This window comes from Phycisphaerae bacterium, from assembly GCA_024102815.1.
Lineage (GTDB): Bacteria > Planctomycetota > Phycisphaerae > UBA1845 > UBA1845 > JAGFJJ01.
On sequence record JAGFJJ010000006.1, the window covers coordinates 173,014 to 217,721 of the forward strand.

Annotated in this window: 26 protein-coding genes (1 of these 26 running past the window's edge); 13 read left to right on the forward strand and 13 right to left on the reverse strand. The window is 62.5% G+C overall.

What is annotated here, in order from left to right:
- On the forward strand, positions 1-268 hold the 3' end of the coding sequence (locus J5J06_02015; protein MCO6435845.1) for a 5-formyltetrahydrofolate cyclo-ligase. The gene continues 308 nt to the left of window position 1, outside the view; 268 of the gene's 576 nt are visible here — the last part of the coding sequence; its start codon lies beyond the left edge, outside the window; the stop codon is at positions 266-268.
- Between the two features lie 1,008 nt (positions 269-1,276).
- Positions 1,277-1,900, forward strand: coding sequence for a hypothetical protein (locus J5J06_02020; protein MCO6435846.1), 624 nt, complete (start codon positions 1,277-1,279; stop codon positions 1,898-1,900).
- A gap of 85 nt (positions 1,901-1,985) precedes the next feature.
- On the opposite strand, the gene J5J06_02025 is transcribed toward J5J06_02020, so the two are convergent.
- Complete coding sequence (locus J5J06_02025; protein MCO6435847.1) at positions 1,986-2,639, reverse strand: isoprenylcysteine carboxylmethyltransferase family protein; 654 nt, start codon at positions 2,637-2,639, stop codon at positions 1,986-1,988.
- A 131-nt stretch (positions 2,640-2,770) separates the two neighbouring features.
- Positions 2,771-3,235 (reverse strand): hypothetical protein, encoded by a 465-nt coding sequence (locus tag J5J06_02030; GenBank protein MCO6435848.1) that lies wholly within the window; start codon positions 3,233-3,235, stop codon positions 2,771-2,773.
- 283 nt (positions 3,236-3,518) lie between these two features.
- On the opposite strand from J5J06_02030, the gene J5J06_02035 reads away from it, so the two are divergent.
- From J5J06_02035 to J5J06_02060, 6 genes are all read left to right on the forward strand, one after another.
- Positions 3,519-4,355 carry a UDP-2,3-diacylglucosamine diphosphatase gene (locus tag J5J06_02035; GenBank protein MCO6435849.1) on the forward strand — a complete coding sequence of 279 codons (837 nt, stop codon included), beginning with the start codon at positions 3,519-3,521 and terminating at the stop codon, positions 4,353-4,355.
- A 152-nt stretch (positions 4,356-4,507) separates the two neighbouring features.
- Positions 4,508-5,116, forward strand: a complete 609-nt coding sequence (locus tag J5J06_02040; protein ID MCO6435850.1) for a class I SAM-dependent methyltransferase — start codon at positions 4,508-4,510, stop codon at positions 5,114-5,116.
- A 6-nt stretch (positions 5,117-5,122) separates the two neighbouring features.
- Positions 5,123-6,280: a BtaA family protein gene (locus tag J5J06_02045; GenBank protein MCO6435851.1), complete on the forward strand. Its 1,158-nt coding sequence runs from the start codon at positions 5,123-5,125 to the stop codon at positions 6,278-6,280.
- A 202-nt stretch (positions 6,281-6,482) separates the two neighbouring features.
- Positions 6,483-8,852, forward strand: a complete 2,370-nt coding sequence (locus J5J06_02050; GenBank protein MCO6435852.1) for a hypothetical protein — start codon at positions 6,483-6,485, stop codon at positions 8,850-8,852.
- A 119-nt stretch (positions 8,853-8,971) separates the two neighbouring features.
- Complete coding sequence (gene ccsA, locus J5J06_02055; GenBank protein MCO6435853.1) at positions 8,972-10,978, forward strand: cytochrome c biogenesis protein CcsA; 2,007 nt, start codon at positions 8,972-8,974, stop codon at positions 10,976-10,978.
- A gap of 85 nt (positions 10,979-11,063) precedes the next feature.
- Positions 11,064-12,392, forward strand: coding sequence for a CofH family radical SAM protein (locus J5J06_02060; protein MCO6435854.1), 1,329 nt, complete (start codon positions 11,064-11,066; stop codon positions 12,390-12,392).
- Positions 12,393-12,435: 43 nt separating this feature from the next.
- Here the strand turns inward: J5J06_02060 and J5J06_02065 are convergent, their stop codons facing one another.
- From J5J06_02065 to J5J06_02085, 5 genes are all read right to left on the reverse strand, one after another.
- Positions 12,436-14,577, reverse strand: coding sequence for an HlyD family efflux transporter periplasmic adaptor subunit (locus J5J06_02065; GenBank protein ID MCO6435855.1), 2,142 nt, complete (start codon positions 14,575-14,577; stop codon positions 12,436-12,438).
- A complete protein-coding gene (locus J5J06_02070) occupies positions 14,574-16,484 on the reverse strand; it encodes an HlyD family efflux transporter periplasmic adaptor subunit (GenBank protein ID MCO6435856.1) in 1,911 nt (636 codons plus the stop codon). The genes J5J06_02065 and J5J06_02070 overlap by 4 nt, the downstream gene beginning before the upstream one ends.
- Before the next feature lie 35 nt (positions 16,485-16,519).
- Entirely contained in the window at positions 16,520-16,960 is a 441-nt protein-coding gene (locus tag J5J06_02075; GenBank protein MCO6435857.1) for a PilZ domain-containing protein, read from the reverse strand.
- Positions 16,957-17,748: an efflux RND transporter periplasmic adaptor subunit gene (locus J5J06_02080; protein ID MCO6435858.1), complete on the reverse strand. Its 792-nt coding sequence runs from the start codon at positions 17,746-17,748 to the stop codon at positions 16,957-16,959. Before J5J06_02080 ends, J5J06_02075 begins: the two co-directional genes overlap by 4 nt.
- A 256-nt stretch (positions 17,749-18,004) precedes the next feature.
- The gene (locus tag J5J06_02085) at positions 18,005-23,593 is read right to left on the reverse strand and encodes an LEPR-XLL domain-containing protein (GenBank protein MCO6435859.1); all 5,589 of its coding nucleotides are present in this window, start codon (positions 23,591-23,593) and stop codon (positions 18,005-18,007) included.
- 133 nt (positions 23,594-23,726) lie between these two features.
- Between J5J06_02085 and J5J06_02090 the strand changes: the two genes are divergently transcribed.
- Positions 23,727-24,752, forward strand: coding sequence for a DMT family transporter (locus J5J06_02090; GenBank protein ID MCO6435860.1), 1,026 nt, complete (start codon positions 23,727-23,729; stop codon positions 24,750-24,752).
- A gap of 27 nt (positions 24,753-24,779) precedes the next feature.
- Here the strand turns inward: J5J06_02090 and J5J06_02095 are convergent, their stop codons facing one another.
- Both J5J06_02095 and J5J06_02100 read right to left on the reverse strand, forming a co-directional pair.
- Positions 24,780-27,278, reverse strand: coding sequence for an AAA family ATPase (locus J5J06_02095; GenBank protein ID MCO6435861.1), 2,499 nt, complete (start codon positions 27,276-27,278; stop codon positions 24,780-24,782).
- Between the two features lie 140 nt (positions 27,279-27,418).
- Positions 27,419-29,251, reverse strand: coding sequence for a hypothetical protein (locus J5J06_02100; GenBank protein ID MCO6435862.1), 1,833 nt, complete (start codon positions 29,249-29,251; stop codon positions 27,419-27,421).
- Positions 29,252-29,505: 254 nt separating this feature from the next.
- Between J5J06_02100 and J5J06_02105 the strand changes: the two genes are divergently transcribed.
- The 4 genes from J5J06_02105 to smc all read left to right on the forward strand — a co-directional run bounded on the left by J5J06_02105 (position 29,506) and on the right by smc (position 37,965).
- Positions 29,506-30,885, forward strand: a complete 1,380-nt coding sequence (locus tag J5J06_02105) for an O-antigen ligase family protein (GenBank protein ID MCO6435863.1) — start codon at positions 29,506-29,508, stop codon at positions 30,883-30,885.
- Positions 30,872-32,050 (forward strand): glycosyltransferase, encoded by a 1,179-nt coding sequence (locus J5J06_02110; protein ID MCO6435864.1) that lies wholly within the window; start codon positions 30,872-30,874, stop codon positions 32,048-32,050. The genes J5J06_02105 and J5J06_02110 overlap by 14 nt, the downstream gene beginning before the upstream one ends.
- A gap of 216 nt (positions 32,051-32,266) precedes the next feature.
- Positions 32,267-34,177, forward strand: a complete 1,911-nt coding sequence (locus J5J06_02115; protein ID MCO6435865.1) for a hypothetical protein — start codon at positions 32,267-32,269, stop codon at positions 34,175-34,177.
- 218 nt (positions 34,178-34,395) lie between these two features.
- Complete coding sequence (gene smc, locus J5J06_02120; GenBank protein MCO6435866.1) at positions 34,396-37,965, forward strand: chromosome segregation protein SMC; 3,570 nt, start codon at positions 34,396-34,398, stop codon at positions 37,963-37,965.
- 49 nt (positions 37,966-38,014) lie between these two features.
- Here the strand turns inward: smc and J5J06_02125 are convergent, their stop codons facing one another.
- The 4 genes from J5J06_02125 to J5J06_02140 form a co-directional block, all read right to left on the reverse strand.
- Entirely contained in the window at positions 38,015-38,551 is a 537-nt protein-coding gene (locus tag J5J06_02125; protein ID MCO6435867.1) for a type 1 glutamine amidotransferase, read from the reverse strand.
- Positions 38,552-38,565: 14 nt separating this feature from the next.
- Positions 38,566-39,618 (reverse strand): phosphoribosylformylglycinamidine cyclo-ligase, encoded by a 1,053-nt coding sequence (locus tag J5J06_02130; GenBank protein MCO6435868.1) that lies wholly within the window; start codon positions 39,616-39,618, stop codon positions 38,566-38,568.
- Between the two features lie 134 nt (positions 39,619-39,752).
- Positions 39,753-41,177 (reverse strand): amidophosphoribosyltransferase, encoded by a 1,425-nt coding sequence (locus tag J5J06_02135; protein MCO6435869.1) that lies wholly within the window; start codon positions 41,175-41,177, stop codon positions 39,753-39,755.
- Between the two features lie 236 nt (positions 41,178-41,413).
- Complete coding sequence (locus J5J06_02140; GenBank protein ID MCO6435870.1) at positions 41,414-44,269, reverse strand: hypothetical protein; 2,856 nt, start codon at positions 44,267-44,269, stop codon at positions 41,414-41,416.
- Between the last annotated feature and the right edge of the window lie 439 nt (positions 44,270-44,708).

Here is a 44,708-nt window from a genome sequence, read left to right on the forward strand (position 1 = left end):
TCGCGAGCCGGTGAGCGGCGTTCCCATTCCCATCGCGATCATCGACATGGTCATCGTCCCGGGCCTGGCCTTCGACGAGTACGGCAACCGCCTGGGGCGCGGCCGGGGATTCTACGACCGCTTCCTCGCCCATCCCGAATTCCAGGGCATCTCCTGCGCGTTGGCGTTCGAGGAGCAGATGGTTCCGAACGTGCCGGTCGGCCCGCTGGACAAGCCCGTGGGCATGATCGTGACGGATGAGAAGGTGAGGAGGTTTGGGAAGGAGTAGGGAGGGCGCGTCAAACGACTGGTCGTGGCAGACAGGGCAGCGCAGCAGCATTTGCCGGCTTTCGCCGGCACTGCAACACTCGCCGTTTTCTTGCATCGGCATGCGCGCTCATGTGCTTCGCGCTGCTGCTACCGGCGGTCGGGAGCTATTATCGCTACATCCTGTATTTCGACCAGAAAGTCAGCTTGATCGTTGGAAATGGCTCCTTTTGGGCATTAAGAAAGCAAGACCCGCAAATAGGAAAACCGGGTTGGCATCTGGGAGCACCACTGAGAAAATTCCGGTTTCGATTTGAATACACAATCACTAGGCAAGCCGTCTGCTTGCCACTATGGCCTTTCGTGATCGCACCGGGAGTCCTTGCAGTTCTGTTATGGCGGAACTCCCGTCCGTGGCGGCCAGGGCATTGCAGATGCGGCTATGACCTTACGGGGAATGAATCAGGCAAGTGCCCGGAGTGCGGGCGAGCTATCGAGATAGGACCTCTCAGAGTGGAGGTAATGACTGGGCCATGGGCACAGAGCGGCACGATCGGAAAAGCGGCAAACCAGCTTCATCCTAAATCGAACGCCTGTCCGTGGTGCGGGAGTACCAACGTCAGAAATATGTCCTGGTCCGAGCGACGGCAGTTTGATTTCACACTCGTTGTGCCGCGCGTTTGTGAGAATTGCATTTTCGCTTTTGTTCCACCCTGTGGCTGGGTGACTCGCATGGCCGGAATTATAGTTGGCATTCTCTCCATGGGCATGGGAGTAGTCGGATTTGTGATAGTGCCGGTTGTAGAGGCCCAGAACGGACACTGGCAAGTGTCCCTCCTATTCAGCATGGCCTTGTCAATGTGCGTTTTGTGGGGCTCGTATCGGATTCTGAAGACATCTTTTCGCTCTGGAAATCCGCAAGTCTTGGCCGAGGGAGTTGATAAAGTGGAGCGACCAACAGGCGACACCGTGAACAAGACCTGACGGCGGGCACAGCCCGCCCTACAAGATGGCAGAGGATGCGCGATTCATGATCGACCTTTCTGAACACACCGTTTCCAAAATCGGCGTCGCAGCCAGGCCGTTGGCCAACGGGCTCCGTGAGATCGTCAGTGCGGCGGAGCTGGCCGAGCAGTTCCAGCGCTTCGGGGCGATGGTGGAGCGCTGGCGGCGGGAGAAGGAAGTCACCTTTCTGCCGGTGATGCACGGCGCGGCCTACTGCTGGCAGCAGCTCATGCGGCACATCGACGAAGCCAGCACCCACCGCGAGCGCGTCATCGTCGCGCAGAGCTACGGCGACGGGCAGCGGCCGCTCGGGGCGAAGGTGTACCTCGACTGGATCGTGCCCGAGCGGGACGTTCGCGGGCGACACGTGCTGATCATCGAGGACATTCTGGACAGCGGGGCCACGGTGGCGGAGGTGATCCGCCGCATCGAGCCGCTGGGCCCGGCGTCGATCAAGACATTTTTCATGATCCGCAAGCAGCGGGAGCGGCCGCGCGATTTCCCGGTCGATTGGGTCATGTTCGACATCGACGACGTGTGGATCGTGGGCGCGGGACTGGACCACAATGGGCGGTATCGCCACGTACCGTACGTCGCCGAAGTGCCGCAGGGGCTCAAGGCCATCGGGACAAGCCACGGAGCCACGTAGCGACCAGGCCACGAAGGGGAGAAGGAAGGCAACAGGCAATAGGCAACAGGAAGAGGCGGGAAGGCCGCGTGTCACGCAGCGCGACTTACCACACGCCGGGCAGAAGGCGATAGCGAACGCGCGCGGCATAGTCGGCATAGCCCGGTAGATTGGCTTGAAGAAACGGGTCTTCGATGGATACGCGCCGCAAGAGCAGCGCTATCGGAATAACGTTGCACAGAATGGCCCACCACGATCCGAGCATGATTCCGCTGCACAGCAGGAGCAGGAAGGCGCAGGCATATCCCGGATGGCGGACAAATCCATAAGGTCCGCCGTCCACAACGCGGTGCCCCCGCTCCGACTGGATGCGTACCACCGGTGAGTAGAAGCGGTTAACGCGCATCGCCCAGACAGTGACCGCGTAGCCTGCCGCACAAACGGCCAGCCCCACACATTGCCAAACGAACGGTACCTGGGACCACCCGAATCTCGCATCGAGTCCGGCAACGGCGAGATGCAAACCAAAGAATGGCATGATCAGATAGGGTAACTTGCGGTCGCATCCGCCGGGCGGCGTGTGCATACGCTCGCGGATCAGGCCGCGATCGACCGTCGTGACCATCGCGACCGGCAGAAGCGCTGTAATCGCGATGAAAGCCCAGAAGAAGGGAAGGTCGAGTCGGCCCGCGCAGCCAAAGAGCAGCAGCGCGGTAACGGCGATGGACACCAGGATACGGACCCAGACGGCGATGGACATTGGCACATGCTACCGCGCCGGATCGCACTTCGGACAGTCCTTTGGGGCCGCGGAAGCACCGCCCAAGGAGCAAGGCACCGAAGACGTACGCCATGGGTCCAAGGGACGAATGTTCAAGAAAGCTCTTTGCATCAGACGAGCCGCACGAAGTTGAATACACACACTCCGCCGCCGCCGGGAACGCAGTTTATGTTTTGAAGCGTGAGGTTGTTGGCATCGACGACGGTGTAGCCGTAGCTCTCGCCCGCGGGATAGAGGATCGGGGTGCAGCCCAGCGGTCCGCAGGCCTCGGCCGGTTCCCCGCGCTGAATGTCGAGGCGGAGCAGGGCCTCATTGGTGAACACGCGGTAGGTTCCATAGATCGTGACCAGCGCCCCGGCCTGGTAGGCGGTCTGCTGCTGAAACGAGCCGTCGCTCATCAGGATGAGGTCAACCGTTCCCGAACCGAAGTTGGGGTCGACGAAATTGGCCCGCCAGACGCCCGTGAGGGCGGTCGGCGGTCCCCCGCCTCCACAGCCCGGTGTGAACGGAATACTCAAGGTCAAGGCTGCGAACATCGCCGCGGCTGTCCGCGGGAAGCGTCGTGTGGCTTGCATGTTTCCCTCCTGCCCTTGCCCATGCTAGGCGCGGTGCCGGCCGGTTTCACGAGGCGCCATTTGTGCAGTTCATGGCCCGATAATTACATGCGGGGCTCGTCGATTCCGGGCCACCGCCGCAGCGCGATGCTCATCAGAAATTAACGGGGGGCTGACGCGGGCTTCACACGGTCAAGGCAGACTATTTAGGGGGTTTAAGCGAACTCGGCATGCGCGGCTGGGTTGCGTTCCGCCTGCCCCGTCCCACGACGGAGCAGGATCAAGTAGGCGTCGAGAGCATGATATGAAGCAGTATTATCGAAGCGTGTGGATCTCGGACCTGCATCTGGGCAACCGAGACTCGCAGGTCGACGCCATCTACAGTTTTCTGGACAGTATTCACTGCGATTACCTGTACCTTGTCGGGGACATCGTTGATCTGTGGTCGTTGAAGCGACGCTGGTTTTGGCCCAAGCTCTACAACGAAGTGCTTCACAAGGTGCTGAAACGGTCGCGTCGCGGGGCGAAAGTCATTTTCATTCCCGGTAACCACGACGAGTTCTTCCGTGATTTCGTGGGTTACCGGTTCGGCGACGTCGAGATTCGTTCGCAGGCCATCCATGAGACGGTCGACGGAAAGCGTCTGCTCGTCGTCCACGGCGACGAGTTCGACGCCATCGTCGTTTATCACAAGTGGCTGTCGAAGCTCGGGGCGTGGGCATACGACTACCTGATCGCCCTCAATCGCTGGGTGAATGCCTTCCGGCGGGTGTTGGGGATGCCTTACTGGAGCCTGTCCGGCGCGGCAAAACGGCGGGTCAAGCAGGCCGTAAAATACGTCACGAACTTCGAGAAGGTTCTTTCCGAAAAAGCCCGCCGGGAGGGCGTAGACGGCGTGATCTGCGGCCACATTCACCAACCGGCCCTTCGCGATGCCGACGGTGTTCTCTACGGTAACTCGGGCGACTGGGTCGAAAATTGTACAGCCCTGGTGGAAAACGAGTTTGGCGAACTGGAGCTGATCTGGTGGCGTTCAAGGATGGATGTCCGTTGTGTAGACATGGCTGACGCCGTAGCCTTACCCACGATCATGGAGTGGAACGACGTGGACCTGCCGGAGCCGGTCGTCCAGTCAGCCTAGGGCGGGAATGATCTTGGCGCTTCTTACCTGTTTGTAATATAACCTCCTCGTTCGTCGGCGCGGTCTGAACGAGGTTCTCACGCGAACAGATCTGCCGGTTCGTTGAATCGGCTGTTACCGCGGCAGGCGCGCTGCCGCCGGAGCCCTGAAGGTTGGCTTCAACCTCCGTACAACGGTTCTATCGATATCACGCCCGGGTCTACGACAAGACCCGCTGGATGATCCTGCACAGTCGGCGTGAAGCGGTGGATCATCTGGAACTGACGTCGGACGCGGCCGTGATGGAAGTCGGCTGCGGGACCGGTCTGAATTTCCGTTACGTGCTTAGTCGCCTGGACTCGAAGCGGGGCACGCTGACCGGCGTGGATTTCTCGGCGGATATGCTGAAGCAGGCGCAGCGGCGTGTGGCTGATCGCAGTTGGAACAACGTCGATCTTGTCGAGGCCGATGCGTCGACACTTTCGCTGGACCGGAAGTTTGACGGCGTCCTGTTTGCCTACAGCCTGACCATGATCCCCGACTGGCAAGGAGCGCTGGCGCGGGCCCGGGACCACCTGCGTCCGGGCGGGCGCCTGGTCGTACTGGATTTCGGCATGTTCGGCGGGTGGGGACCACTCGCCCCACTGATGCGGGCATGGCTGGGCGCGTGTCATGTCAACACGCGGCGCCCCTATGTAGAGCACATGCGCTCACTGTTTCCGAGCTTGTACGTTCGTCATTGGCTCGGCGGGTACAACTTCATCGCCGCCGGCACGAGGTAATTGCAAATGATCACGGTGATCGATCTTCCCCAGGCCAAGCGTCGCCCCCTTCTTGAACGGCTCGTTTTCCGTGGCATCGTGTTCAACATGTCGTGGGAAGACCCGGAGATGGACAGGCGGGCTTTTCAACTCACGGGCGACGACACCGTCCTGTCCATCACGTCCGCAGGCTGCAATCCGCTGAATTTTCTATGCCAGAGCCCGCGCCGGCTAATCTGTGTGGACGGGAATCCCGCGCAGAATGCGATTCTCGAGTTGAAGCTCGCCGGACTGGCGACGCTGGACCACGCCACGTTCTTCGACATTTTCGCCGCTCGCTCTCCGGAGCGGGTCGAGTCGCTTTATCCCAACAAGCTTCGACCGCTCATTTCGCCACGCTCCCAGAAGTTCTGGGACAAGAATCTGAAGGTTGTCGCCCGGGGTCTGTATCGACACGGCCGGATGGGCGTTTTTTGCCGCATCCTCCGCCGCTATCTCAAACTGGTGAAAATCAACGACAGCATCATTGAGCGGCTCTTCGCGTGTGACTCGCTCGAGGAGCAGCAGAGCCTTTACGACGGCTGTATCGCGCCGCGGCTCTGGCGGCGGTCAAGCAAGATGTTCGTGTCCTTCAAACCGCTGATGTATCTGGCGGGGGTTCATCCGAAGCAATTCGAATTGGTGGACGGCCGCCACAACATGTATGACTACATCCGGGAGCGGATCGAGCACGCGTTGACGAAGGTTCCCGCCAAGGACAATTACTTCCTCAGTCAGGCCATTTCCGGACGTTTCCGGGGCAATCACGTGCCGCCTTACCTGCTGGAAGAGAACTTCGAGACGCTGCGTAACAACCTCGACCGGGTGGAGATCGTCAACGGCTGGCTGGAGCCATACTTGAACAGCCAGCCTGCCGGCTCGATCAACAAGTTCAATCTCCTGGACATATTCGACTGGATGCCGGCGACGGCGTTTGAGAGCACGTTACAAGCCGTACTGCGAGCGAGCGCCCCGGACGCCACCCTCATTTATCGCTCGGGAAGCTATCGGCTCGACCCCCCTGAATCGGTGCGGCCGTTCGTCCACCACCATCAGGAGCTGTCCCGGGAATTGCTGGCCATTGACCGCAGCGCCACCTACGGCAGCTTCTACGTGCTCTCGGTCAAGAATGGTGTCGCGGCCTAGCCAAGAACCCGGCGCCCGCAATGACGGCGCGTTTGCTGCGCCGGCGAATTGCTCGTCCGTGGAGTGATCGCGCCCCGCGGGTTTCCTCCCACATGAAGCCGCTTATAATCTCCGAGGAAGGGCGGCGTGTCGCGCTGGGCCGGCGTGTTGCGCCATTTCCCGTCACAAAGCGGAATTCAACAAGGCAGGAGTGCACATCCTGATGGACAAGGAACCGAACCGACCAGCTTCGGACATCGGTCGGAGGCGGCGTAGCCCGATGGGCATGTTGCTCGACCAGGTCGGAAGTATCTGGCTGGGCGTCACACTGGCTTCGCTTCTCTTCATCTATTGCTCGATCGGGAGTGCCGTTCCCCAGGTCCGCCAGCATCGCTGGCTGGAAATGACCGAATTCGAGTGGTTCCACTGGTGGCCGTTCAACGCCCTGATCATCGCCTTTTGTATCTCGCTGACGGTTGCCACGATCCGGCGGATACCGCTGCGACCCGTGAATCTTGGCGTCTGGACCATTCACAGCGGGCTGATCATGCTCGTGGTGGGCAGCTACTACTACTTCGGGACCAAGGTTGAGGGAGACACGGCCGTCCTCCGCCGTCAGGTTCGGATCGAAGCTCCGGGCGCCAACGCACCGGTCTCCATGCCTGCCCTTCCGGGCAATCGGGCGCGGGTTGCGACGCCAGAGGGCCTGTGGGAATTCCAGGTGCAGAGCACCAACTCCGATTGGCCCATCCTATCCGATGAGGACAAGGGGAAGACGGCGTATGCGGTGAATATCAGCGTCCAACCCCCGCAGGGCGACGCATTCGTGCGGCAATTGCTGGCGGGGTTTCCGCAATACAACGAGGACGTCATCCCCGGCAAGGGGCGGGCGATCAAGAACCTTGGCCGCAAGCTGGTAAACGAAGACCTGGACATGTCCCTGGAGTACCAGCCCCAGGAGTACTTCCACATCAAGGACACCTGGGCCCTGTACATTCGCCGCGCCGGTGAAAAGAACTGGGTGCAGCGCCCCATCGAAGGGCTGCCGCGCTATCAGGATCGCATATCGGATCGTAGCCTGGTGTTCAGCGATCCGAAACAGGAGCTGCCGACCCGCCCGATCGACGTGAGCGTCCCGCCAGCCGGGGCGGATGATCCGCTGGGTGACGCCCGGCTGCACATCACCGCTTACTTGCGCTATGCACGCATGCAATCGCAATGGGTGGAGGGTGGGGATCGCCTGAACCCGGTCGTCCGAATGTCACTGCTGGCGGACCACGCCCCGGGACAATCCTACGAGTTGGCGGCTTTCGACCGCCAGCGACGCATCTCCGAGGATGGGTTGGTGCAGTTCGTGTGGGTTGATGACGCCGGCGAAGCGGCGTCGTTCTCCGGAGACTCGCGCCCCATGCTGCACGTAGAAGTCCCGGCGGCGGGGTCGGACTTCGATGTCGTGCTTACGCAGGAGACAGTTGACCCTGACGGCCCGTTTGTCCCCATTGAAGGGACGGAATTCGCCTACCGCATTCGCGGTGTGCAGGACAACCTCGTTCTACCCAACCAGAACCGGGCGATCTCCGTCGCGATTGTCGAGATTCGCACGCCCGAGGGCACGTTCCGAAGGTGGGTTTCGGACGTGCCCGATTTCACGCGCGACATCCACGGCGACGGCATGGATCCGCACGACGTTCAGGCTCGCGGCGTGGATGAGCGGATCGTCATGCGCTACCAGCCGGCGTCGGCACCCGTCGTGCTCGCTGCGTATCCCGGCGGGTTGCACTTCCTGTTCAATGGTCGGGACGGGCAGCAAATCAACCGGCCGATCAACGTTGGCGAGCGTGTCGAGGTGATTCCCGGGTTGTGGGCACGCGTGGAAGGACTTTGGACCAGTGCCGTGGCGCAACAGAAGCCGTTCATCGTTCCGCCCTTCGCCCGGCAGCGTGACGCAGGCGAGGCGTTCTCGATGGTGCGATTGGAGGTCGATACCGGGCGGGGAACACAGACGGAGTGGGTGCATTTCCACCCATACGCGCTTCCCGGTCCCGAATATGCGTACGGCGGTCGCTTCACGTATGCGCCGACGCAGTTCCGCACGGCCGACGGAAGCACGGTGGAGGTCATCTTCTCGCGAAAGCGGCAGAAGCTACCGAATCCCGTGGCGCTCGATTCATTCAAACTGGACACGCACATCGGCGGATACACCGGACAATCGCTGACCATACGCAACTATGTGAGCGAGTTGCGCTTCTTCGAGCCGTCGGGCTGGACGAATCCGACGCGAATCGCGGTGAACGCGCCGACAGAAAACGCCGGGTATTGGTATTTCCAATCGACGTGGGACAAGCCATCCGACCAGAATCCTACGGGCGGGATGAACTACACCGGGTTGGGTGTGGGCAATCGTAACGGCGTGTATGTGCAGCTCATCGGGTGCTGCATGATGGTCGCGGGGATGATCTTCGCGTTCTACATCAAGCCTGTCATGGTCCGCCGGCGTTATGAACGCTCGCGGGCGCGTTTATCGTCCAGCGCCGAAGCACAGGCTGAACGCATAGAAGAAGTCATCGCGGAAAAGGAAGAGGTGGGCGTCTGACCGCCATTGGGTCACAGGCGAAGCCCTGCGAGCCTGCGTGATGTCACGACTTGGCGCGCATCATTGGACGGCAAGTAGTTAACTTCGATATTTCGTACTTCAGCCGGATGAAGGGAACGATGAGAATTCGACCCATTGACTGGATGGTGGTTCTGGGAATCGGCGGGCTGGTGGGCTGGAGTTACATTGACCGCCCCGCACCGCGCCCCGAGGATCGACCCTCGGCGTTCGCACAGGCGGTGGACCTTGCGCCGCTGTATCGCGCCGCAGTTCAAGCCGACGGACGCGTCCGATCGTTCGAATCACACGCGAAGACGTACATGGGCTACGTGAGCGGTCCGCGAGAGATCCACGGGCAGCCGGATGGCTATACCTACCTGGATATGCTGCTCCGCCCCGAGCGGTACGACAACACGGATACGATCTACGTCAAGAACAAGCTCGTGCGGGAGCAGATTGCCAACGTTCTGGATGAGGCCTCGCGCGACGAGGTGGCGATGGGCGCCGAACCCGTGGTATCCGAGGATTGGGTTGCTCGATTCATGAAGCGCGGGTTGATCTCGCCGGCACTCCTCCAGCGCCCCGACGTGGACGGATTGCTCCAGCATCTCGGCCAGGACCTGATCAAGACGTCCAAGGAGGTGGACGCCATTCACTCGGCGCTCACGGTTTCAGATGCCCGTTTCCTGGCCGATCGGCTGCGACTCATCCCGACACCGACGGGCGAGACCGACCGGCCTTGGATTCCTATCACGGATGTCGCTGGTCCGGCAGGAGCTCCGCGGGACGCCACGCACATGGGAATGGAGCGATCCCGGCCGATCGAAGGGCTCGATCCGAAGGTGCAGGAGTCTCTGGCCCAGTCGTGGGACGCGCTCGTCACCGCCTGGCGTGCGGAGGATGCTGGTGCGGTCAACACGCAGATCGCCAAGCTGGCGACCGTCCTGCCGAGCATCTCGCCGCATCTCTATCCTTCACCGGGACGCCTCTCCATGGAGAGCTGGTATTTCCGCAACAAGAGCATGACATGGGTCTGGCTCCTCTATTTGGCGAGTGTGGTGCCCCTGCTGATGGCCACGATCTATCAGTGGGATCGGGCGCGGACAGTGGGGATGGTGCTGTTCGTGATCGCGTTCGCGGCGCACACAGCCTCGGTGATTATTCGTTGGTACATCTCCGGGCGCTGGCCGAACGCGAACATGTTCGAGGCGGTCACGACGGCCGCGTGGTTCGGTGGCGTCGGAGCGCTGATTATTGAAGCACTCGTCCGTCGGACACCCTTCCGTAATCTTTTCGCGCTGGGATCAGCGGTGATGTCCATGGCCGCGCTGATGGCGGCGTACTTCATCCCGACGGGACTCGATTCCACGATCAACAACAAGATGCCGGCGCTCAACGATGTCTGGCTGTACATTCACACCAACGTCATCATCTGGAGCTATGCAATCATCGGACTGGCCTGCGTGCCGGCGTTGCTCTACCTGCGTAATCGCTGGTGTTCACTTTGGGATCAAGGCCTGGTTCCCAAGGGACGGCTGCTGCTGCTTCCGGTGGCCGTGGCGGCGCTGCACGCCACAGGGCTGCCGCTGCTCATGAATCTGCTCGGGGCACCGTCCTGGGAGATGAAGGCGCAGACGGCCATGTTCGTCGGAGCGGGATTCTGGGCATCGCTGATGTTCATCGTGCTGGAACTGGCCGGTGCTCGTGGCCGGCGACTCGCCGGGACCAAGGTGGAGCGGTCGGCGGTGGGTGGAGCGGCGGCGCTGATCCTGGGAACGGGCGAACGGCGTTCCGCGTTTCTTCACCGCGAGCGACCATCCACCGGCGAGGTCTACGATGGCGCGACGATGGTTCTGGTGGAGCTTTCGTTCGTCATGCTCTGGGCGGGGTTGGTGATGGGCGCCATCTGGGCGGACCATTCGTGGGGTCGGCCGTGGGGCTGGGATCCGAAGGAGGTCTTCGCCCTCAATACGTTCATCATATTCCTCATCCTCATCCACGTTCGCCTGAAGGTGCGCGACAAGGGCTTCTGGACGGCGGTGCTGGCCATCCTGGGATTCGAGGTGATGATGTTCAATTGGATTGCGGTCAACTTCGTCATCACGGGGCTGCACAGCTACGCATAGCCGGGCGCGCGTTATCATTCGAGGAAGTTGACCGTTGATTCTGCCGTCGCCGACAGGTCCGCAGCTCCCAGCATTGGAAGAATGAATGATTCAGTCAGCCGCGACGGACATGGCAGGCCACGACTTCATCGAGCTCCGCCGCAAGGTCGAGGCCGGCGATTGGCTTACGTTCGAAGAGGGTCTGGCGCTTTACGAATCGCCCGACATTCACGCACTGGGCGAACTGGCCAACCTTGTGCGCGAGCGGCTCCACGGCCGGCGGGCGTTCTACAACGTCAACCTTCACGTCAACTACACCAATTACTGCGTGCTGCGTTGCAAGTTCTGCTCGTTTTACCGGCCTTATCCGAAAGTGGGACATCCCGTCTCGCCCGAAGTGGCCGCTTCCCACGATGGACCACAACATTCCGGCCCATCGCTCTCGCTGCTTGAGGATGGTGGCGCACCATCAGGAGCCCCGTTCCGCCCGGACGGCTATGAACTGACCGTGGAGGAAGTCGTCGCGCGAGCGAAAGATGCTTACGCGCGAGGAGCGACGGAAGTACACATTGTCGGCGGACTTCATCCGAAACTTCCGTTCTCCTATTACACGGACCTTTGTGCGGCAATCCGCCAAGCATGCCCGCACATGCACATCAAGGCGTTTACTGCCATCGAGATCATACACTTCACGCGCATCGCCAAGCCGCGACTGGGCATCGCCGAAGTGCTCACGAAGCTGCGCGAGGCGGGTCTCGGCAGCCTTCCGGGTGGTGGCGCGGAGATCTTCGACGACCGGGTTCACGAAGAGGCCTTCAAGACCAAGGTGGGCGAGTCCGAGTGGTTTGACGTGCATCGTGCCGCTCATGAATTGGGGATATTCACCAATGCGACGATGCTCTATGGGCACGTGGAAACGCCCGCGGAGCGTGTGCGGCATTTGATCAAGCTCCGCGAACATCAGGCAGATAGTGTCCGCAAGCGAGCAGCCCGGTTCAACTGCGTGATTCCCCTTTCCTTCATCCCCGACGAAAGCGAACTCGCTCACCTGCCGGGTCCGAGCGGGCTTGAGGATCTCAGGACGCTGGCGCTCGCCCGGCTGATGTGCCCGAACATCGACCACATTAAGGCGTTCTGGATCATGCAGTCGCCTAAACTCGCTCAGGTTTCACTCGGCTGGGGCGTGGACGACATCGACGGGACCGTGGTGTATTACGATATTACCAAGCGCGAAGGCGACGGTGGAACGCACCAGGAGCTCACCGTAGACAAGCTCCGCCGGCTGATTGCCGAAGCCGGTTGCGAGGCGTTCGAACGCGACACGCTCTACCGTCGCGTCCTTCGAAACGACCGCTCGTGGACTGTTGAGGGTGAGGACTGGCAGGTGCCCTTTCAACGCGGCGGCCCGCAAGAGGTCACCGCCGACAGGGCGTGAGCCCACGCTCCGCGCCGAATCGGGTTCGCACATTCGACCGTAGCTATTCCTGCAGGAGTTTGTTGAGGAAGCGGTGCAGCCGGCGGAAGGCCTGAACGGCGAAGGGCTCCGGCGCACCGTGGAGAAGCACGCGGGCCCCCATCCCGTGGCGAAGCAAACCGGCCGGAGGATCATCGAGCCGAACGACCACTTCGAAATAGGGTCGATTGGTTACTCCCGTCGCGGGATCCACGTGGATGTCACCTCCGGCGAGTTGAGTCAGAGCCGCACTGGGAACGGCCCGGTGGGCCATCGGCGCGATACGCTCGATCTCGCCGTGAAGCAACGTATCGGGCCGCGCCGTGGTGCGGACGAGAACCCGCTTGCCGATTGCCGGCCCGGCCGCGGTGAATTCCTCCTCCGACAGGACCGCGCGGATCTGCCACGGTCCGTCGGCCACGGTGGCCAGTACTTCGCCACGCGGAAGAAACCGCCCGATGTCTTCCGGCTTGAGCGTCTGGATGACCACGCCCTCGTGCGGCGCAGCGACTTCGAGTTGCGTCAGTCGCTCCTTTGCGCGCTCCAGTTCGCGGCGAGCGGCGTCGGCACGCTGCGCTTCCTGTTCGGCGCGATGCGGCTCCGCCAGTCGAAATGCGTCGGCAAGAATCTCCGCCTCGCGTACGTCGGCTTGCGCGGCGGCAACGGCAAGTTCCAGATTCTCGTCGCGTAGCTTCAGCAGAGGCGCGCCTTCATGAACGGTTTCGTCATTTCGCGCAGCAATGGCCTCAACAAACACATCGGCCGGGGCGCGCAGCACGCTCTCCCGCTCCTGTCCAATAACTCCGGCCGCACGGACCCGGGCAGGAAGCGGAATCCAGAGGAATCCCGCCGGAAACCCCACGACGAGCAGTAGTCCCAAAGCCACGGCCCGAACCCTGACATGCGCCGTTTCCTCCGCCTGCCAGAGATACTGGATGATTTTGGCTACCGCCGTCGCCACGGTGCGGCCGACATAAAATACCGCCAGCGACACGCCGACGATGAAGAACTTCGTGGCGAGCACCGCCGATATTGCCAGCAACAGCGAGAGTCGATAGAGAAAACTGGCCACCCCGAATCCGAAGAGAATCCCCCGCAGGCGCCGGCCTTCGATCACACGCTCCGATTCGATGCCCAGGAACCACTTCTTCATGCAGGCGGCGATGTACTGTGCCGATCTTGCCCGCAGATTTGGCACTTCAACGAGGTCACTCATGATGTAGTAGCCGTCGAAGCGCATGAGTGGATTGATGTTGAAGAGCACCGTTACGGACCCAGCCAGGAACATGACGTTGTAGGCCGCGCTGTGCAACAACGAGGGGTCCGTCAACGCCCATACGAATACCGCCAGCGCCGCGATGGCCGTCTCGATGTACATGCCCGCCAGCGCGACAACGAGGCGATCTCGCCTCCGGGAGAATCCCCATGAGGACGTGGCATCAACGTAGGCGCACGGCGTCATCATGATGAGGGAGACGCCCATTTCCGGAACGTGGCCGCCGAAGTGCTTGCACGCGAATGCGTGGCCGAATTCGTGGAACACCTTCAACACCACGAGCGTGAGCCACATGAGTGCCAGGTTGCGCGTCGCGAGCATGCCCTCCAGGGGCTGAGCGAGCGACTGCCGATTGTGAATGGCGACGAAGATTGCCGTTCCCAGCAGCACGGCCCACAGGATGAACGCCGGCCAGGAAAACAGTGGGCGAGCGAAGCGGATGGTGCGGTTCAGGAAGGCATCCGGGTTAAGAACCGGAATTTGAGTGTACAGGAAACTCGTCCAGGCCCGGCGTCGCTTTGCCTGCTCCTTGGAAAGGTGTCGGCGATAAAGTGACTTGTGGTCCGATACCGGGAGGCGCAGAAACCCGAGTCGGTGCAAATCCATTACAAACTGGAAGAAACGGTCCTCATCGTCGCGCCGGGCCCTGCCCCGGACCACAAGGTCGTCGAACGTCTCCCCCAGGGTCCGCGAATGATCGATCGCCGTCAGGATGTGGTAGTCGCCCGGATCGAATTGCTGGCACTGGAACGTGACCGGATCGCGAACGATGTACGACGGCTTTCCGCGAAAGAGATGACGGCTGACGTCGAGATCCTCACGCAATCCGACTCGCACCTGGGCGAGCTGCGCGGCGAGTGAAGGCTGGGTGGCGGGGGCTGTCGGGTTCATGGCCAGACGTTCAGACGAATCCAGTCGATCGCGCGATGCAGTGCCACCCACCAGATTCGGCGCTTGCCCATGTCCACTCGAGCAACACCCTCCATGCCCGGTCGGAGCCAGCCCTCCTCGGCGTGAATATCTGCTTCGGCAACGAACACATTGCGGCCACCGCGAACCTGGGCCGAAGCGAGCACGCGGTCAATATGAAATGCCCGCAGATGGTCCGGTCGCGCGGCCGGCGCAAACGTGCCGCTCAATCCCGTCTCAAGATCCACGCTCACGTGATCGGGAAGGGCGAGCTCCAGACGCCAATGTCCGGGCGGGGCGATGTCGAACAGGGCCTGTCCGCGCGGGACAACGCCCCCCACGAAACGGCGCAAATCTCCGGAGACGACGGTTCCGTCGATCGGCGCCCGCACCGTCGCCTGCGTCAGATGCTCCTCGAGCACCCTCAACCTTGCTTCAATGAGTGCTTGCTTGGCCCGGGCCAGTTGCATTTCGACCGGCGTATCCGCCGCCCGGGCCTGATCGATCTGGAGATTGACCACGGCCAACTCTGCTTGAAGCTCGTCGCGACGGGTGATCAGTTCGCGCTGTTCGAATACGACAAGCGGATCGCCAGCCCGAACGTGATCGCCCTCGACGGCGTGAACGGAAGCGAGAACACCGTCGAACGGCGCGGCAACATGCCGCACGTCCGCGGGCGCAAGAACACCCTGCACGGTCGGACGATAGTTGATCGAGCCGAAACAGAAGAAGAGGAATCCGAAGACCGCGGCGGCTACCAGAGCACGCCGGCGCATACCGTCGGGACGAGTCAGGGAAACGGCGCCTTCCCGGAGGACATCCAGCGCATGTCGCACAAGGCCCCGGCCTGCCCGCTTCAAGACGAGCATGGATACGGCGAAGGGTTCCACGCGCGAACGAATTTCCTCAACGAGTTCCTGTCGCAACGGATGGTCGGCGCGGCGTCGCAGACTGAGCACAGCCACGACACGATCGCCGTCCTTGAGCGGGATCGATGCAACCGCATCGCCCTGCACGTGCGCTCTCCATTGGTGGTGAAGGCGATAGGATCCACTGGATTCGGACCCGTTCCAGCTCTGGCCCGACTGCTCCACGATCGTGGTGCCCGCGTCCAGGCACTCCTCCATTGCCCCGCGTATGGCAACGACGCCGGGGCTCTGCGAGCGCACGGTGTCGAGCCCGGAAATGGCGACCGGGTGAACGCGCGGTCCGTCGACCAATCCCAATGCAACTTGCTCGCATCCCATGCGATTGCAAAGATCGTTGACGATGGCAAAAGCCAGTTCCTCGTGGTCTTGGAACGAGGCGGCGCGCGACAGCGCCTTGGCACCGGCGGGATCGCGTGACGATGCGGCGCTGCGACCGGTTACATCCGATCGCGATTCGGCGTTGCCCAGATATTCCACGCTGAAAGACGTCAGTCGCGTCAGACATTCGAGCAGGGCCAGCCGGGCATCGACTTGATCGGGTTCCACCGGCGCAACCACCAGGGAAACCGCGCCGATCGCCGGTCCTGATGGGTCAAACACCGGCGCACTGAGAAAAGCGACCTTGGCTGAGCCGGTCCGAGCCTGGAGCAACCTGGCTCGGGAAAGCGGCTCGGAGAGGGATTCGGTCAGGAACTGTTGAAGTGACGGTTTCCAGAAGCCGGGATCGGTCGGGCCCGTGTGCCAATCGTCCTGGATCACCTCGGAAGCATAACGCACATGGAGCGCCGCATAGGGACTGGCGAAATGCTGGGCGATAAGCCGAAAGGCGGCCCTGAGAAACTGCGCCTGCGACGTGCCCGTGCGGGCGATGCGCACGATATCCGCGTAGACGTCGCCGCGGCTTGCAGCGCGGCCGGCAGTCTGCGCATTATCGCGTCGGGCAGTGTCAGGATGCGTCACGTAGCCTCCTTCGGGCACGGTGATTCGATTCCGGTCTACAGGTCCAGGACTTGCGCGCCGGCTCCGGTTTGCATCATGCGATCCGGCAGGCAGATGTTCTTGAAGAACGCGAATCCGGCCTCGAATGCATCCTCGCGTACGAGGCGACAACGTACGCAGCGGGCAAAGGTGAGTGGGAGATCGAGCTTCTCGCGGTCGAACTGGAGACGGTAAATATCACCGACGCGCGGTGGCACGGGGAACAGCCCGCTGAACCCACCCTCGGAAACGTCACCGGTCACGCCGCGGACTTTCATGGACAGCGACTCGCTGGCGTTTCCCGACTGGAGCACGACGCCCGCCTTCACGCTGATACGGAAATGGGCGCGCTGGCGACGGATTTCCTCCGTCGTATTCCGGCCCAGTTCCTGAAGCAGACCGAATGCCTCGTCCGCGTTGAGCGCGTTGCCCTGTGGTTCGACTTCGTCGAAGATCATGGTGCGTTCACCCGTTTGGATTCCGGAATATGGTGGTCCGCATGGATCTCGACCTTCATACCCGCGATCCACGCCCCTTCGGGGTTCTCCACGGCGATCTTGACGCGAAACGTCTGACTTCCCCCATCCGCCACGGGACTGACGAATCGCACCACGCCCGTGCGCTTGCCGTATTCGGGTGACAGGGGCTCAACGCGAACGGCATCGCCCACGGTAAACCCCGACCGCCGATCCAGCGGGCAATCCACAACGACGAGCAGCGGATCAAGCTGTGCCATGCGTACAACGCCCTCGTCCAGATCGACGGACTCGCCGACCTGCTTCAAACGTTCCAGGACGTACCCGCTGAAAGGCGCTCGGATTGTGAACTGCTCGAGCGTACGTTTCTCCCGCTCCAATTGAAGCCGGGCGACCTGCAGGTCGAACTTGGCAATCTCGAACTCCAGGCGGCGCATGCGCAGTGCGGCATCCGCATCAGTGAGTTCCTTGGAAGAAGCGGACGCGTCGCCGTAAAGCCGTGAGAGTCGATCGTACTCGCGCTGAGCGTGGTCGAATCGTGTCTGCGTCAGATCGACCTGAAGGGAGCTCTCGGCTTCGGCCTGGGCAATGCGGACTCGTGTTTGCTGCACAGCGTTATCCAGCTCGCTGATCGGGTCGTCTGCATGAACGAAGCCGCCCTCCTCCACGAAGAACTGCTGGATTCGACCCTGGAAGACCGTTCCCAGCACGGCCTCGCGGAATGGGCGCGTCATGCCGACCAGCGGCGTGGCGCCGGGGTCCTGCTCCATCGGTTCGTTCGCACGAACCGATACCGGGAGCCCACCAGCGGCCATGAGCAGAACGAGGACGAGCCGCGTATGCTGTCGCAAGTGAACGTCTGAAAACCTATGGATAGACTGACTCCACATAGGGGATATCTCTCTGTTACTTTTCGGCAGTCTGATGTTGCGCGATAAGCCAGAGCCTCCTGGTTATCGGATGCCGGAGTTCGCGGGGGCGAACAGGATCCCGGGCCCAGACAAAGGTCCGGTATTCGTGCCCTCCTTAGCGCCGCCGCCCCCGTCCTTCCCGCGTGGCGAGTTCTTCATCCTCGCGGCGTAACGAGCCACCGAACCCGCGAATCGCTCCCCACAAGCGGGCGAGAAATCCTCCTGACGCGGCCATAGCAGCCACACCGGATTCGACGGCCTGTCCTTCATGGGGATCGGCGACCTCGCCGACGCTGGAATCGCCAGGTGCGTTGGCGGGAAGAGGCTCGTCGTTGTCGTGACGAGATACGGCCGGACCACCCGGCTCGTCCCGGAAGCGCGCGGTCGAGACGGCGGCATCCTCGACGTCGCTGGATGTCAACTGGGCAGCAGTCGTCGGCGCACCGCTGTTGACTACCGGCGACGCAAACGTCACCTCGTGGAAGACGTCCGCAGCACTCTGGCCGCCGAGCTGGGCGATCTCCACATGATCGGACGGCGTCAGGGGGCTGGAATGATCCACGGCGAATTCGCGCGTCACCTGATAAGCGGTGTCGCCGGGATGCGACGCTGCGAAGTCCGGCTGATCATCTGTCTCCGGCACCGCAAGTTCGACATGTTCCGCAAAGTCTGTCGTCGGATCGAGCACCTCGAGGTGTTCGTTTCCGTCCCACATCGAAGAGGTGGCCGGGGCCCCGGAATCTGATTCGCTTGTCTCAGGACCATCAGCCTGGGGACCGTCGCCGGTCGGTCCATTATCGACGACCGAGGGTGTCGGAGCGACCCGGTCGTGCTTTGCGTCCTCCGTAGTCAAGTCGTGAGTTTCAACAGTGGTATCGGTACTACCGTCCGCATTGGATTGTTCACCATGGACGGGAGTAGTCGTGTCGCCCGGTGGTTCAGTGTCCGGAGCATCGTGAGCGACGTCGTTGCCATCGTTCGCGGAAACCGTGTTGATGCCACCTTGATCGGGGTAAGCATACGGCGTGGACAATGGAGGCGTTTCCTCCGCGACAACTCCCGCATCTTCGGGCGTTTCAGCAGGATGCTGCACGCTGACGATCATTGTATCCACGCTGGTGTTCGTGCCGTCGCTGACGTGCAGCTCGAAGGTCACGTCGCTTCCACCCGCGCCATCCGGAGCTGTAAAGGTCGGGTTGGACGCCGATGCGTCACTCAGGGTCACCGACGGTCCATCCGTCTGGATCCACTGATAGGTGATCGCTTGGCTCTCGGGATCGGTGCCACTTCCATTGAGCGTGACAAGGTCACCTTCACTCACGACCTGGTCCGCCCCGGCATCTGCCATCGGACTTTGATCGACCTCGGCCCCCGGCACATCCATTCCCGCGAGCTGGCTGATCTCCGCGGCGCTCAGCGTTCGATCGTAAACGCGGATTTCATCAAGAGAACCCTGGAAGTAGCTGGTTTCGGGTTGGGCATCGTTGTAATCAACGGTCCGGCCGATGTCGAATAGTGGCGACTGGAACGTACCGGCTGTACCCGCAAAGGTGCTGGAGAGTTCTCCGTCGACATAGACGGCCACCTCGCCCGTATCGGCGTTGCGCGTGAAAGCGACATGATGCCACTCGCCGTCATTGACCGCCTCGGCGCTGCGGGCACCGGTATCGTTACCCACGCCCATGCCGATGCGGCCCTGGTTATCGATGAAGCCCCAGCGAATGTCATTGGTGCCGCCCGACTGCTCATTGCCGATGATCGACGGCGAGTAGTACGACTGTGGCGCGCCCGTCTGCGTTGTGCGTATCCATGCGCTGACCGTCGCGGTTCCGCCAAGTGTGGGGCTCAGATCTTCGTTCAGGTGGATGTAGTCATCCACGCCGTCGAATTCGAGTCCGCCGTTCCACTCCGAGCCCGACATGTTCGTCAGCGTGCCGATCGTACCGCCGACGGAGTCGGCTGCCTCGAGCCCGGCACCCTCATTGAAGTTCCAGTGGCCGACCAGCCCGGCATCGACATTGGGAGTGTCAACGATGGGCGCCGCGTCGTAGCTCAATTCCATCGCACCGTCGGCGAAGATCACCTCCTCCATGTTCGAGTGGTGGATCGTAAAGGACTGGCCGTTGCCGAGATCGACAGTCATTTCACCGGCGCCCATCGTTACAGACGATGAGGCATAGGCGCTCAGGTCGATCGTGTCGTGGTCCTCGTTGCCGTCAAACGTGTAGACGTCGCCATCCTGTGGATTCTCGACCGTGAAGGTGTCGTCGCCGGCTCCGCCGCCGGCCACGTCATTGCCGCCGCCAGCGATGAGCAGGTCGTTACCGGCCCCGCCCTCCATGGCGTCCGTACCGACCCCGCCGTCGAGCACGTCGTTGCCGTCGCCGCCGGAGAGCACATCGTCACCATCTCGACCAATGATGTTGTTGACACCGGTTCCTCCGGTCAGCACATCATTGCCGCTTGTTCCATTCAGCGTCACGCCGCCCAGATTCGTGTTCAGGGCGCGAATCTGCTCGTGTGTGAGTGCGTCCTTCTGGTCGGCGCTGAATGTGTTGAACCAACTCGTATTGGGGATCGTGGCAATCTGAGCGGGCGTCAAATCCGCAATGTGCGATACCGGCACGTACCGGAACTGCCCGTAGGTCAGGTCCTGTACCTGATCCTCCGTCAGCCACTCACGCTGGTCCGGCGTGAGCAGAGAAATCCCCGTACTCGCGACATTCAGCGCCTGAACCTGCGTCTCGTCCAGCGAACCCCGAGCCTCGGCACTCATCGTCCCCAACCAGTCCTGGTTTGGGATCGTCGAAATCTGCTCGGGCGTCAGATATTCGACTTGTTCGGCGTTAACGTACCGGAACTGGCCGTAGGTCAGGTCCTGTACCTGATCCTCCGTCAGCCACTCACGCTGGTCCGGCGTGAGCAGAGAAATCCCCGTACTCCCGACATTCAGCGCCTGAACCTGCGCCTCGTCCAGCGAACCCCGAGCCTCGGCACTCATCGTCCCCAGCCAGTCCTGGTTTGGGATCGTCGCAATCTGGTCGGGCGTCAGGTGGTCGACTTGATCTCCATTCAGGTACTGAAACTGGCCGTAGGTCAGGTCCTGCACCTGATCCTCCGTGAGCCACTCGCGCTGCGCGGGCGTCAGCAGTGAAATCCCCGTGCTGCCGACGTCCAGCGCCTGAACCTGCGCCTCATCAAACGACCCGCGCGCCTCGGCGCTCATCGTCCCCAGCCAGTCCTGATTCGGGATTGTCGCAATCTGGTCGGGCGTCAGGTGGTCGACTTGATCTCCATTCAGGTACTGAAACTGGCCGTAGGTCAGGTCCTGCACCTGGTCTTGTGTCAGCCATCCTCGTTGATCCGCGGTGAGCAGCGAGATGCCTGTGCTGCCGACGTCCAGCGCCTGAACCTGCGCCTCATCAAACGACCCGCGCGCCTCGGCGCTCATCGTCCCCAGCCAGTCCTGATTCGGGATCGTCGCAATCTGGTCCGACGTCAGATAGTCCACCTGATCGGCACTAAGATTCTTGAATTGACTGTAGGTAAGCCCGTGAACGTATGCTTCCTCGGCCGGATCGTGAACGTCGATCTCAACGGTATCGGTATGCGCGGCGCCGCCGGGGTCGGTCACGGTGACTTCGAATGTCAGGTGCGAGATTCCCGTCGTGTCCGGCGCAGAGAAGGTCGGACTAGCCGCCGTCGCATCGCTCAGCGTCACTGTCGGCCCGCCCGTCTGGACCCATTCATAGGTCAACGATTGCCCTTCGGGATCACTGCTGTGCGAGGCGTCAAGCGTGACGGCATCACCTTCGTTGACCGTCTGATCGTCGCCGGCGTGTGCTGTGGGCGCGTCGTCATCGGCATTGACCGTCACGTTCACGGTATCCACGCTCGTGTTCGTTCCATCGCTCACGTGCAGCTCAAAGGTCATGTCGCTGTTGGACACGCCCTCCGGCGCAGTGAAGGTCGGATTCGCCGCATGGGCATCGCTCAGCGTCACTGTCGGGCCGCTCGTCTGGACCCATTCGTAGGTCAGCGATTGCCCCTCGGGATCACTGCTGTGCGAGGCGTCAAGTGTGACAACATCACCTTCGTTGACCGTCTGATCGTCGCCGGCGTGCGCTGTGGGCGCATCGTCAACATGTACCGGCTCAGCGACCGGCCCCATGGCCGCAAGCTGTGCGACCGTCTCAGCGGTCACGGCATGGTCGTAAACACGCAAATCATCGATCTGTCCGGAATAGAGATAATCCGAGCTTCCCGTCCGCTCGGCGCCAACCAAGAAATGGCCGTTGCCGCTGCCGGGATCAACACCGAAGGTCTCCGACTTGACGAGTTCGCCATCGAGGAAGCTCGACATCGTATCGCCTTCGCGCACGATGGACACGTGGTGCCAGTCGCCCTGCACCTCATCGAGATCGATTCCCGTGTCCCAGCGGTTGTTGCCGTTATGATAGACGACAAGATTGCGATCGGCCGAGTTGTCGAATTGCAGGTTGTAGTGATTGGTCAATCCGTCTTCGCTGGTTCGGGTGTAGATCCCCGCCCAGTCGTTTTGCGTGGCCTCGGGATTGATCCACACCGACGACGAATAGTCGCCGCCGACCTGCATGGCGTCGCCGTCCGGGGTTCGCAGCAGGTCATTCTCGCCGTCGAACGACATGGCCCCGCTGCCCACATGGCCGGCCTGGAGTTCATCTCCGTCGGCGCCCTGCCAAGTCAAGTCGTGACCGTTTCCGCTGGCGTCCGTCGTATCACTGTCGAAGGTCCAATGGCCGACCAAGCCCGAATCCAGCGGATCCACGTCAGCTACCGGGTTGACGAGGACATCGACCGTATCCATATGTGACGACGTTCCGTCACTCACTTCAACCTGGAAAGTAAGGGTCGTCGGCGAGTCCACATCCGGCGAGCTGAATGTCGGCGTGGCTGCGGTGTCATCATTCAGTGAAACCGCCGGGCCCGAGGTCTGGGTCCAGTGGAATGTCAGGCTCTGCCCTTCCGGATCGCTGCTGTGCGACGCATCGAGGGTTACAACATGGCCCTCATCCACGGTCTGATCCGCGCCCGCGTCGGCCGTCGGAGCCGCATCGTCGACACTCTCACCACCGTTGAAAACCGGGATTCCCCCCACCGAGCCCGGCGTGTAGGTACCGTCGCCTGTAACGATGCTCTCGATTCCGGAGTGGTTGATGGTGAAAGTCTGGCCTTCACCGAGATCGACCGTCAGCGACGAATCCCCTTCCGTGATCTGGTCGTTGTGGAATCCGGAAAGGTCAAGGGCGTCGTTGCCCTTGCCGCCGGTGACCGTTATGACATCTCCGGCCTGGGCGCCGGTAAACTGGAACGTGTCATCCCCGCCGCCGCCGGAAAGGACGTCGTCCCCGCCACCGGAGATCAGGATGTCATTCCCCTCGTCGCCGAAGAGTTGATCGTGCCCGCCGCCGCCGTCGAGAATGTCGTCACCGATACCACCGTGGAGAACATCGTTCCCGCCATGACCCTCGAGGTGATCCGCCGCATCCGTTCCATCGTGCGTATCGTCCCCATCCGTTCCCACCCACGTTGCTGACAGCAAAATGCGCGGCTCGAGCGTCTCCACACGAAAAGACGGACGACTGGGGTTCCGCTGCTCTTCCGATTCCTTCTTGGATTCTTGGCCTTTTCTTCGATTGTCGCGGTTCTTTGGACGCTTCTTCACGATGGTCTCCATAACACAGACCGGGGCGGATATGGGACTTCCCCGGCCCGGAAACGATGGGTCCACATCGCAAATGTACGAAACAAACTGCGACAATCTGAATCGACGGAATCGGAATTGAACACCGTCCGCCGTGACCCGCGTGCGACGCACCGTCGCGCCGGATTATCAGACCTGCCCGGCGGGCCATATAATCCTCCCCCTGATGGAATCGCATTCCGCAGTGCTGGTTGGATATGCTGCCGGCGTGGCCACGGCCATGCTCTGGACGGCAACGTCGCTGTTCTTCAACGCCGCCGCGCGCCGGCTCGGAGTAACCATCCTCAACACAACGCGCATCGCCTTCGCGATCGTCCTGCTCGGCGTGACACATCGCCTGCTGAACGGATACTGGTTGCCGGACGTGTTGCCCGGACAGGCGGCCTTCCTGGCCATTTCCGGTCTCGTCGGACTCACCGTCGGCGATCAGGCACTTTTCAGCGCGTTTCGCGCCATTGGTCCGCGACTCGCCATGCTGGTCATGACCTCGTCTCCACTCTGGGCCGCGCTGTTCGGCTGGACCGTGCTTGGCGAACGACTGGCGCCGCTTGCGTTGCTGGGCATGGCCATGACCATCTTCGGAATTGTCTGGGTGGTGTTGGAGAGGCCTCGCGTGACGATGGCGGTGCAGTCGCAGGGCCGGATTCGCGGATGCGTCCTCGCGCTGGTCGGCGCCATCTGCCAGGCAGGCGGACTTCTTCTGAGCAAGCAGGGCATGGGCCACGGCTGGCTGCCGCCGGAGGAGCACATCGCGCCGCAAACCGCTACGCTGGTTCGCATGACGTTCGCCGGGCTGGGCATGATTCCCCTCGCGCTCATCCATCATCGCCGCGCGCGACGACCGCAAGGGATTGGCAACTCCCGCGCGGGAAGCATGCGCAGCGGACTCGCCTTCGCCGCGTGCGGCGCCGTCGTCGGCCCCTTTCTGGGCGTATGGATGTCGCTTGTGGCGTCCGACCGAGCCCCCCTGGGCATCGCCCAGACGCTGTGCTCCATGACGCCGATTTTCCTATTGCCCTTTGCGGCTGTACTTCACGGCGAGCGAATTACCGCACGTTCGGTGCTTGGCGTACTGCTCGCCGTCGGCGGCACAGGTCTGATCTTCACTCAGGGTGGTTGATCCAAATGGCCGAAGTCTCCGCGGGACTCAAGATGCTTCATTCGACTCGTCACCGCCCTCCGGCATTTCCGCGTCAGGTTCGGGCGGCGCGAGGAAGTCGCTGACGCTGCGCGTGGCCTTGATCCAGTATTCGAAAGCCTTCGCGGCCGCCACGGACAGGAGTGAATCATCGGGATAAATGCCCTGGACATCCGGTTCGCCGGCTTTCAGACCCGTCAGGATTTCCAGTGCCGCGCGAACGTCTCTCACCGCGTACACGTGAAACCGTCCGTTCCGGCAGGCCTCGACAACGTCCTCGCGCAGCATCAGGTCGTCCGCGTTGGTCTCCGGAACGATTACGCCCTGCGTGCCCGTCAGGCCCAGATCATTGCACGTGTCGAAGAAACCCTCGGCCTTCTCGTTGACCGCCCCGATGGGCAGGATGTTCCCCATCTGGTCGATCGCCCCTGTAATCGCCAGATCCTGCCGCAGCGGCACGTCCGTCAGAGCGCTGAGCAGACAGCAGATCTCCGCCGCGGAAGCCGAATCGCCGTCGATGCCGCCGTAACTCTGCTCGAAGGCGATGCTGGCATGGAACGCCAGCGGATGTTCGGTACGCAGCAGATGCCGCAGCAGCCCGCCCAGAATATAGAATCCCTTGGTGTGAATCGCCCCCGAGAGATCGGCTTCGCGATCGATGTTGATGACGCCGGCCGTACCCGGACCGATCGTTGCCGTGATGCGTGTGGGAAAACCGTACGTCAGCGGACCGGCGTGAATCACGGCCAGTCCGTTCACCTGCCCCACCACCGCGCCGGTAACGCTGGCACGGATCTTCCCGCCGGCCAGAAGTTCCCGGTAGCGCTTTGACGGCAGACTCGCCCGGCGCTTCGAGCGCAAGATGGCGTCCTTCACCTCCGCAGCACCCGCCTGCTTCTTTCCCTCCTTCCGCGCGATGAACGATGCCTCGCGGGCGATGTCCGCCAGACGTCCGAAACGCGTCGTCAGATGCACGCCGCGCCCTGCGATTCGGGCCCCATGCTCGATCAGCGCCGCGACGCCCCCGCGATCAAAGTGCACCAGCCCTTCATCGTGCACGATTCTCGCCAGCACGCCGCCATATTGTGCCATTGCTCTGTCATCGCGTGGTATGGCGCTGTCAAAATCGGCGAGAACCTTGAACAGATGCGGAAAGTCAGGATCGTACCCGTCCAGCAGGTAGTACGTGTCGTATCCACCCAGCAGAACAACCTTCACGTTCACATCAATCGGATCAGGTTTCAGTCCCGGCGTCCACCACGGAAAGACCATCTCCGGAGGCATGATCTCCAGCCGCCCCGTCCGCAACGTCCGGACCAGCACTTTCCACGCACCCGGCTCGCGAAGTACGTCGAGAGCATCCAGAATAAGATACCCTCCGTCGGCGCGAAGGATGGCCCCCGCTCGAATCATCATGTGGTCCGAACGCCCGCGCTCGCGCATATCGAATCGCTGGTCGATCGAGCCGAGTAGATTGCCAATCGTCGGTGTGTTCTCCACGACGATCGGGCACGCGTGGCCCTCCCTGCGGCACAATAGTACATTCACCCCGAAACGTCGTGCCTGCTCCTCGTCAAAGGACACGCCTCGCAGCCGAAGCGTGACCACCTCATCCACTGCCTCGTCCAGGAACGCCTTCACCTCGGGCTGCGAATACTCGGCCGAGATCGACTCCACGTATTCCACGAGCACCGACCGAATCGTCCGCTCCGCGAGCCCGTTCATTGCCTCGACATGGCGCCGGCGCACCTCGTTGACCTGGCGAAGTACCGCTCGGAGTTGCGGAAGAAATGCATCATGCTTCTCCTTGATCTGCTCGGCGTGCTCTTTGGTCACCGCCCCATCGCTTTGCAGTTGTTCCCATTCCTCGGGCGGCACGGGACGGCCTTCCACCGTTGGAAACAGGGCCGCCTGCGCCACCGGCTCCGAAGGGATGCTCACCAGCGCCAATCCCGCCTGCTTAACCGTTTCTTCAAAGGGCTGGGTGATGCGCTCGATCTCCTTCTGCGTAGCCTGCTCCAGCGCCGCCCGGCGCACCTGCATCGGTTCGGAGGTCAGCGTCGGTTCGAGACGGTCGCGGATAAAGTCGACCATTTCGTCGATCCGCCGCTGGAAGGAGCGTGCCTTCCCTCGCGGCAGCGTGATCAGACGAGGACGATCCGGGGACGCGAAATTGTTGACATAGCATCGATCGCTCGCCTCCGGACATTCCAGCCGGGTCTCCTCCAGCAGACCCCGCACCAGGGTCATGCGCCCTGTGCCCGATAGTCCGCGCACGTACACATTCTGGCCCGGTGCATGAATCTCCAACCCAAAGCGCAGCGCCTCGACTGCCGAATCCTGGCCAATCACCCCGATCAACGGCTCGATGTCGGCCGTGGATGCGAACGGAAGCGCTTTCGGATCGCAGGTCCACCGCAGGTCCTTGACGGGCAGTGGCTGGGCGGGCTTGGCCGGGGCGAGAACGATCTCCTGAAACTCGTGCTCAGCGTGGTCGTGCGGGCTCATCGTGGGCTCCGGAGGCGGGACCGCCCAAAGGGTGCGGTACGGAAACGATCGAACGGCGAACGAGAACTCAGCCACGCAGCATCGATTCCAAATCGGGTGAAGTCAAGCAAAGGACTCTGCGCGTTCTCGTCGCCCCGAAGCTATGGCAATTGGGCCGCTCGGGCCGGAACGGCATCGATGACCTGCGACGCCCCGACCGGCGGCGGCTCGACAGACCGCAGCTTCCCTTTTTGGCAGATCAGAAATCGGTAGCGGGGCGTATCCAGGGACTCGGGACAGCTCACGCGAATCGACCGCAGCCCGGCCGTGCCGCCATCGATCGCATCCACGCGGAACAACGCCGTCTCCCAGTGCGTACCCGGCGGCGGCGGATCACCCGATGTCAGGAAGACCGACTCCAGCAGGTGGGTGAGAAACGGTCGATCGAGGGACTCCAATTCAAACGTCCGATCGTCGATCCGTCGCCAGACAAGGCCGCGGCCGCCGTATTGCATCGGCCAGAAGCGCACATCTCGATCGCCCGTCTCTACGACCCATGTGGATATCGCATTGAGCAACACCACGGAATTGGGCGCCTGCAACACGAATACTTCGCGTTGCCCCAGTTTCTCGGGCCCGACCTCCGCGGTGATGACCGCTTCCCGCGTTGCTTCCGTTGCCTTTCCCAACCAGGCCCCGACCGCGAGTTTGGCCAACGCCTGGCCCGGAATCGTAAACACCACGATCATCAACGCGGCGATACGCATCGCCCGACCGTGTCTCGATCGGCCACTCGCCGACAAAACGCCATGGAGGAATATGCCCAGCAAGAGCGAAGCCGGGGGAGACGCTTCGAACAACAAGCGGTCGGAGGTGGGCGCGCCCCCCTGCGGGAGAATCGCCAGCACGAACCACGCGAACAGAAAGGCCGCGTATCGATGTCGCCGCAAGACGCGCCAGAAAACGGCCACCAGAATCATCGAGAAGAGCAGGCAAATCGGGGCCAGCAGGAGCAGCAGGCGGAAGCGCTCCAGAAAGAGATCGGTGCTGAAGAACCCGATCAGGGTGAGCGGAGCCGTAGCCAGCAATACAAGTACGCGCTCAATATACAAACCCGGTTCCAGCCATGGCGTGGTATAGAACAGACCCCGCGCGCCGAAGCCGGCCGCGGCAAGCCCAAGCAGGTAAAGGATCCCCACGGCCAGACTGCACAGCGATGCCGGCCACGAGCCTTTCTGGAGTACCAGGGCCGGTCTCTGCTTCCCCCCGTCCGCAGCGTCGCCATGGAGCCTTTTCCAAGGCAGCGTAGCCAATCCCAGGAGCGGGAACGTCACGATGCCGGACTCTTTGGACATGGTGGCCAGCACGCCCAGCAGACAGGCGACAACCCAACGCCCCCAAAAAAACGGTCGCCCGCGAGGCGGTATCAGTACGAGCAGCGCCCCGATCATGAACATCTGGGCCAAAAGACTATTGCGATTCGCCGGCCAGCCCACGGGCAGGAGCGCTGAGAAACTCGCCGCCATGATCGCCAGCCCGAGCAGGGCAACGCCCCTCCGCTCTGACAGCTTCCGGAAAAGGAAATACGCCAAGAGCAGGTCCAGGGAGAAGAGCAGTAATCCAGCAATGTGATAGCCGACGGCCCAGTTACCCCAGACGGCGTGGTCCAACCAAAGCGAGATACTGGCGACGGGTCGGTAGAAGCGAATCTTCCAATTAGCGGATGTCCACCACGGAAACGTCCCCACTTTCCACATCGATTCGTCCGGTTTGGGGAAGTCGCCAAAGTCGTAGAGACTCCAGGGCCGCATGGTGTCGTGGTCCGTCAGCCCCCTCAGAATGACTTGGTGTCCGTAATCATCCGAGAAAAACCCCCATCCCAATGCTGGGAGATGCGTGGCAACGCCGGCCGTGATAATCAGGATCGGCCAGATCCAGCGCCCGCGCTCGCTCTGCGTACTCAGCAGATGGCTTTGTTTTTGGGATTCCGCCATTTTCGTGTTCAATGCTCGCACCCATGCGGAACCGCCCATGCGGCTCCAGCGGCCCAGCAGGCTAGCGAGCGAAGCCTCCGGCTTCAATCGGTCCCTGGAGACCCGCCAGACGCTCCCACTTTACCGCCGAGGCGTCGCGCTCACCTTCAGATTCGCGGACGCCCGGTCGAAAAGCGTACTGGAGTGACGTTTTCGGACGCGCCGGCGGTACGCGCCCCGTTCCGGACCGCGACTTCCATTGTGCCCCGAAGCCCATGTGGCCACTCAAGTCCATTCTCTTCTTCGTGCTCTTCTGGGCGGCCTGCGTTGCCGCGCTGGTGAACCCCATCTGGGGCGTGGTTAACTACATGATGGTCTACCAGCTTAACCCACCCGCCATGTGGTGGGGACAGCCCCTGGTGGCCACGGGCATGCGCTTCTCTCTCCTGGCCGCCATCTTCACGCTGGCGGGGGTCCTGCTCGCCCGGCGGCGAGTTCCGATCATCCGCCCGGCGATTTCCAGCATTGAGTGGATCATCTTCGGACTGCTGTTCATCGCCGTGCTCAACACGGTGATGGGCACCGGCTTCGGCTTCAGTGCTTCCAGTTCCTTCGAGAAATTCTGGAAGCTGCAGGTCTTTGTGCTGATCCTGGTGCGCCTTGCGACGACGCGCGGCAACTTCCAATTGGCGCTTTGGACCATCGTCGCGGGAAGCTTCTACCTTGGCTGGGATGCCTTCACCGCCCCTGCTCACGCGTTCTCCAAGGGGCGTCTCGAGGTGTTCGGCGGTCCGGACATCGCCACATCCTCCGGCGCCGCGGCCCACCTCACGGCCATGCTCCCGTTGATCGGCGTCGCTTTTCTCATTGCCAGGACCTGGCGGGGGCGGGGATTTGCCCTCGTCGCGGGAGCGTTGACCGTCAACGCGATTATTCTCTGCCGTACGCGGTCGGCATTCGTCGGCCTCATGGCGGGGTTGATTGCGGCCCTCGTGCTGGTGCCCAAAGACATGCGATATCGCCTTCGCGTACTGCTGGTCTGCGGCGGGTTGATGGGCTTCTATCTTACCGACGCGCATTATTGGGAACGCATCGGAACCCTGGCCGATCCTGCCGCGTTGAACCTGGACGCGGCCGCGATGGCCCGCGCCGACATCCGGGCCGCCTCGTTGCAGATCATCGCCGATTATCCGCTGGGCATCGGGCTGGGCAACTTCCCCAACGTCATCGGTCAATACGCTCCGGCTTACAGTGGTCGGGCGCCGCACAACACGGTCGTCATGTGCGCGACCGAACTGGGCATTATCGGCTGCGTGCTCTTCTTCTTTATCCTTGTCGAATCACTCCGCCTGGCCTACCTCAATTACCGGCTGGCTCGATTCACGGAACACGGCACGGAGCATCGAATCATCGCCTATGGCCTGCTCGTCGCGCTGATTACGTATTTCGTCTCCGGGTTGGGAACGGACCGGTTCACCTGTGAATCATTCTGGTGGATCATCGTGCTTCCGTTGTGTCAACGACGTGTCATCGCCAACGAGATCCGCGCACTTGCAGCCGATCCGGCGGCCGAAGAACCGTTGCTGGCTTCAACCGCGACATCGCCGTTCCCCGAGTCCGCATATTCCCCGGGTATTCGCTATGGCGCCGCTTGAACCGCGAACGCCCCTGATCTGCCACGTCATCCACACCCTTGAGGGTGGAGGAACGGAACGCATGCTCGTCCACCTGCTGCGCGAGTTCGACCGCAGCCGATTCCGGCACGCCGTCGTAACCTTGCGTCACGCCGGCAATCTGTCTGCTCGACTGCCGGACGACGTTCCGTGTTTTCCGATGCACGCGCGGGGAACGTCCCGTTTGGCCTGGTGGAGACTCGCCCGACACTTGCGACAGCTGCGGCCGGCCGTGCTTCATGCCAGGGGCATCGGGTGTTGGGCGGACGCGATCGCCGCATCACTTCTGATGCGGCGGTGCCGACTGCTGCTCGGATTTCACGGAACGGATCGCGCCGCTGACCTGGACATCCACGAAGAGCGCAAAGCGCGACTTGGCCGATGGTGCGGCGCTCACTTCGCGACGGTGGCCCAATCAGGCGCCAGGTTGCTCGCGCGCCGCGCGGGGATACCAGCGGATCGTATTGCCGTACTGACGAACGGTGTCGATCCGGAGGGTCATGCGACGGACAGCCGCGTCCGTCATGCCTTGCGCAACCAATTGGGTTTGCCGAGCGAAGCAGTGCTCTTCGGAACCGTCTGCTCCTTGTCATGGATCAAGGGACCGGATCAACTCCTCGAAGCCTTCACGTCAGCCTCCGGTAATCCGGAAACGCATCTTGTCTTGGTGGGCGACGGGCCCATGCGTCCCGAGCTGGCGTTTCGCTCCGCACAATCGGGGATCGCCGGGCGCGTGCATTTGGTCGGCGCGCAGAATGACGTGTGGAAGTGGCTCTCCGCTATGGATGTGTTTGTCTGCCCCAGCCGGTCCGAAAGTCTCAGCAATGCCCTGCTTGAAGCACTTGCCGCCGGAAGCCCCGTCATCACGACGGACGTCGGCGACCACGCTCTCGTCGTTCGCGATGGCTGCGAAGGAAGAGTCGTTGCAGCCGGGGATATTGCCGGGCTTGCGGCGGCGATGCTCGAAATCGCCGAGGACAGCGGTCTTCGGGCGCGCATGGGCCATGCGGCCCGACAGCGGGCGGCCCATTACTCTTTCCGAGCTTGTTTGCGCAACTATGAGCAGCTCTACAGAAGTCTCACGACGGGTCCCGGGCCCCGGGTCGCCAACGACTCGAACAGAACGCCGGTGCTGTGGGTCCGGTAATATCGGTGCCGCTCCTTACCAAGGTTCGAGTCTCCTCGCGTACAAACCCGCGGTCAGACCGGATTACCGGAATCCCGCGTTCGGCACCTTAAGCGATCCCTCCACCCGTCCGAAAAAACTCACAGTGGTACAGGTGCGCCGACCGTTCGTAACACCACCGGTCGACGTTGCGGACCGGCGGGGACCGGTCCGAAAAGAACCGATCGAGTCTGAAACGTGAACAAACCCGCTGACATGCCTCCGACCGCGCGACCACCCGTCGCTCCTGCTACGGCGCGCCCGGAAGGCGCCCTTAACGATGACCGTCCATTTGCCGAGATTCGCCGCAACCTGCACGATCTTCTGCGGATCATCTCGCTTCATCGCTGGGCCTTCTTCGTGCCCTTCTGCCTGGTCACGAGCGCGGCATTCCTGCTGAGTCTTCGCTACCCGCGAACGTACTCGGCCTATACGTCATTCGAGAGGCAGAACGATCCACTGATCATGGAACTGCCCGGAGCACCGCGCACCGACTCCCTCAAGGTCTACACGAACGCGCTGGAGCGCGAGCTGACATCAGCAAGCGGACTGATGGAGATCGTCGAGGGGATGGACCTTATTGACCCGGCGTTTCGCAATCCCGACGGAACATGGTCACCGGCCGGCCTCCAGCGCCGCGCCGCCCTGGCGTCCGCACTGGCACCGACCATCACCATCACGACGGGATCACCCACTCAGCATCTCGATATCATCCAGCTCCGCTACAACGGCCCGGATCCTACGATCGGCCCGCGACTGCTCGATGAGCTGAAAAAGACGTACATTCGCAAGAGCCTGCACTGGACCCACGATTTCCTCGAGCGCCAGCGGGCCTACCTCCAACGCGAGGCCGACGCCGCAAGCGAGGAACTGAAGGGCGCGAGACGAGAAGAAACCGCGTGGCGACTGGCCAATCCACACGTGAACATCGAAGACCCAGGCGCTCTTGCGGCCCAGATCGAGCAGCTGGAGCTGTCCCGCCGGGAGCTGATCCTCCAACGACGGGAGCACGAATCGCAGTTGGCGGCCTACCAGCAGCTCCAGGCCGATGCCACAGCACCACCGGAGGCACCGCCATCCGTTGGTCCAATGCCGCTGCCACCGGCCCGCAGCACTGCCTTGGAGGACGCCGAAACGTCGCGATTGAAGAAGGAGCTGGCCGACCTCGATTCGAGGATCGAGGACCTCCGCGTGACGCGGGGAATGACTGATCTGCACCCTGAAATCCAGAAGCTGCGCGAGACACGCGACGCAACCCTGCGGATGCTCGACCGGCAGCAGGAATCGCTGGTGGAAGTGGCAATGACGCCGAGCGGACCGGGTGCTCGTGAAACGGCGAGTGCCGCGTCGCGAAACCCGGCTCTCGACCGCTTCGTCGTGGAAATCGCCGCGGAGCGGTCCAAGCTCGCCAATCTCGCCATTTCCATTCAAACGGTCGAGGACAAGATCGCCAGCCTGAAGCAGGCCCGCTCGGAACTCTTCCAGCGGCAGGAGGAGTTCGCAGACGTGCAGGAGCGCGTCGTACTCGCCAGTCGAAGGCATCAGCAGGTGCTCAATTCCATCGCCGCCGTCGAGCCCGCTATCCAGGCGGTGGAGGCCGGACATTTCCTCCAATTCAGCCCCGGCGAGCCTGCCCGCGGGAGCGTCATTCCGGTCAATCCGAAATCGACGACAATCCTGCTCCTGGCGGTCCTGGCGGGCATTGCCGCGGGGACCGTCTTCACCGTTCTTGCCGAAGTCTTCGACAATGTCTACCGAAGCTCGACGGAAGTGGCCCGCAGTCTGGGCCTGCCCATTCTGGATTCCATCGACGAGATCATCACGTCGGCCGATCGACGCAAGCGGATCCTTACCCAGTCCGTGCTGTCACCCATTGTCGTGACCTGTTTCCTGGTCATTACTCTCTATACCGGAACGATGGCCTACCTGAGCATTCAGAACCCCGGCTCGTTCAAGCGCCTGAAGCGCATCCCCGAGGCGGCCATGCGCCTGCTGTCCGACGCGGGGGACGCCCAGCGTCACGAGCCAACGCAAGCGGCCGAGGCGTCCGACGAGGCGCTTCCGCCTCCCGTGGACAAGGCTCTTTCGGCCCGCGATTTACCTGCCTAGCCCGCGTGGCGACCGGACGAAACCGCACCCGCTTCCAAAGCCACTTCCCCTGTTTCCCGAGCGCGTCCCGGGGGTCGATGCCTTCACGTTTTCCTGTAGCCGGACCCGATGATTCATGGTAGGTTTTCCGCTTGGCCGCGGCGCCTGTACGAGCGGCGCTGGAGGAGAACCGTCGCCACGGAAGGCGGATTTCGTCACAGGGAGGTGGCACAGACCCCATGTTCCTCAAGCGTATTACCGTTGCCGGGTTCAAGAGCTTCTGCGACCGGGTCGATTTTGACTTCGGTCCGGGGATCACGTGCATCGTCGGCCCGAACGGCTGCGGCAAGAGCAACGTCGTCGACGCGTTCAAGTGGGTACTCGGCGAGCAGTCCGCACGGTCGCTTCGCGGCCGGCAGATGCTGGACATGATCTTCAACGGGTCGAGTTCGCGGAAGAGCAGCAGCGTCGCCCAGGTCGACCTGGTATTCGACAACCGCGACCACACCCTCCCGGTCGACCACGAGGAAGTCACCGTTTCGCGAAAGCTCTACCGCTCGGGGGAAAGCGAGTACCTGCTCAACCAGCAGCCAACGCGCCTCAAGGACGTGCGCGAGCTCTTTCTGGACACCGGCGTCGGAGTCGAGTCCTATTCCGTAATCGAACAGGGGCGGGTCGACGGTCTGCTTCAGAGCAGTCCGGCCGATCGACGCGCCATCTTTGACGAGGCCTCGGGGATCAGCAAATACAAGGCTCGCCGCAAGGAAGCCGAGCGCAAGCTGGAACGCGCCGAGCAGAACCTCCTCCGCGTCGCAGACATTATCGAGGAGGTCGAGCGACGCCTTCGAAGTGTGAAGATCCAGGCGGCCAAAGCCCGCAACTACCGAGAATACGAACAGCGACTCAACGAGCTCCGCTCGGCCTACGCCATGGCGGAGTTTCACCGTTTCACCCTGGAACTTCAGCGTCTGGCGGGTGAAGTAGCCGATGCGGAGGACCGGACGACCGGCCTGCGGGCGGACATTGACCGTCGCGAGACGGAGAGCCTCACGGCATCCGCCCGGCTGGACGAGCTGATGCAGGAAATCAGCCGGACCGAAGCCGAGCTGGTCGCTGGAAAGTCCTCGTTGGCCGCCCAGCAGGAGCGCGTGGAATCGGCCCGCCGCCGCCGCGAGGAGCTCGCCGGACAGCTCGAACAAACGGAACAGCGTCGCGAGGCCGATGCCCGGCGCATCGCCCAGCAACAGGGCGACATCGTCGCCGCGCGGATGCTTCTTTCAGACCTTGAGTCCGAATCCGAGCGAATCAGGGGGCGTATAGCCGAGGCCGACGAGCAGGACCGGGCCCACGCCCGCACACTCAGCCAGGCACAAGCCGTGCTCGAGGACGAGAAATCCGGCATCATTGAACTCGTCCGCCGCAGCGCCCAGACCCACAACGAGATCATCCGCCTCAACACCCACCACGATTCCCTGGTCGGTCAGCAGGGCCGCCTTCAGGAACGCGACGTCCAGATCCGGTCGGAACTGGAGGAATTGCTCCAGCGCAAGTCCGCTCTCGAGCATCGTTCCCGCGAAGTGGAAGGCCTGATCGAAGAACAAACGCGGCGACTCGAGGAGAAGAAGATCGCCGCCCACCACGCTCGCGAACTGGTGGGTCGCCTGGCCGAAGAGCTGGCTGAATCCAAGGAACGGCGCAGCGCCCTGACCTCGCGACGCGAGGTGCTGGAAGATCTTGAGCGGAATATGGAAGGTGTCGGCGCGGGCGTTCGCCGGATCCTCGACGAGAAGTTGCAGAGCGCGGATTCATCGACTTTGGACTGGGCCGCCGGCCTCGTCGCCGACGTCTTTCAAACCGACGTAAGCCACGCCCGCATCATCGAATCCGCCTTGGGCGACTGGGATCAGTATCTGGTCGTTCGGGAAAGCGGCGCGTTTCTTTCGTATATGGCCGGTCACGGGGAGCCGCCCGGACGGCTCACGGCGCACTGCCTCGATCTGCTCCCTCCCATCATTAACGATCCACAGAGCTACGACAACCGTGAGGGATTCGTCTGCCGGGCGATTGACCTCGTCCGCTTTCATGCCGATTTCGAGCCCCTGGCACGCCATCTTCTCGGACGTACGATTGTCGTGGAGCGACTGGATCACGCTTTGGCGCTCGCCAGGGAGGACATCACGGGGCATCGCTTTGTGACGCTCTCCGGCGAGCTGGTCGAGCCGGACGGCCGGATCGCGGTCGGCCCGCCCACCACCGCCGCCGGACTCATTTCCCGCAAGAGCGAGCTGCGCGACATTGAACTCCAGCTCGCCATCCTGGCTGAACGTATCACCTCACTCGCAGACCAGCTCGAACGTGCCCGCACCGAGCTCGACCACCTGGACGGCGTGCAACAGGAACTCCGCACCGCGATCTATGAGCTGAGCACGGCCAAGGTCGAAGCGACCACGGCTCAGGAGAAGATCGGCGAAAGCGTCACGCGACTTACCGAGGAGCAGCCGCTCATCGCCCACGAAACGCAGATGCTGGAGCAGCAGATTCGCGAGACAATGGAACGATCACAGCAGAGCGGCCGGTCACTCGAGGCCATCGAGCGGGAAAACGCGGAGCAAGAGGCGCGCATCGCCGAGCACCAGAACCGGATCGACAGCATCGTTGCCGCGCGCCGCGAGATCCAGGACCGCCTCACAACCGCGCGAGTCGAAGCGGGGCAGATCGCCGAACGGCAATCGGGAGCCAAGGAGCGCATCGCCGCACTGGAGCGCAGCCTCAGGGAGCTGGAAAACGCCCTTGCGGCGGCGACGCAGGAAATCGAAAGCTGTCGGCAGCGAATGACGGAAGCCGAGTCGACGGCGACAGCGGGAGCGGAGCAGATCGCCCGACTTCAGGCCGATGTGGAGCGCCTCGAAGACACGATTCAGCGCCTCCGCCGGCAGCGTGACGACCTCCGTCTCGAAATGGACGCCCGTGCCCACGAGATCCGCAATACGCGCGCCGCGCTCGCAACGGCCGAGGCCGAGCTGCATGAACGACAGCTCTCCCTTGGGCAGACGACGGTCCGCCGCGACGATCTCGTCACCCGCGTCCGCGAGGAGATGAGCATCGACCTCGCAGAACGCTACGCCGAGTATGAGCACACCGAGCAGGATTGGGCCGAAGTCGAGGCGGAGATCAACGAGCTTCGCCAGAAGATGAGCCGCCTGGGCAACGTCAACCTCGATGCGATCACCGAACTCGAGGAGTTGGAGCAGCGCCACGGCTTCCTCGCGACGCAGCGCGATGACCTCGTCGAATCCCGGCGGCAGTTGCAGCAACTGATCGAGCGGCTCAACGAGGAATCCAAGGATCGCTTCGAATCCGCATTCAACCAGATTCGCGAGCACTTCCGGGCCATGTTCCGCAAGCTCTTCGGCGGCGGCAAGGCCGACATCGTCCTCGAGAACCCGGAAAGCATGCTCGAGTCCGGCATAGAGATTGTCGCCCAACCGCCGGGCAAGGACTTGCAGGTCATCTCCCTTATGTCCGGCGGGGAGAAGTCGCTCACGGCCATCGCCCTGCTCATGAGCATCTTCAAGATCCGCCCCGCCCCCTTCGCCATCATGGACGAAGTGGACGCCGCGTTGGACGAAGCCAACAACGAACGCTTCAACCGCATCGTCAGAGAATTCTGCAGCGAATCGCAGTTCATCGTCATCAGCCACTCCAAGTGGACGATGAACATCGCCGACCGCCTCTACGGCATCACCATGCAGGAACCTGGTGTGTCGACCCGTGTGAGCGTGGAATTGGCGAAGGCGGCGGTCGCGTAAGCAATCGAAAGGCGTGCCACTGCTCTCGAGAAGTGCCCTTTTCCGCAATTCACGGGCTCTTCTTCAGCGCGGCGATGATCGCTCGACAGAAATCGGGCAGATCGTCCGGACTCCGGCTGGAGATGAAGTGCCGATCAACGACAACCGCTGCGTCCTCCCACGTGGCCCCGGCGTTGACCAGATCGTCCTTGATGCCCCGCGATCCGGTCACACGAACGCCGCGATACACGCCGGCCGAGATGGGAATCCACCCGCCGTGGCAGATCGCCGCAATGAGCTTGCCCGCCTCGTGGAATGAACGAACCAGCGACAGCACCTTCTCGTCGCGGCGGAGCTTATCGGGCATGAATCCACCGGGAACGACCAGGCCGTCGAAATCCTCGGCGCGAACCTTGGCAACAGATGCGTCCGATCGACACGGATACCCGTGCTTGCCGGAGTAGCGCGCATCCGCTTCAGAACCTGCCACGACGACCTCGGCCCCCGATTCGGACAGTCGGAGCTTCGGATACCAGAGTTCCAGATCCTCGTATTCGTCGCCCGCAAAGATCAGAACTCGACGTCCCTGAAGTGGTTGCTGGCTCATGCGTAGCTCCTTGCTTAAACGAGCCGCACGCGTCGCGACCCGCGAGATACCTTGCCGATAACGATGCCCTCTTCGCCCACTCGCTTCAGCGATCGCAGCACGCCCTTCACGAACGCCGGCCGGACGATGAACACGAATCCGATCCCCATGTTGAAAACCTTGAACATCTCCGCCCGCGAAACGCCAAGCTTCTGAAGGAATGGGAAGATCGTCGGCGGCGTCCAGCTCCGCCGCTCGATCATCGCTTCACAGCGCGGCGGCATGATCCGGCCAACGTTCTCTTTCAGCCCGCCGCCGGTGATGTTCGCCAGACCCGTAACCACGCGCTTCCGCCGATAGCTCCGCAGCACGGCCTGCACGGCACGCACGTAAATCCGCGTCGGGCGAAGCAGCACGTCACCCAGCGGAGCGTCCAGCCCCGGATACGTCTCGGCCAAGTTGATGCCGCTCGAAGCAATCAGTTTACGCACCAGAGTGTAGCCGTTGGAATGAACGCCGCTTGAAGACAATCCTACAAGCAGGTCACCGGGGCGAATTCGTGACCCGTCAATCACGCGCCCCTGCTCGGCCACGCCAACGGCAAAACCGGCCATATCCAGTTCGCCTTCGCGGTACAGGTCGGACATCTGCGCCGTCTCGCCGCCGAGCAGCGCGCAACCCGCCTGGCGGCAGCCCTCCGCGATCCCTTCCACCACGGCCAGAAGTCGCCGCGGCTCCAGCTTGTTCACCGCCAGATAATCCAGAAAAAACAGCGGTTCACCCCCGCAGGCAACGAGATCATTCACGCTCATCGCCACGAGATCAATCCCGATCGTCTCCAGCCGGTTAAGTTGCAGCGCCAGCAGGATCTTCGTACCGACACCGTCCGTGCATCCCAGGAGCACCGGACGGCGATAATTGCGGCGGAAGAGCTGTTCGTCGTAATCGAGCCGGAACGCCCCGGCAAAAAGCCCGTGCGGCATCTTCGGAACGCGCGGGCCGTAGGTGCTCCGCATCGCCGATTCGATGGACTCGACCCAACGGACCTTGGCGTCGATGTCCACCCCGCTTTGCTTGTAGCTGATCAAGACGGTCGTTCCGTTGGGGTCATTAGCGCCGGATGCGCCATGAGCAGGAAGCTTCCGAGCAGGGCTCCCGATACCGCGCCGGCACTCGGGAGGATTCTACACTGGACGAAATCCGACCGTCAGCCGAACCGACGTCAGGTGAACATCCGAAGCTGAACGCGCTCCATCGCGAACTTCTCCACCGGTTCGTCCACGTCCATCGGGTACTCCCCGGAGAAACACGCCGAACAGTACTTCTCCCTCGGCATCTGCACGCACGAGAGCATGCCCTCATGCGAAAGATAGTGCAGCGAATCCACCTTGAGATACCGGCGGATGTCGTCCACGCTCCGGCCGTTCGCGACCAGATCACGCTGATCGGGGAAGTCGATGCCGAAATAACAGGGGTGGCGAATCGGCGGGCTCGCCACGCGGAGGTGGATCTCGGTCGCGCCGGCCGCACGCAACGCCCCGATTTTCAGTCGCGTCGTCGTTCCTCGGACGACCGAGTCTTCCACGACGATCAGGCGCTTCCCCTTCACTGCGTCCTTGATCACGTTCAACTTCATTTTCACCGCCAGATCGCGACCCGCCTGCGTGGGCATGATGAACGATCGTCCGGTGTAATGGCTGGTGGTGAAAGCCCGGCCGTAGCGTATCCCACTCTCCCGCGCGTAGCCCACGGCCGCGCACGTCGCACAGGTCGGAATGGGCACGACCAGGTCGGCATCGACCGGCGCCTCTCGAGCCAGCTGTGCTCCCAGCGCCACGCGCACAAGATGGACATTCTCACCGAAAATATTGCTCGAAGGATCGGCAAAGTAGATATGTTCGAAAATGCACGCCGCGCCGCGCCCATTCGACGGGCCGCTGAACTGTCGGCTGCTCAGCCCCTCCTGCGAGACCGTCACCACCTCACCCGGCTCCACGTCCCGCACATACGCCGCATCCACCATGTCCAGGGCAATCGTCTCCGACGCCACGACCGTTCCCCCACCCTGCGTCTGCCCGATGCACAACGGGCGGAAGCCCAAGGGATCACGCACGGCCACCAGCCGATCCGGAAAGATAAACAGGAGAGAATAGGCGCCCTGGAGATGATTCAGCACATGGTCCAGCGGGTGCTCGTGCTGCTGGAGCTCCGGCTTGGCCAGCAGGTGGATGATGACCTCCGTGTCGCTCGTGGTCTGGAAGATATTGCCGACTTCCTCGAAGCGACGACGCAGCAGGGCGGCGTTGATCAGGTTCCCGTTGTGGGCCAGCGCCACCTGTCCGCCCGCAAACGAGAACAGCAGCGGCTGCGCATTCACCGCCGTCGGGGAACCGGTGGTCGAGTAGCGCACGTGTCCTATTGCCGCGCGCCCCGGAAGCCGTTCGATTTCGGTGCCCTGGAATACCTGGCTGACCAGTCCCACCCCGGCGTGTCGATACAGGGCGCTGCCGTCGCTGGAGACGATCCCGGCCGATTCCTGTCCCCGATGCTGGAGGGCGTGAAGTCCGAGGCGCGTCATCTGCGCAGCGTGGGCGTGCCCGAACACACCGAACAGTCCACAGTGATGAACAATGCTGGAAGCCGCCAAGAAGTAGACCCTCGCGGGTGGGAGTCAGGTATCCTCTGGAGTCTAAGTAGGCGGAAACACGGGGTCAAACAGACCGGGCATGGGCCGGCTGACCAGCGCTCCCGGCCGGTGACCTTCGACGCTTCCGCCCCCAATAAAATAGGGCGGTGCATGGCAGGATTCACCATGCACCGCCCCGTGATTCTACCCGCGGGAATCAAGGGCATTCCCGGGGGTTAAGACCAGTCCGAACCGTCTTAGCGGCTCGTTCCGCGGGTCTTGACGCCGCGATCCATGACCGGCGTGGGATCGACACCCTGCATGAACAGGGCCATGTCGTCCATGTCGATCACACCATCGCTGTTGAGGTCGGCGCTCGCCATGTCGCCGAGACCCATCGCCCGCAGTTCCTTCACCGTGATCGACGTGCGCGGTGCATCGACGCCAGCCGTCGGCGCCGGGCAGCAGCAATCCTTGCTGTTCGCAAGGAAGTTGTCGAGCACGAACGAGAAGTCGACCGCGTCCACCAAGCCGTCAGCATTGATGTCACCGTGCGGACCGGCTGCGGTGCAGGTCTGCAGGTCACACGCCGTGCTGCCGTTCGGCGGGTACGACTTATCGTTGGCGATTTCGCTCATCAACATCACGTAGTCGAGAATGTTGATGACGTTCGCATCGCTGAAGCCGATACCAGGCTTCCAGGCGTCAAGGTTACCACCCTGCAGCCAGTTGCCGCCGAGCAGCGGATCACCCTTGTACACCAGCTCCCACGGACCCGAACCATCGCAGGTCGGCGTCGCACAGGCACGCAGCGTGTGCAGGATGTCCTGCGCGGCCACGCAAGCATAGTTCTCCTTCGTGATCTTCAGCGAAGCCTTGCCGTGATCATCGAAGTTCAGCGGACCACCGAACGTGATCGTCTCACACACCGTCTCCGGCGTGCTCGAGCAGTCGGTGTACAGATCGAAGTTGATGCAGCGCTCGAAGGTCGGCGCCACCATCTCGGGCGAGAGGTGCACCTCGACATCCAACGCGTGCTGCGAGGAAACGGCAACCGTCCAGACGTTCGTCACGGAGTCACCGCAGCTATCCGTCGCGGTGCAGGAGAAGAACGTCGTACCCTGCGGCAGCGCGCCACCGTTCAGGATGGTGCTCTGGCTGATCGGCAGGCCGCCATCATGCTCGGCCACGCAATCCACCGCCACCGGACCGTCGCAGAAGTCCTCGGCAACCGGCGCCGCCCACGTGGTGTGGTACTGCGTCGAATTGCAATCCGGGTTGAACGAGCCGCCATCGGGCGTGGTGAGCGTCAGCTCGCCGTTACCCTTGACCAGCTTGCTGCAACCACAGGAGGCCAGCGGGACGCGGTTGCCGTCGGTGTTCGACAGCAACGTGTTCCGCGGGTTCTCGCTGATCAGGCAGATATCGCAGGCATCGCAGTCGGCCGTCTTCACGAACGTCAGGCAGGCCATGTCGGCCGGACCCGTGTCGAACGCGATCGGGCTGCCCGGCATGGGCACCGCGCTGCTCACCGCGTAGAAGATGCGGCCGGCGGCCTCATCCACCTCGACGGTGACGACGTTATCAAACACGCTGCCATCGCACGGAGCGATCGACTGGAAGTCCAGGCAAGCCGGGTCATAGTCCAGCAGGAACTGACCACCGGCAACCTGTTCCGAACCGGCACCGATGTGGATCGTGGCATTCACGGTCTCGCCGAACTCATAACAGTTCGGATCGGGCGCCGTACCCGGGGTGAACTCCACGCACAGCGGCGTGTCTTCCGAGCACTCGCAGAATCCGGTGTCGAGATTGCAACCGCTCGACGGATCGGGGCACTGCGAATCATCGGAGCAGGCGATCGCGTTGATGTCCTCGCCCGCGCACGAGCCGTCAGCCTGGCAGGTGTCATTGATGAAGCAGCCGCGGCCGTCATCGCAGGAACCACCCTCGTTGACCGGGTTGCTCGCCGTACCACGACCATCACCGGCGTTCGGGCCCGGAGGCGTGATCGAGCAAGTGTCAAGCGTGCACTGGTCGCCGTCCACCGGGTTGGTCTTCGCGCCGGTCGCCGGATCGCAGCACTGCGTCTGCGTATTGAAGTTCACCGTGTTCACGCACTGACCAAGAGTCGCACCCTGCGGAATGTTGCAGACGTCCGTCGTGCAGGCGTCGGCGTCGTCGCAGGCGGCGTTGTTCGGGCAGCCTTCGCAAACGTCGGGGTCACCGTTGGCGTTGTTGTCAGCGCAGGTTTCGCCTGCACGGAACAACTTGGGCGACTGGCACGTCGCGGACGTGGCATTCTCGGTACAGGTACCGGCCGAGAAATCACAGCAGGCACCGGTCGGGATGATGATCCGGCCGGGGCTGACAAAGTCGAACGAACCCGTCGCCGGGCCGTACGGAATGTCCAGAACGTTGTCGTCAGCGGCATACGTCGACAGCGGGTCCTTCACGAAATCGATCGTGTAGGTACCGGCGGCAGCCACCGGAACGGCAAACTTCGTCGTCGCCATGTACTCATTCGTGCCGCCGAACGTCGAACCGCCCGACTGCGACACAACCACAAACTCATAATCCGGGATCAGGAACGCCACGGCCGTCAGAGGCGCGGCTTCCTGAAGCACGAAACGCGGATTACCCACGCAGGGGCCGTCGCCAGGATCACCCGCGTTGCAGGCAGCCTGACCGCTGGCCGGGGTACCCGGCGAGGGGCAGCCCGGACGACCGCTGAACAGGCAGATCTGGGTGGCCTGATAGGCACCCTCGGTCTGCGTGCCCGCACCCGTACCCGCAATGCCCTGGTTCAACCAGGTGAGGGGGGCGCCGACGCCGGAGGCGAATCCGGTCGTGGCGTCGACCTTGCAACCGGCCGTGCCCAGCAGCAGGCCCGAGTTGCTCCACGACATGATAATCTCGAACTCGACGGTCACGCCGCCCGCCGGGATGGTGATGTCGTTACCAGCGATCACCGTGCCCGGAGGGTTACCGCCGACCACGCCGACGGGGACCAGGTCGAGCGTCGCCGACCGCTGGGCATTCGCCCCGGCCGCCGCCAGCCCGAGAACCGCGATGCTCACCAGGGAGCACCTACACATCTTGCCAAAACTCATCTTCCGTACCTCCAAAAGTTCAGGGACACAATGTTCTACAAACGCCCTCAGACTCAAAAACTGTTCTTCCCTCTCCGCACCGTTCCACACGCTTCCGCGGCAATCTTCGTCCGTACCGGACCGCCCCGCAAGCTGTGAACGGGACCTCTTTCCTTCCTACCCTCCTTCCGGTTTCCTGACCATCGTTTTTCCGTACCTCACAACACACCCGTTAGACCTGACGATTCGTATGTGCACCCCCGAGGCGGGGCGGGCGAGTGCCCGCCCCGACCCGAAGGATTACTCCAAGGCTTACGGATTCAACGCGGACTGCAGCGGCGGCGTCGGACACAGCGCCGGCGACGGAGGCGTCGGCGCGTGAATCGTCGTCGGCGTCTGCGGATACGCGTACGGATAGAACTCCTTACCCGATCCAACGCTGAACGCGTTCACCACACGC

What these genes read in the sequence shown, in the direction of transcription:
- J5J06_02020 (MCO6435846.1), top strand. Translation starts at nt 1,277, where the DNA reads ATGATCGACCTTTCTGAACACACCGTTTCCAAAATCGGCGTCGCAGCC.
- J5J06_02025 (MCO6435847.1), bottom strand. Translation starts at nt 2,639, where the DNA reads ATGTCCATCGCCGTCTGGGTCCGTATCCTGGTGTCCATCGCCGTTACC.
- J5J06_02030 (MCO6435848.1), bottom strand. Translation starts at nt 3,235, where the DNA reads ATGCAAGCCACACGACGCTTCCCGCGGACAGCCGCGGCGATGTTCGCA.
- J5J06_02035 (MCO6435849.1), top strand. Translation starts at nt 3,519, where the DNA reads ATGAAGCAGTATTATCGAAGCGTGTGGATCTCGGACCTGCATCTGGGC.
- J5J06_02045 (MCO6435851.1), top strand. Translation starts at nt 5,123, where the DNA reads ATGATCACGGTGATCGATCTTCCCCAGGCCAAGCGTCGCCCCCTTCTT.
- J5J06_02050 (MCO6435852.1), top strand. Translation starts at nt 6,483, where the DNA reads ATGGACAAGGAACCGAACCGACCAGCTTCGGACATCGGTCGGAGGCGG.
- ccsA (MCO6435853.1), top strand. Translation starts at nt 8,972, where the DNA reads ATGAGAATTCGACCCATTGACTGGATGGTGGTTCTGGGAATCGGCGGG.
- J5J06_02060 (MCO6435854.1), top strand. Translation starts at nt 11,064, where the DNA reads ATGATTCAGTCAGCCGCGACGGACATGGCAGGCCACGACTTCATCGAG.
- J5J06_02065 (MCO6435855.1), bottom strand. Translation starts at nt 14,577, where the DNA reads ATGAACCCGACAGCCCCCGCCACCCAGCCTTCACTCGCCGCGCAGCTC.
- J5J06_02075 (MCO6435857.1), bottom strand. Translation starts at nt 16,960, where the DNA reads ATGATCTTCGACGAAGTCGAACCACAGGGCAACGCGCTCAACGCGGAC.
- J5J06_02080 (MCO6435858.1), bottom strand. Translation starts at nt 17,748, where the DNA reads ATGGAGCAGGACCCCGGCGCCACGCCGCTGGTCGGCATGACGCGCCCA.
- J5J06_02095 (MCO6435861.1), bottom strand. Translation starts at nt 27,278, where the DNA reads ATGAGCCCGCACGACCACGCTGAGCACGAGTTTCAGGAGATCGTTCTC.
- J5J06_02100 (MCO6435862.1), bottom strand. Translation starts at nt 29,251, where the DNA reads ATGGCGGAATCCCAAAAACAAAGCCATCTGCTGAGTACGCAGAGCGAG.
- J5J06_02105 (MCO6435863.1), top strand. Translation starts at nt 29,506, where the DNA reads ATGTGGCCACTCAAGTCCATTCTCTTCTTCGTGCTCTTCTGGGCGGCC.
- J5J06_02110 (MCO6435864.1), top strand. Translation starts at nt 30,872, where the DNA reads ATGGCGCCGCTTGAACCGCGAACGCCCCTGATCTGCCACGTCATCCAC.
- smc (MCO6435866.1), top strand. Translation starts at nt 34,396, where the DNA reads ATGTTCCTCAAGCGTATTACCGTTGCCGGGTTCAAGAGCTTCTGCGAC.
- J5J06_02125 (MCO6435867.1), bottom strand. Translation starts at nt 38,551, where the DNA reads ATGAGCCAGCAACCACTTCAGGGACGTCGAGTTCTGATCTTTGCGGGC.
- J5J06_02140 (MCO6435870.1), bottom strand. Translation starts at nt 44,269, where the DNA reads ATGAGTTTTGGCAAGATGTGTAGGTGCTCCCTGGTGAGCATCGCGGTT.